At 34.3% G+C, this 57,671-nt stretch carries 46 protein-coding genes (1 of these 46 running past the window's edge); 31 read left to right on the top strand and 15 right to left on the bottom strand.

Annotated features, from left to right (window positions below):
- Together C1H87_RS14395 and C1H87_RS14390 are read right to left on the bottom strand one after the other, a co-directional pair.
- Positions 1-815: the 5' portion of an OmpA/MotB family protein gene (locus C1H87_RS14395; RefSeq protein WP_102756482.1), read on the bottom strand. It extends 145 nt beyond the left edge of the window; only the first 815 of its 960 coding nucleotides appear in the window; its start codon is at positions 813-815; its stop codon lies beyond the left edge, outside the window.
- 45 nt (positions 816-860) lie between these two features.
- Positions 861-1,622 (bottom strand): exodeoxyribonuclease III, encoded by a 762-nt coding sequence (locus tag C1H87_RS14390; RefSeq protein ID WP_102758282.1) that lies wholly within the window; start codon positions 1,620-1,622, stop codon positions 861-863.
- 326 nt (positions 1,623-1,948) lie between these two features.
- Between C1H87_RS14390 and C1H87_RS14385 the strand changes: the two genes are divergently transcribed.
- The gene (locus tag C1H87_RS14385) at positions 1,949-5,368 is read left to right on the top strand and encodes a hypothetical protein (protein ID WP_102756481.1); all 3,420 of its coding nucleotides are present in this window, start codon (positions 1,949-1,951) and stop codon (positions 5,366-5,368) included.
- Positions 5,369-5,656: 288 nt separating this feature from the next.
- Here the strand turns inward: C1H87_RS14385 and C1H87_RS14380 are convergent, their stop codons facing one another.
- The 6 genes from C1H87_RS14380 to C1H87_RS14355 form a co-directional block, all read right to left on the bottom strand.
- Positions 5,657-6,574, bottom strand: a complete 918-nt coding sequence (locus tag C1H87_RS14380) for a M28 family peptidase (protein WP_102756480.1) — start codon at positions 6,572-6,574, stop codon at positions 5,657-5,659.
- Between the two features lie 88 nt (positions 6,575-6,662).
- Positions 6,663-7,403 (bottom strand): succinate dehydrogenase/fumarate reductase iron-sulfur subunit, encoded by a 741-nt coding sequence (locus tag C1H87_RS14375; protein ID WP_102756479.1) that lies wholly within the window; start codon positions 7,401-7,403, stop codon positions 6,663-6,665.
- 8 nt (positions 7,404-7,411) lie between these two features.
- A complete protein-coding gene (locus C1H87_RS14370; protein ID WP_102756478.1) occupies positions 7,412-9,424 on the bottom strand; it encodes a fumarate reductase/succinate dehydrogenase flavoprotein subunit in 2,013 nt (670 codons plus the stop codon).
- Positions 9,425-9,439: 15 nt separating this feature from the next.
- Entirely contained in the window at positions 9,440-10,111 is a 672-nt protein-coding gene (locus C1H87_RS14365) for a succinate dehydrogenase cytochrome b subunit (RefSeq protein ID WP_102756477.1), read from the bottom strand.
- Between the two features lie 109 nt (positions 10,112-10,220).
- Positions 10,221-13,061 (bottom strand): WD40/YVTN/BNR-like repeat-containing protein, encoded by a 2,841-nt coding sequence (locus C1H87_RS14360; RefSeq protein ID WP_102756476.1) that lies wholly within the window; start codon positions 13,059-13,061, stop codon positions 10,221-10,223.
- A 221-nt stretch (positions 13,062-13,282) separates the two neighbouring features.
- Entirely contained in the window at positions 13,283-15,085 is a 1,803-nt protein-coding gene (locus tag C1H87_RS14355) for a T9SS type A sorting domain-containing protein (protein WP_102756475.1), read from the bottom strand.
- A 190-nt stretch (positions 15,086-15,275) separates the two neighbouring features.
- On the opposite strand from C1H87_RS14355, the gene C1H87_RS14350 reads away from it, so the two are divergent.
- A complete protein-coding gene (locus tag C1H87_RS14350) occupies positions 15,276-16,568 on the top strand; it encodes an aminopeptidase P family protein (RefSeq protein WP_102756474.1) in 1,293 nt (430 codons plus the stop codon).
- 235 nt (positions 16,569-16,803) lie between these two features.
- On the opposite strand, the gene C1H87_RS14345 is transcribed toward C1H87_RS14350, so the two are convergent.
- Positions 16,804-18,126: an aspartate kinase gene (locus C1H87_RS14345; protein ID WP_102756473.1), complete on the bottom strand. Its 1,323-nt coding sequence runs from the start codon at positions 18,124-18,126 to the stop codon at positions 16,804-16,806.
- 281 nt (positions 18,127-18,407) lie between these two features.
- Between C1H87_RS14345 and C1H87_RS14340 the strand changes: the two genes are divergently transcribed.
- The 4 genes from C1H87_RS14340 (at position 18,408) to C1H87_RS23695 (ending at position 20,741) form a co-directional block, all read left to right on the top strand.
- Positions 18,408-19,064 carry a hypothetical protein gene (locus C1H87_RS14340; protein WP_102756472.1) on the top strand — a complete coding sequence of 219 codons (657 nt, stop codon included), beginning with the start codon at positions 18,408-18,410 and terminating at the stop codon, positions 19,062-19,064.
- A 178-nt stretch (positions 19,065-19,242) separates the two neighbouring features.
- Positions 19,243-20,022, top strand: coding sequence for an alpha/beta fold hydrolase (locus C1H87_RS14335; RefSeq protein ID WP_102756471.1), 780 nt, complete (start codon positions 19,243-19,245; stop codon positions 20,020-20,022).
- Positions 20,023-20,080: 58 nt separating this feature from the next.
- Positions 20,081-20,347 (top strand): LIM domain-containing protein, encoded by a 267-nt coding sequence (locus C1H87_RS14330; RefSeq protein ID WP_102756470.1) that lies wholly within the window; start codon positions 20,081-20,083, stop codon positions 20,345-20,347.
- 61 nt (positions 20,348-20,408) lie between these two features.
- On the top strand, positions 20,409-20,741 hold the full coding sequence (locus tag C1H87_RS23695) for an LIM domain-containing protein (protein ID WP_317048170.1): 333 nt from the start codon (positions 20,409-20,411) through the stop codon (positions 20,739-20,741).
- Here C1H87_RS23695 and thiL read toward each other — a convergent pair.
- Positions 20,731-21,777, bottom strand: coding sequence for a thiamine-phosphate kinase (gene thiL / locus C1H87_RS14320; protein WP_102756469.1), 1,047 nt, complete (start codon positions 21,775-21,777; stop codon positions 20,731-20,733). The genes C1H87_RS23695 and thiL overlap by 11 nt on opposite strands.
- 154 nt (positions 21,778-21,931) lie before the next feature.
- On the opposite strand from thiL, the gene C1H87_RS14315 reads away from it, so the two are divergent.
- The 5 genes from C1H87_RS14315 (at position 21,932) to C1H87_RS23340 (ending at position 26,904) form a co-directional block, all read left to right on the top strand.
- The gene (locus C1H87_RS14315; RefSeq protein ID WP_102756468.1) at positions 21,932-23,182 is read left to right on the top strand and encodes a choice-of-anchor B family protein; all 1,251 of its coding nucleotides are present in this window, start codon (positions 21,932-21,934) and stop codon (positions 23,180-23,182) included.
- Between the two features lie 117 nt (positions 23,183-23,299).
- On the top strand, positions 23,300-24,646 hold the full coding sequence (locus C1H87_RS14310; RefSeq protein WP_102756467.1) for a hypothetical protein: 1,347 nt from the start codon (positions 23,300-23,302) through the stop codon (positions 24,644-24,646).
- Between the two features lie 4 nt (positions 24,647-24,650).
- A complete protein-coding gene (locus C1H87_RS14305) occupies positions 24,651-25,424 on the top strand; it encodes an MbnP family protein (RefSeq protein WP_102756466.1) in 774 nt (257 codons plus the stop codon).
- A 1-nt stretch (position 25,425) separates the two neighbouring features.
- Positions 25,426-26,487: a cytochrome-c peroxidase gene (locus C1H87_RS14300; RefSeq protein WP_102756465.1), complete on the top strand. Its 1,062-nt coding sequence runs from the start codon at positions 25,426-25,428 to the stop codon at positions 26,485-26,487.
- A gap of 183 nt (positions 26,488-26,670) precedes the next feature.
- Positions 26,671-26,904 (top strand): hypothetical protein, encoded by a 234-nt coding sequence (locus C1H87_RS23340; protein ID WP_158655230.1) that lies wholly within the window; start codon positions 26,671-26,673, stop codon positions 26,902-26,904.
- A 129-nt stretch (positions 26,905-27,033) separates the two neighbouring features.
- Here C1H87_RS23340 and C1H87_RS14295 read toward each other — a convergent pair whose 3' ends face one another.
- The 4 genes from C1H87_RS14295 to C1H87_RS14280 form a co-directional block, all read right to left on the bottom strand.
- Positions 27,034-27,579: a hypothetical protein gene (locus C1H87_RS14295; protein WP_102756464.1), complete on the bottom strand. Its 546-nt coding sequence runs from the start codon at positions 27,577-27,579 to the stop codon at positions 27,034-27,036.
- A 368-nt stretch (positions 27,580-27,947) separates the two neighbouring features.
- On the bottom strand, positions 27,948-31,703 hold the full coding sequence (locus C1H87_RS14290) for a hypothetical protein (protein WP_102756463.1): 3,756 nt from the start codon (positions 31,701-31,703) through the stop codon (positions 27,948-27,950).
- 44 nt (positions 31,704-31,747) lie between these two features.
- On the bottom strand, positions 31,748-32,296 hold the full coding sequence (locus C1H87_RS14285) for a hypothetical protein (protein ID WP_102756462.1): 549 nt from the start codon (positions 32,294-32,296) through the stop codon (positions 31,748-31,750).
- The gene (locus C1H87_RS14280) at positions 32,290-36,918 is read right to left on the bottom strand and encodes a DUF6443 domain-containing protein (protein ID WP_102756461.1); all 4,629 of its coding nucleotides are present in this window, start codon (positions 36,916-36,918) and stop codon (positions 32,290-32,292) included. The genes C1H87_RS14285 and C1H87_RS14280 overlap by 7 nt, the downstream gene beginning before the upstream one ends.
- 476 nt (positions 36,919-37,394) lie before the next feature.
- Here C1H87_RS14280 and C1H87_RS14275 point away from each other — a divergent pair, with 476 nt between their 5' ends.
- The 18 genes from C1H87_RS14275 to C1H87_RS14190 all read left to right on the top strand — a co-directional run bounded on the left by C1H87_RS14275 (position 37,395) and on the right by C1H87_RS14190 (position 54,389).
- Positions 37,395-37,724, top strand: a complete 330-nt coding sequence (locus C1H87_RS14275) for a HesB/IscA family protein (protein ID WP_102756460.1) — start codon at positions 37,395-37,397, stop codon at positions 37,722-37,724.
- 50 nt (positions 37,725-37,774) lie between these two features.
- Positions 37,775-39,226 (top strand): Fe-S cluster assembly protein SufB, encoded by a 1,452-nt coding sequence (gene sufB, locus C1H87_RS14270; RefSeq protein WP_102756459.1) that lies wholly within the window; start codon positions 37,775-37,777, stop codon positions 39,224-39,226.
- Between the two features lie 127 nt (positions 39,227-39,353).
- A complete protein-coding gene (locus C1H87_RS14265; RefSeq protein ID WP_102756458.1) occupies positions 39,354-39,773 on the top strand; it encodes a hypothetical protein in 420 nt (139 codons plus the stop codon).
- Between the two features lie 61 nt (positions 39,774-39,834).
- Complete coding sequence (gene sufC / locus C1H87_RS14260) at positions 39,835-40,587, top strand: Fe-S cluster assembly ATPase SufC (RefSeq protein WP_102756457.1); 753 nt, start codon at positions 39,835-39,837, stop codon at positions 40,585-40,587.
- 146 nt (positions 40,588-40,733) lie between these two features.
- Entirely contained in the window at positions 40,734-42,047 is a 1,314-nt protein-coding gene (sufD, locus tag C1H87_RS14255) for a Fe-S cluster assembly protein SufD (protein ID WP_102756456.1), read from the top strand.
- Positions 42,048-42,218: 171 nt separating this feature from the next.
- Positions 42,219-43,433 carry an aminotransferase class V-fold PLP-dependent enzyme gene (locus tag C1H87_RS14250; RefSeq protein ID WP_102758281.1) on the top strand — a complete coding sequence of 405 codons (1,215 nt, stop codon included), beginning with the start codon at positions 42,219-42,221 and terminating at the stop codon, positions 43,431-43,433.
- Between the two features lie 28 nt (positions 43,434-43,461).
- Positions 43,462-43,893, top strand: coding sequence for a hypothetical protein (locus C1H87_RS14245; RefSeq protein WP_158655229.1), 432 nt, complete (start codon positions 43,462-43,464; stop codon positions 43,891-43,893).
- A 118-nt stretch (positions 43,894-44,011) separates the two neighbouring features.
- A complete protein-coding gene (locus C1H87_RS14240; RefSeq protein WP_102756454.1) occupies positions 44,012-44,434 on the top strand; it encodes a SufE family protein in 423 nt (140 codons plus the stop codon).
- 55 nt (positions 44,435-44,489) lie between these two features.
- The gene (locus C1H87_RS14235; RefSeq protein WP_102756453.1) at positions 44,490-44,816 is read left to right on the top strand and encodes an SUF system Fe-S cluster assembly protein; all 327 of its coding nucleotides are present in this window, start codon (positions 44,490-44,492) and stop codon (positions 44,814-44,816) included.
- A gap of 129 nt (positions 44,817-44,945) precedes the next feature.
- Positions 44,946-45,452, top strand: a complete 507-nt coding sequence (locus C1H87_RS14230; protein ID WP_102756452.1) for a DUF2480 family protein — start codon at positions 44,946-44,948, stop codon at positions 45,450-45,452.
- Positions 45,453-45,520: 68 nt separating this feature from the next.
- Complete coding sequence (locus C1H87_RS14225; protein WP_102756451.1) at positions 45,521-46,450, top strand: DUF3078 domain-containing protein; 930 nt, start codon at positions 45,521-45,523, stop codon at positions 46,448-46,450.
- A 290-nt stretch (positions 46,451-46,740) separates the two neighbouring features.
- Positions 46,741-47,103 carry an Hpt domain-containing protein gene (locus C1H87_RS14220; RefSeq protein ID WP_102756450.1) on the top strand — a complete coding sequence of 121 codons (363 nt, stop codon included), beginning with the start codon at positions 46,741-46,743 and terminating at the stop codon, positions 47,101-47,103.
- Positions 47,103-47,468 (top strand): response regulator transcription factor, encoded by a 366-nt coding sequence (locus C1H87_RS14215; RefSeq protein ID WP_102756449.1) that lies wholly within the window; start codon positions 47,103-47,105, stop codon positions 47,466-47,468. Before C1H87_RS14220 ends, C1H87_RS14215 begins: the two co-directional genes overlap by 1 nt.
- Before the next feature lie 14 nt (positions 47,469-47,482).
- Complete coding sequence (locus C1H87_RS14210) at positions 47,483-48,586, top strand: HEAT repeat domain-containing protein (protein ID WP_102756448.1); 1,104 nt, start codon at positions 47,483-47,485, stop codon at positions 48,584-48,586.
- 2 nt (positions 48,587-48,588) lie between these two features.
- Entirely contained in the window at positions 48,589-50,019 is a 1,431-nt protein-coding gene (locus C1H87_RS14205; protein ID WP_102756447.1) for a glycosyltransferase family 2 protein, read from the top strand.
- A gap of 20 nt (positions 50,020-50,039) precedes the next feature.
- A complete protein-coding gene (locus C1H87_RS14200; RefSeq protein WP_102756446.1) occupies positions 50,040-52,460 on the top strand; it encodes a sulfatase-like hydrolase/transferase in 2,421 nt (806 codons plus the stop codon).
- Positions 52,461-52,573: 113 nt separating this feature from the next.
- Entirely contained in the window at positions 52,574-53,833 is a 1,260-nt protein-coding gene (locus C1H87_RS14195; RefSeq protein ID WP_102756445.1) for a YaiO family outer membrane beta-barrel protein, read from the top strand.
- Between the two features lie 4 nt (positions 53,834-53,837).
- Complete coding sequence (locus C1H87_RS14190) at positions 53,838-54,389, top strand: class I SAM-dependent methyltransferase (protein ID WP_102756444.1); 552 nt, start codon at positions 53,838-53,840, stop codon at positions 54,387-54,389.
- A gap of 108 nt (positions 54,390-54,497) precedes the next feature.
- Here C1H87_RS14190 and hflX read toward each other — a convergent pair whose 3' ends face one another.
- Positions 54,498-55,715, bottom strand: coding sequence for a GTPase HflX (gene hflX / locus C1H87_RS14185; protein WP_102756443.1), 1,218 nt, complete (start codon positions 55,713-55,715; stop codon positions 54,498-54,500).
- 63 nt (positions 55,716-55,778) lie between these two features.
- On the opposite strand from hflX, the gene C1H87_RS14180 reads away from it, so the two are divergent.
- Both C1H87_RS14180 and C1H87_RS14175 read left to right on the top strand, forming a co-directional pair.
- Positions 55,779-56,747, top strand: coding sequence for an endonuclease/exonuclease/phosphatase family protein (locus C1H87_RS14180; protein WP_102756442.1), 969 nt, complete (start codon positions 55,779-55,781; stop codon positions 56,745-56,747).
- 290 nt (positions 56,748-57,037) lie between these two features.
- Positions 57,038-57,649 (top strand): hypothetical protein, encoded by a 612-nt coding sequence (locus C1H87_RS14175; RefSeq protein WP_102756441.1) that lies wholly within the window; start codon positions 57,038-57,040, stop codon positions 57,647-57,649.
- The last annotated feature ends 22 nt before the right edge of the window (positions 57,650-57,671 follow it).

The following is a 57,671-nucleotide window of genomic DNA, read 5'->3' as shown; positions in this document are numbered from 1 at the left end:
GGGTTTATAGCGGTATTTTCTTTTAAAATCTTTACAATAGCTGTGGCACGTTTTGTAGATAAGTCCCAGTTACCACTTATATGTGTATTTCCTTTATAAGGCACATTATCTGTATGACCTTCTATTAATACAGCTATATCCGGATTATCACCAAGCACACTTCCTAATTGCTGTACTGCTCTACGTCCTTCTGTACCTACTGCCCAACTACCAGAACCAAATAATAGTTTATTCTCCATAGACACGTATACTTTCCCATCACGCTGTTCTATTGTTAAACCTTTACCTTCAAAATCTGTTAAAGCTCTAGAAATGGCATCTTTTAACTGTGTTAACGCAGCATCTTTTGAAGCTATCACTTTTTCTAATTCTGCTACGCGGTGCGACCGTTCTTCCAATTCTTTCTTAAGTTTTTCTAAACGTGCATTTTCGGTAGCCAATGCTTGTTCTTTCGCTTCTAATTGCGCTAACAATTCTCTATTCTTTTTAGAGTTTCTTGCTATAGCTCTAGAACTGTTTTTCTCTAGTGCATCATACGAATTCTTTAAGTTATCGTAATTAGATTTTACCGCATTGTACTCTGCCTGTAATTTGTCTCGTTGCTGAATCGCTTCATCATAGGCTTTATTAACTTGCTTCAATTCATTCTCTGCGGCATTTTTTGCACTCAAAAGGGCATCGTTCTCATCAGAAAGCTTTCTATTTTCCTCCTTTAAAACTCCGTACTTCTCTTCTAGTTCCTTGTATATTTTTGGTGATACACAAGACACTAAAAAAGTTAAGAGTAACACTGCTAATAAGGTTTTTTTAATCATTTTTTAGGATTCTATTTATTATTAGTTATATACTATATCTATCTTTTAATTGTCTATTTCCACTAAAATCGGACAGTGATCACTATGTACTGCCTCGGATAGTATAACGGCTCTTTTTATCTTTTCTTGCAACGGTTCTGCTACCATGGCATAATCTAATCGCCAACCTTTATTATTGGCACGAGCATTAGCACGGTAACTCCACCAACTGTATTGTTGTGTTTCTGTATTTAAATACCTAAACGAATCTATAAATCCACTATCAATAAAGTTTCCAATCCACTCGCGCTCTACGGGTAAAAACCCTGAGACACCTTTCATTTTAGGGTTATGGATATCTATCTCTTCATGGCAAATGTTATAGTCGCCACAAATAACCAGATTAGGCACATCTTTTTTAAGATTGTTTATATAATCCTGAAACATATCCATATATTCCAACTTATGGTTTAAACGTGCGTCGTTTGTTCCAGAAGGTAAATACAAGCTCATTACAGATACATCATTAAAATCGGCTCGCAAATTTCTACCTTCAAAGTCCATTGACTCAATACCCGTGCCATACTCTATATGATTTGGTTCTATTTTGCTTAAAATTGCAACACCACTATATCCTTTTTTTTGGGCGCTAAACCAATAATTATATTTATAGCCAGCCTCTACAAAAACATCAATATCCAACTGCTCTTTTTGTGCTTTTATTTCTTGTAGACAAATCACATCTGGGTTTGCGCTTTTTAACCAATCTATAAAACCTTTATTTATTGCAGCTCGAATACCGTTTACGTTATATGATATAATTTTCATTGTATATACGTTGTTTTTTTTATTGTTGGACTTGCCTGCTGTAAACAGATACAATTTGTGTAGTAAAAAACATTAAAATCCTTAATGATGTTTATTACATCTAGCTAAAATAAATAATACGCTACTTTTACACCATCAAAATAAATTAATTTTTTTGATTTGCTACTTTACCGAACCAGGTACAAGCATGCTCAATGTATACTTATAATGGCTAACTTGTTGAGCCTCCTATAAGTTTACCTTAAAAGAAGTATATTCGTTATTAGAGCCAGTCTAACGAATTCTAATAACAAAATATTTTAAGCTATTTGTAGTTTAAGTATCAAATGAAGTGTATTGCATCAATTTTTATATTCTTAGTTGGTTTTTGTGGATTTTCTCAAGAACCGTCTTCAAACTATAAAACAATAAAAGTTGCTGTAAAAAATATTATTCGTATAGATAGCGTAAGTATAAACCCCAACTCATTTTTAATTAAAAGAAATGATAATACAGTTATCGATTCCAGCTTTTACTCTGTTGATTATTCAAAAGCCATACTTACTCTAAAAAAGCCTGTTGAAACCGATTCCGTCATTATCAACTATTTAAGGTTTCCCGATTTTTTAACCAGAACCTACCAACAGTTAGATGAATCTGTAATTGTTGAAACCAACGATAATCTCGAAAAACTATACAAACTATCGCAACCAAGCGATTCTAAAAACTTTACTCCTTTTGATGGCTTAACAACTTCTGGAAGTATTTCAAGAGGAGTTACCATAGGAAACAACCAGAATTCGGTTCTAAATAGCGAACTAGATCTTCAAATAACCGGAAAGCTTAGCGACAAAGTATCGCTTAGAGCATCTATACAAGATGCTAATATACCATTACAAGAAAGTGGTTATTCGCAACGTTTGGATGAATTCGATCAGGTTTTTATTGAATTGTTTAGCGATCGTTGGAATATTAGAGCTGGCGATATCGATTTGCAAAACACCAGTTCTTATTTTGCAAGTTTTTCCAAGCGTGTTCAAGGCTTATCCATTAATGCCAAACTAGGTAAAAACGATCGAACTAATGTTTTTGCTTCTGGAGCTATTGTACGTGGTCAGTTTACGAGAAGCCAATTTACTGCACAGGAAGGAAACCAAGGTCCTTATAAATTGCAAGGACAAAATGGTGAATTATTTGTGCTTATTGTATCTGGCAGTGAAACGGTTTACGTAAACGGCATTGCGGTAAAGCGTGGTGAAGATCAGGATTATATTATAGATTATAATGCAGGAGAGATTATATTTAATTCTACTTACCCGATAACTTCGGAAATGCGGATTACTGTCGATTATCAATTTAGCGAACGCAATTATTCGCGTTTTGTGGCTTATGGCGGCGGACAAGTTAAAGGTGACAAGTTAAACATTGGCGTTTCTGTGTATTCTGAAAATGATTCTAAAAACCAACCGCTTCAGCAAAATTTATCCCAAGAACAAATACAAATATTATCCAATGCCGGAGACGATAGGAGCCTAATGGTAGCACCATCTGAAATTCAGGAAAGCTTAAATGAAAATAGGATCTTATATAAAAAAGAACTCATAGGTGGAGTTGAAGCTTTTGTGTTTTCTAATAATCCAGACGATGAGCTTTACCGGGTTACCTTTACGCGGGTTGGAGCTAACCAAGGCGATTACATTTTGGGTAATACAACTGCTATTAATAATATTTATGAGTTTGCTGGTGTTGGACTGGGAGATTATGCTCCTATAGTTCAATTGGTGTCTCCTACCAAACTTCAAATTGCTGTGATAAATGGAATTTATAAACCTTCTGAAAAAACCAATATCGTTTTTGAAGCTTCTGGCAGTAAAAATGATTTAAACCTCTTCTCTAATTTAGATGATAATGATAATGATGGCTTTGCCGGAAAACTGAATATTGAGCAAAAGCTCATTAAAAATGATAGCCTTTGGAATTTAAGTGCCTTTGCCAATACCGATTATATTCAAGAACATTATAAAACCATTGAACGTTTATATAATGCAGAGTTTAATCGCGACTGGAATCTGGATTTACCCACGGGAAATCAAACCACAAACAGTTTAGGTGATCAAATCTTGTTACATTCTGGCTTTCGGCTTTTTCACCATAAAAAGGGCATTATAAACTACCAATTTGAACATTTAGGCTATTCGGAAAGTTTTAATGGTAACCGGCATGTTGCCAATATAAATTTACTTTTAAATAGGTTTAACATCGTATCGCATTCCAGTTTTCTAAATGCAGAATCCAACACGAACGCCTCAACATTTTTAAGGTCTTATAATCGTATTACCTACGGTATGCAAAAAGGTTGGCTAGGCACTAAATTGGCTATTGAAGATAATGAACAAAAAGATGTCTTAACCGAAACATTAACACCTTTAAGTCAAAAGTTTAAATCTTATGAATTCTTTATCGGAGTTGGTGATAGCACTAAAGTTTTTGCTGAAATTGGTTATAAAAACCGTGTAAATGACAGTATAAGAAACAACCAATTGCAAAAAGTGAACACCTCTAATACTTTTTATTTGGATTCTCGACTGGTAAAAAACAAAAACACCAATTTGTCTTTATACGCTAATTACAGAACTTTAAAAAGTGAAGATAGCAACATTGAAGACGAACGTTCTATAAACTCCAGATTACAGTTTAATCAGAAGCTTTTTAAGCAAATTATACAATGGAATACCATTTTTGAAACCAACTCGGGGACATTACCCCAACAGGATTTCACCTATGTGGAGGTTGAACCCGGCCAAGGAACTTTTACATGGATTGATTATAATGAAAATGGCATACAGGAACTTGAAGAGTTCGAAGTTGCTCAATTTCAAGATCAAGGAAAATACATAAGAGTACTTTTACCTAATCGAGTTTTTATAAAAACGCACCAAAACAGACTGAGCCAGACGCTAACAATTAATCCAGCGCAATGGTATGTGAGCAAGAAAAAATCGAAAAAATTCTGGTCTCACTTTTATAATCAAACCAGTTATTTAATTGATAGAAAGATAAAACGAGAAGGCAATAATTTCAACCTTAATCCCTTTAAAAATAATGAAGCAGATCAATTAGGCTTACAATTGAATTTTAGGAATGTTTTGTTTTTCAACAGGGGCAAGCAACGCTATACCACTTCTTACACATATCTCGATAACACGACCCGAAACATACTATCGACTGGGTTTGTTGAAAATAGTTTAAAAAGTCATCAGCTTAATTTCAATCATAAAATTACCGGAAATTGGCTGGTTAATATGATTTCTGCTTTAGATAAAAACGAAAGCTTAAGCGAAAATTTTGCGAGTAAAAATTACAACTTCGAGGAAACGCGTTTTAACCCAAAAATATCTTATTTATTTAATGATAATTCCAGTTTCGATGTGTTTTATCAGTATGCCAATAAAGAGAACACTATAGGTAGCTTAGAATCGTTGAAACAACAAAAATATGGAGCTTCTTTTACTTTAGCTAATAGTCAAAAAAACGCTATAAATGGTGAGTTTAATTATTTCTCGAATATTTTTAATGGCAATCCTAACACTCCTGTTGCCTATCAAATGCTAGAGGGTTTGCAACCTGGAAAAAACTATACGTGGACCTTATTAGCCCAAAAAAAGTTAACTGCCTTTCTCGATCTTAATTTAAGTTATTTTGGAAGAAAAACCGAGTCCAGTAGAACCATACATACTGGCTCTATTCAGTTGAAGGCTTACTTTTAGTTATTTACTTTAAGAAGACACTAATTACACGAATTTACACTAATCTGTTGCCTTATTATTACTTTGTAATATTTCTCATAACATGAGAGATCTCTAAAGGTTGAGATTCTTCAGTCGTTCCTCCCTGCCCACCGGCATGCACGGCTTCTGAATGACACTACTTTTCTTTTAAATATTGCAACTATTTAATTTACAAACAATTACATCGAACCCACATTAATTAGTGAAAATTCGTGTAATTCGTGTCCATGTTCATTAGGCAAGTCAATAATTTGTGTGAACACGTTTTTAGAACTTTAAATTATCTATTTTTTCAAAAACAGAAATAATAACATTCACGGCTTCTACATAAAACTTCGGGTGAATGTTTTCAAAATCATCTGTAGGTTCATGATAGTCTTCATGATTTTCTACACCAAAGTATAAAAACGGAATTCCTTTTTTATAAAAATGTACATGATCTGATGCATAGGTCCAATTTTCTAAATCATCACACCCATCATGCCCTGCAATTAGTTTTATTTTTTTAGAGTAATTAAAATGTTTAATCACATTTTTTAGTTTTTTGTAATGTTCTACCCCCACCACATACAATTCATTTTTATCACTCCTACTAATCATGTCCATGTTGATATTCATCTTTATATTTTCTAACGGAACGATTGAGTTTCTTACAAAATACTTAGATCCTTGAAGTCCTAATTCTTCAGCATCAAATGCTGCTAAAATAACAGAGTAATTTGGTGGATTCTTTTTTAAATACTCCCCAAAACTAAATAACGCACTTACCCCAGAAGCATTATCGTCGGCACCATTATACACCTCTCCATTTTTAATACCTTCATGATCGTAATGCGCGCTTATAACAATATATTTACGAGGATTCTTAGTCCCTTTTATAATCCCTAAAACATTTGTTGCTCTATACTCTTTTCCTCTTTTTTTAAACAAAAAACGCTGTTCATAGTTTTTCTCTAACGGTAGAACATTTAACGAATGGAACTGATTAATGATATACTTCTTTGTTTTTACTGCGCCCTTTGTTCCTGTTCTTCTGCCCTCAAAAGCATCAGAAGACAAGGATCTTATATGTCTTAACACAGCCTGTTCGCAAAACAAACTATTTGCTTTCTGGCATACTTGTGAACAAATTTTTCCGTAGGAAAGGAAATATAAAAAAAACAGAACGGCGTACTTTATTTTCATCTATTAGATTTATTTTCTTAAATCTAAACAAAAAAACCCAAGCGTCTGCTTGGGTTTTTAAATTTTCTAATGAATTGCTAAAATATTACTAAATATTCGCTTTCATTAATTCTCTATTCATACGAGCAATATTATCTAAAGAAATTCCTTTAGGACATTCTACTTCACAAGCTCCTGTATTTGTACAGTTACCAAAGCCTTCTAAATCCATTTGAGCAACCATGTTTTTAACACGGTCTGCTGCTTCCACTTGCCCTTGAGGTAATAATGCATACTGAGATACTTTAGCTCCAACAAATAACATCGCAGATGAGTTTTTACAAGTCGCTACACAAGCGCCACAACCAATACAGGTAGCAGCATCCATAGCTTCGTCGGCAGCATGTTTAGAAATTGGAATTGCGTTGGCATCCTGAGTATTCCCAGATGTATTTACAGAAATATAACCTCCGGCTTGTTGAATACGCTCAAAAGCCATTCTATCTACTATTAAATCCTTAATTACAGGAAATGCAGCTGCTCTAAATGGCTCAATAGTAATAGTATCTCCATCTTTAAACATACGCATATGCAATTGACAAGTTGTTATACCTCTATCTGGTCCATGAGCTTCTCCATTAATATACATCGAACACATCCCACAAATACCTTCACGACAATCATGATCGAATGCTACTGGCTCTTCTCCAGTATTAACTAATTGTTCGTTCAAAACATCCATCATTTCTAAAAAAGACATATGTTCTGATATATCAGTAACTTTATAATCCACCATTTGACCCTTTGCATTTGAGTCTTTTTGTCTCCAAATTTTAAGTGTTAAATCCATTTTCTTTTTTATTTGTATGAACGTTGTTTTAGTTCGATATCTTTAAACTCTAATTCTTCTTTATGCAAAACAGCATCGGCTGGTTCTCCTTTATACTCCCAAGCAGAAACAAAGGCAAAATCTTTATCATTACGTTTTGCTTCTCCTTTTTGTTCACCATCTAATTCAACAGATTCTTCTCTAAAGTGACCACCACAGGATTCTTCTCTTACAAGAGCATCTTTAGCAAATAACTCTCCTAACTCTAAAAAGTCTGCCACACGACCTGCTTTTTCAAGTTCTGTATTCATTTCGTTTGCAGAACCAGGTACTTTTACTTCTTTCCAGAACTCTTCACGAATAGCTTTAATTTCCACCATAGCTTCTTTTAAACCTTTTTCGTTTCTTGCCATACCTACTTTATCCCACATTACTTTTCCAAGCTTCTTATGGAAGTAGTCTACAGATTTTGTTCCTTTATTATTTACAAAGAAATCAATACGGTCTTTTACTTCTTTCTCAACTTCGTCAAACTCCTTAGTATCTGTTGGTATTTTTCCTGTTCTAATATCGTCGGATAAATAATCGCCAATCGTATAAGGCAGTACAAAATAACCATCGGCTAGTCCTTGCATTAAGGCAGAAGCTCCAAGTCTGTTTGCTCCATGGTCGGAGAAGTTTGCTTCACCAATACAATATAACCCAGGAACGGTTGTCATTAAGTTATAATCAACCCAAACACCACCCATTGTATAGTGTGTTGCAGGGTATATCATCATTGGTGTTTCGTATGGATTTTCATCAACGATCTTCTCATACATCTGAAATAGGTTTCCGTATTTAGCCTCAACTATAGCTTTACCTAATTCATAAACTTTTTCGTTAGAAGGATTGGAAATATTTTGAATTTTAGCCTGCTCTCTACCATAACGATCAATGGCAGATGCAAAATCTAAATATACGGCTTCTCCAGTTGCATTTACACCATAACCCGCATCGCAACGTTCTTTAGCTGCACGGGATGCTACATCACGAGGTACTAAATTACCAAACGCAGGATAACGACGTTCCAAGTAATAATCTCTTTCTTCTTCAGATAGATCGGTTGGCTTTTTACGACCTTCGCGGATGGCCAATACATCATCCATATTTTTAGGAACCCAAATACGTCCGTCGTTACGTAAAGACTCAGACATCAACGTTAGTTTAGACTGGTAATCTCCGGAACGCGGAATACATGTTGGGTGAATTTGTGTATAACAAGGATTAGCAAAATATGCTCCTTTTTTATGAATTTTCCAGGCAGCCGTTGCATTACTTCCCATAGCATTCGTTGATAAGAAATATACATTTCCGTACCCTCCAGTTGCTATAACTACGGCGTGTGCAGAATGTCTTTCTATCTCACCCGTAATCAAATCACGAGCAATAATACCTCTTGCTTTTCCGTCAACCTTTACAACATCTAACATTTCATGGCGGTTAAACATCTCTATTTTACCACGAGCAATTTGTCTGTTCATTGCAGAATAGGCTCCTAACAATAATTGTTGCCCTGTTTGTCCTTTTGCATAAAACGTTCTGGATACTAATACACCACCAAACGAACGGTTATCTAATAACCCACCATAATCTCGAGCAAAAGGAACACCTTGAGCCACACATTGGTCAATAATATTTGCAGATACCTCAGCCAAACGATATACGTTTGCCTCACGAGAACGGTAATCGCCTCCCTTTACAGTATCGTAAAATAATCTGTATGTTGAATCCCCATCACCTTGATAGTTCTTTGCAGCGTTAATTCCTCCTTGCGCAGCAATAGAGTGTGCACGACGTGGAGAATCTTGGTAAGCAAATGCTTTTACATTGTATCCTAACTCTGCTAAAGTAGCAGCAGCAGAACCGCCTGCTAAACCTGTACCGACTACTATAATATCGATATTACGTTTGTTTGCAGGGTTTACTAAATCGATATGATTTTTATAATTTGTCCATTTATCTTTAATTGGACCTTCTGGTACTTTTGAATCTAAAGCCATATTAACTATTTAAGATTAATGGTTTAAGTGATGATAAAGTGCAATTATTATAAATCCTAATGGAATTACAATTGAATATACCTTTCCAAATGTTTGTAATGCTTTTTTACGTCCAGCTGTTACTCCTACAGATTGGAATGCCGAAGTAAACCCATGTAGCAAGTGTAACGCTAAAAGTATAAATGCAACAACATAAGCACCAACTCTGGCTGGATTTAAAAACTTGTGTTGTAACTCATGGAAATATCTAAAACTGCCATCATGCATTCCAGACATATCTCCCTGAATATATTTTGTGTTTATTTCTGGAAACCAGAAATCAATAAAATGAAGTACAATAAAGGCTAATATTACAAGCCCACTATAAATCATGTTTCTACTCATCCAAGTAGAATTTGCAGCACCATTATTTTTAGCGTATGCAACGCCTTTCGCTTTTTTGTTCTTAAGTTCTAATACAAATCCCATTACAAAATGAAACACTACACCAAATATTAAAACCGGCTGTAAGGCAAATTGAATTAAAGGGTTCACCCCCATAAAATGAGACAGCTCGTTAAAAACATCTTCACTAAACAAAGATGTAATATTTACCGCTAAATGTATTATTAAGAAAAACATGAGGAAGAAAGCCGAAAGTGCCATAGCTATCTTTCTTCCTATCGAAGATTTAAAAAATCCACTCATTACGTTTGAAGTTATTTATGTTTACGCAAAGGTAAGTTAGGGCGAAGTTTTAGACAACTAACAAATGTCATGTTTTTACTATTTAGAATGATTTTAAGTTAAAAAATCCTTAATTAACTGTTAAATCTTGTTTTTCCGAATCTATTTGAATATAATACGCCCCTTTGGGCATATAGTATTTATCGTTTTTAGCTTTTTTAATTTCCAGATCCGAATCTTCCTTAAGTAGTGTTTTTCTACCTTCCTCGGTTAAGGTTAAGTCGTAATTGGTATAATTAAATCCTTCATCTGCTTTTACTTTAATTTGATTAAGCAAAGTGCCTTTTTCTGAAAATATTTCAATGGTTTTTTCTTCGGAAGTATTCGAATAAAATGCTATATCTAATTTAGGTACAGAAGCTTCAAACCACTTACTCCACGTATTGCCCCAATTGCTAGAATATCTTATGTTTTTTAATTTAAAAAGTGTTACTGCTTTCGATTGTATACTATCACTCATTAGCTGAAGCGGTGCAATATCAGTTTTATAAATACTTCTTCCATGGGTTCCCAGTATTAAGTCTTTGGCTTCTGGCTGAACAACCATATCGTGAACGGCAACATTTGGAAGCCCCTTACCGAATGCCTCCCAACCTTGCCCTTGATTAAACGACACATATGCTCCGTTGTCTGTTCCCAAGTATAAAACATTCTCGTTTGCAGGATCTTCTCTAATTACGTTTACAGGAGATGCCGGAATATTCGAACTAATGTCTTTCCATGTTTTGCCATAGTCATCACTTACGTAAGCATACACTTTAAAATGGTCCCAACGGTATCCATTTAAGGTTACATATACACGCTCTTTTTTATGTTGCGATGCAATAACTCGGCTAACCCAAAGGTCTTTTGGGAATGTATTGGAAATAACCTCCCAGCTTCCACCGGCATTATTAGTAACTTGTACTAAGCCATCGTCGCTACCCGTATAAATTAATCCGAATTGAAAAGGGGATTCGCTAATAGTTGTTATTGTTCCATAAGCCACATTTCCTTTTTCCCCACCATTGGTAAGGTCACTACTTATGGCGTCCCAATCGATTCCTTGATTCATGGAGCGCATTAATTTATTGCCTCCTAAATACAGGATATCCTGATTGTGGGGCGACAATAAAATAGGGGTTTGCCAATTAAAGCGGTATGGGTTTTCACCTAATTCATGTTTTGGTTGTATATAAGTCTGTTCTTTGGTTTTTAAGTTGAGCCTGTAGTAGTTTCCAAATTGATAGCCTGTGTATACAATATTATTATCTCTACTATCAATTTGAATTTGCATACCATCACCCCCCATAATACTTCTCCATGGGTAATGCCCGCTTTGGTGCCAACTCTTATCGTCTTTGGCATTATTAGCCCCAAACCAAACACCGTTGTCTTGTAAACCTCCATAAATGTTATATGGTTTGGCATTGTCTACATTTATGGCATAGAACTGACCAACGGCATTAACATTGAGCTTTTCCCATGTTTCTCCATCGTCGTAACTCATGTTTAATCCACCGTCGTTACCATCTATTAAATGACCTGACCTTTTTGGATTTACCCATAATGCTTGATGATCTGGATGAACATTTTCCCTGCTTATGGAGGAAAAAGTTTGTCCGCCGTCTTTAGATTTTAAAATAGGAACTCCTAAAATATAAATGCCTTTTTCATCCTGAGGATCTACTCTTATTTCTCCAAAGTAATATCCATAACTATAGTATAAATCATCAATATAATCGCTATGTGTTTTTTTCCATGTTACACCACCATCTTCACTTTTGTAAACTTCGGCTCCTATTACTGGCGTATCGAACAACATGGAATTGGCATCCTCTAGATATTTTGCAAGATCAACTGGCTTTACATTGCCACTTCTTACCATTTGTTTTACGTTTTCTGCCCTGTATTTTTCCTGAAATCCATTTGTTTTTAAAAATCCGTTAAGCTTTTTGTCTTCGAGTTTTAAAAAGTCTTCAACCGACATGGTCTTAAAATCCTCTTTAGTTAAGCCCTGCTCTTCTTCATCCTTGGCTTCGGGAGCTCTTCTAAATTGACTATCGTGTAAAGCATAAATAATATTTTCGTTAAAAACGGCTAGTCCAATTCTACCAACACCTTTCCCAGTTGGGAATCCGCTTTTCTTAGTTGACACTTTAGTCCATGTGTTTCCAGCATCAGTACTTTTGTAAATGGCAGAGTTTTTTCCGCTACCATCAAAATTCCATGCTTTACGATCTTTTGTCCAAGATGAAGCAAACATGACATTAAAATTATCCGGATCGCATTGCACATCAATTATACCGCTCATATTATTTACAAACAATGTTTGTTTCCAGGTCTTACCGCCATCTTTTGTTCTGTAGATGCCGCGCTCTTTACTAGGAGAATATAAGTGCCCTGTAACTCCTACGACAACTTCATCTGGATTATTTGGATTGACTAAAATTCTGCCTATGTGGTGTGAATCTTTAAGTCCCATGTTATGCCAGGTCTTACCGTGATCTGTAGATTTTAAAATTCCAATACCAGCATAATTGGATCGCGATGAATTATTCTCTCCAGTGCCTACCCAAATGGTCTTACTTTTCCAATCGACAGCTATGTCACCCACGTTTTGAGTATTGGAGGTGTCCAATATCGGGCTAAATGTTGCTCCGTTATTGTTAGTATACCAAACACCGCCGGACGCATATCCTACATAAAATTCTATTGGATTGTCTGGATTAACAGCTAAATCTGCAACACGACCACTCATAACTGACGGTCCAACATTTTTAAAAGCAACATTTTTTACCAATGATGTTTTTGTTAGTTGCTCTTTTTGGATTAGTGCTTCTTCAATTATTTTTGACGATGTGGCATCCTGCTGTGCAAATATTTGAAAAAAAGAAATGGCTAAAAGGAAGTGAAGTGCTTTATATTTCATGGTTGATTAACTTTAATTTTTCAAATTAATTAAAATCAACCAAATTTCGGCTATTTCAACATCCTATAGTTTTGTTAAAATAATATGTGTTTCAAAGACTACCTTATCAAGGCTAAACACAATAACATTTATTTATCACCTTAGGGACTCCGTCTACCCTAATCATAGACTAAAGCCGAAGTACGCAACCTGACATACAAACATGAAGTATTACTTTTCAATTAATCCAAGACTAATTTTTTGGTAATCATAGCTCTATCGGAGTAAATATTTACAAAATAAATCCCTCCGGAAACTCCTGTTACATTAATCGTTTTAGCTTTTGAAGTATCAGAAATATCATATTCAGAAATATGTCTTCCGCTTATATCGTAAATAACTGCTTTTTCTAAATTTATAAATGAAGCATTCCTTATAAAAAACTGGCGACTTGCCGGGTTTGGATATAGAGTAATAGCTGCTTCTAATTCTTCTTCGTCTACACTTAAACCGCAACTTCCTGCATAAGCTGTCATAACACCTTCTCCACAAACTGCAGACCCAGTACTCCTACTTTGTACATTGCCGGCCGATATAATATTATTTGCACTTAACTCTCTTTGATCTTCGGCATTTGACAAAGCATAATGCATAACATCATTATTCGTATCAATAACATGTGCTAATTGATGACCATGTCCTAGTTCATGTAAAGCAACACTTTCGAAATCGAATTCAGAAATTTCAGGAAGGTCTGTATCGAAATTCCAGTTAGTAGCGTCATCAAATACAATATCTAATTCTGAAACATACCAGTTAAGCGTTGTATTCCCTGCTGCAAAACAACCACTATAACGAGATGTACATCTTCCTAAAACATCAGTTCCTAATTCTGCTCCATTATCAAACCTAACAACATTTACTCCATCACTTGCTATTGCATCAACAGTAGTATTAGCTCCAATAACCCAATTTACTCCTGTTTCACATCTCCAAGTTTCTAATGCTCGTAAAAAAGAAGCCTTTGCACCAGTATTAGCATCAAAATCAGTAAACATTCGCCAAGTATAACCACCATTATTATCATTTACATGTTGCGTTGGATAAGCAACGAAAACACCAGAATTAACAGCATCACTAGGCACATTTGTTTCAGCATAGGTAACTGTTAAATCCGAGCTAGATTCTGCAGACGCTCCAAGATCATCCGTCACCTCTATTTTACCTGTACCTGCTTCAGATGGCACTTCCACAGTAATTTGAGTATCACTCCAAGTTAAAACCTGAGTATCTAAAGCATTGACATAATCAGGAACCCCTTGATCAAAACCTCCAGAATCAGCATTACTAAAACCAACCTTTCCTTTTACAGAACCAAAACCAGATCCGTTAATCGTTAATACAGTTTTTGTTCCTGCAGTCACTGTTGTTGGTGTAAAAGTAACTGAACTTGGAGGTAAGGAAACTTTTTGTTGATCAGAATTAGTTCCTTGCTTTGTTAAGTTCAATTTTGATACTTCTATATAGTCCTTTTTTGTATAATTCTTAATCTCATTATAAAAAGTTTTTGCTATGCCTTGCTTTTTATTAAACGGGTTTATAGCAACATCATGATTTAAGTAATATTTGTAAAAACCTTGTAACGAACCGTATACCTTAAATTGTTTTTTTGAGGATTTAGCACTAAGATTTAACGCTACATTATTGTTATATAGCATGAACATTCCAACATCACTATTTCTTAACTTCAAACTAGGTGTTACTATTTCAGCAGATAACCCAACTGTGCCTCCTGCAGTGACTATTTCAATTGTTGCAACGGGGTTTCCCTTAAATACTTTAAAAACTTCAATTGTATTTACCGTATAGATATTTTTATGACCTGAATCCCAAAATGATTGCTTTGAAATTACCTGACCTTCAACAACTAAATCTGAGTTTTGAATTTGCTTTTCCAATGAAGCTTCTTTCAATAATATCTGCGCATGTATGTGTGTAATAGTTATTAATAAGATTAATACAGTTATTAAAGTATTTTTTTTCATCTGGTTAGATTTTAATGTCTTTAAAATTGATTTGGATATCGAAAACGCAATATAATAGATTCCGGGTAAAATAAATTTAACTCCGGTTTATCTTAATATTAAAAAAACTAGGGGATTATCAAATATAATAAATTATTATTTAAGATTTATTTAGTTTTGCTATAATTATAAAACTTAATATATCCTTAACATGAAATATCACCCTATAAATAATGAGCTCTTCATAAAAAACAGAAAAGACTTTTCCAGTCAAATGAAACCTAAAAGTTTAGCTGTTTTTAATTCGAACGATATCTACCCTGTAAGCGCAGATAGCACCTTGCCTTTTGAGCAACATAGAGATATTTTTTATCTAAGTGGCGTAGATCAAGAAGAAAGTATTCTCGTTTTATTCCCAGATTGTCCAAAAGAGAAACATCGTGAGATTCTGTTTTTAAAAGAAACAAACGAACATATTGCTATTTGGGAAGGCGAAAAACTAACGAAAGAAAAAGCTTTTGAGACGAGTGGCATTAAAACAGTTTACTGGTTGCAGGACATGGAAAAGGTCATGTTTGAAATTATGACACAATGCGACACTGTTTATATTAACACTAACGAACATTACAGAGCCAATGTAGAAACAGAAACCCGAGAAGATCGTTTTACCAAATGGTTAAAAGACAGATACCCTGCGCATGCAGTTGCAAAAAGTAATCCTATTTTACAAAGGTTACGTTCTGTAAAGGATCCTATTGAAATTGACCTCATTCAAAAAGCTTGTGATATTACTGAAAAAGGATTTAGACGTATTTTAAATTTTGTTAAACCCGATGTTTGGGAATATGAAATTGAAGCAGAGTTTATGCACGAATTCTTGAGAAACCGCTCTAAGAAATTTGCTTACACACCTATTGTTGCATCTGGAAATAATGCGAATGTACTGCATTATATAGAAAACAATCAGCAGTGTAAAGCAGGTGAATTAATACTAATGGATGTTGGTGCAGAATATGGTAATTATTCAAGCGACATGACTCGTAGCGTACCCGTTTCGGGAAAATTCACTCCCAGACAGAAAGAGGTTTATAATGCAGTAAACAGAGTGAAAAATGAGGCTACAAAAATGCTTACTCCTGGAACCGATTGGGGTAAATATCATGTAGAGGTTGGCAAGATAATGACTAGTGAACTTTTAGGCTTAGGACTTTTGGACAAAGCCGATGTGCAAAACGAAAACCCAGAATGGCCGGCTTATAAAAAATATCTTATGCATGGAACCAGCCACCATTTAGGCCTAGACACACATGATTATGGCATATTAACAGAACCTATGCAAGCCAACATGGTATTTACCGTAGAGCCTGGAATTTATATTCCGGATGAAGGTTTTGGCATACGATTAGAAGACGATGTGGTTATTCAAGAGCAAGGGGAGCCATTCAATTTAATGAGAAACATTCCTATTGAAGCCGATGAAATTGAGAGCATTATGAACTCTTAAGAGAGCAAGCGGTTTAAAAAGTGTCATTCCGAATGAAAATGAGGAATCTCTTTAAATTTTAACTAAGATTCCCTGTTGGTAAACTGGTTCGCTTACTTTGACTTTAGTTTATCTTGAGCGTATCCGAAAAACCCAGTACAAACCAATAACACACTTTTCGGAACTCTTAAAAAAAGAAGAAAGGGTCGTTTAAAAACGACCCTTTTGGCTGCTAACAATACTAAATATTGTAAATTTACAGAGTGACTAATTCAAATAAATAATCGTTTAGTTTACGCAGCGAATTAATTTTGTTTTCTGTATCAACTAACAGAGAGATATTATTTCTACTTCCACCATAAGAAATCATTCTAATATTTACATCTTGTAATATTTGAAACAACTTGTAAGTGTCTTCATGATCAACAACAGAATGTCCTACCAAACAGATAATACTCTGATTTGTATCAACTTCTATTGTGGCAATTTTTTCTAACTCTTCAATAATCTTATCCAAGTTCCTATCGTCATCAATGGTTAAAGAAACCGCTACCTCCGATGTTGTAATCATATCGATAGATGTTGTATGCGTTTCGAAAATTTCGAATACTTTTTTTAAGAAACCATGCGCCTGCAACATTCTTGCAGATTTAATCTTTATAGCCGTAATATTATCCTTGGCAGCAATGGCCTTAATACCATTTTCTGAGGTTATATTTGAAATTAGTGTTCCATGCGCACCGGGATTCATCGTATTTTTTAAACGTACAGGAATGTTATCTGCTCTAACTGGGGTAACGGTTTGTGGGTGCAATATCTTGGCCCCAAAATAAGCTAACTCTGCAGCTTCGTCAAACGACAGGTTCGATATAGGTTTGGTGTTTTCAACGTATCTAGGATCGTTATTGTGCATTCCATCAATATCGGTCCAAATTTGCACTTCCTCCGCTTTAATAGCAGCCCCAATAAGTGTTGCCGTATAATCGCTACCACCACGTTGTAAATTTGAAATTTTATCGGTATCGTCTAAACAAATAAACCCTTGAGTAATGTATATATCAGAAGGTTCGGCATCGTTTATAGCAACCTCAAACTGTTGCTTTATATATGCCACATCTGGCTCTTTGTCTGCATCAATACGCATAAAACTTAAAGCTGGTAACAACGTAGAACTTAGCCCTTCCTGCTTTAAATAACTGTTAAACATGTACGTAGAAATTAACTCCCCTTGGGCTACAATATTATTTTCTAAATCAATAGAAAACTCTTGATAAGTACAGGCTACTAAAAAATTGAAAATACTGTAAACATAGTCCTTAACATCCTTGTTTAGGTCTTTATTTGTTAAAAGCTTGTCTATCGTTACTGTATAAGCTTCATGTAACTTATTAATTTTATCAATAGCTTCGTTTGGTGCTTTGTTTGCAATATCGCTAGAAATAGCCACTAATTGGTTTGTAGTACCAGACATTGCAGATAGTACAACAACCTTCTTATCGCCATCGTTAATAATATTTTTAACGTTGTTTATATTTTCTACGGAACCTACAGATGTTCCACCAAACTTCAATACTTTCATACTTTCCTAAGCAATTATTTTAATTGTAAAACTAAAACTCATTTGCTCAATACCTATATTTATTTAAAAAAAAGATTATTTTTGCACATATTGTTAAATAATTAACATAATGTATCTAGCAACAATTACCTAATAATAAAGGTATTACCAAAACAGATGTTGCAAACTCGTACTTATCGATCTCGATTTACTGTTATTGAAGAACAAAATAATTTGTTTTTAAAAAATCGAACTCGATGAAAAAGTAGAGGTTCAAAAACTAAAACAATAAATGCAAGCACATGAAAACTGTATCTAACTGTGTTGAGGATATTTTAATAACGCAACCTTATTTAGAGGAGGCATTATCTAGAAACATTATAAACTTTAGCGCTTTGGCCATTGAGTTAACAGAACCTATTAGCAAAATGCTTAAAAAGGAAGTAAAACCTGGTGCCATTATGATGGCTTTAAGAAGATACAATCCACCTACAACCTTAACCAACTCCATAAAAATGAAACGGGTTATTCAGAATTTAGGCGACATTACTGTCCGCTCCAATTTAACGGATTTTACTGTTAAAAATTCTGATACAATAATTGACAATCATGCCAAAATTCTGGAAAGAATAAATCAAGAATCGAAACTATTCTACACGTTTACCAGAGGGATTCACGAAAGTAATATTATAATTTCCAGCAGCCTGAAAGATTTTATTATCGAACAATTAGAAAAAGAAACTTTCTTGGCTATTCAAGATGGTTTATCGGCTATTAGTATAAACCTACCTCAGGACAATTCCAAAATTGCTGGTCTATACTATCATTTTTTTAAGCGTTTAGCTTGGGAGGGCGTCGTACTTTACGAAGTTATTTCAACAACGAATGAGTTTACTATTTTAGTTGAAGATGTGTATGTAGACAAAGCTTTTTCTGCTATTAAAAAAGTAAAAAACTAAAGAGTTACCTTAAAATCAATGTAATTTATTTTGTCTGGTTGAGCTTGTCTAAACCGATATTGATTATCAGCAAGTTGAAAATATTTCGACAAGCAACATGTCATTGTATTTACTTTTGATACAGCCTTTTTAGTTATTTTCACTTCACAAAATTATCTTTGTATAAGATTTAACAAAAATGATTTTAGAGCACAAAGGAATAAACATTTTTTATACCGACAAAGGAAAAGGGAACGCCATTGTCTTGCTTCATGGTTTTTTAGAAAACTCGACAATGTGGGATGCTTTTATTCCAACATTATCAAAAAAAAATAGGGTGATCTGCATCGACCTTCTTGGTCATGGAAAAACCGATTGTTTAGGTTATATCCATACTATGGAACTCATGGCAGAAATGGTTGAAGCCGTTTTAAAACATTTAAAAATTCGACGATCTACATTTATCGGACACTCAATGGGTGGTTATGTATCCCTAGCTTTCGCTGAAAAGAATCCGGATGCATTAAAAGGTTTATGCCTTATGAATTCTACTGCAAGTGCAGATTCTCCCGAAAAGAAAAAAAATAGAGACCGAGCTATTGTAGCTGTTAAACAAAACCATAAAGCGTTTATTAGAATGGGTATTTCTAACTTATTCAGGCCAAAGAACAGAACCATTTTTTCGGAAAAGATTAAGCTGTTAAAAAAGGAAGCCTTAAAAACACCATTACAGGGTATTGTAGCAGCTCTTGAAGGCATGAAAATTAGGGAAGATAGAGAAGTACTTCTTCATTTTACACCTTTTAAAAAAATGCTTATCGTTAGTAAAAGAGATCCGGTACTAGATTACGATGCCTTAATTTCGCAAGCAAAAAATAGTGATGTAAAGTTAGTGGAATTCCCTGATGGCCACATGAGTTTCATTGAAAACGAAAGCGATTCTTTACAAAGTATAATGCATTTCATCGAAAATATGTAGCATTTTATCGTTTTATTGGATTTTTTATTTTAGATTTATTGCTCTTAAATTCAATACCATGATTAAACCTACTAACAAACCTACATTTATCCCAAAAATGTATTGCAGCTTCTTTGGCCATGATTATCAGGTAACTAAAAAAGTTACATATCATATTAAAGAATACACGTGCTCTCATTGCAAAAAACAACTAACGACAAACAGTAATGGTTATTTAATTGAGCTTACTCCAAAGTTTAAAGAAATAAACACGATTCTAGAACGCATTCATACCTCAAGAGTGGAACGTTTAAAGAAGAAAACGCTCGCTTCGTCGATTTACTAGTAAATGGTTAAATGTTTTTTAATACATTAATAGACTCTAACTAATTAATCTGATTTTGTAAATGAAAAACATTCATTGCAAGGTATTTGGACACGATTTCCAAGTAACACGAGATGTGACATACCATGTAAAAGAGTATACTTGCAAACACTGCAAAAAACAACTCACTACCAACGAAAATGGCTACTTAACCGAGCTCACGCCTAAATTTAAAGAAATAAATGATCTGTTGGAACACATTCATATGAAACGGCATATGAGATCGACCGTGCAGCAAAGTTCAGATGTAAACGATGATGGATTGGAATACATTCACATTAAGCATAAAGTAAAATCTATCGACGAACTACCCTCAACCATAAATGTTGAAAATTTATTAGTTTTTAAGCATTAAAATTTTTCCATCCTTGGGCTTTAATAGGTATTTTAGTATCGGCTCTCGTTACTAAATGAATACCTTCCTGTGCCTCTTTCATATAACCAATTACCGTAAGATTAGGATTTGCTTTTATTTTAGAATAATCCTCTTGAGAAATAGTAAACAATAATTCGTAATCTTCGCCACCATTTAACGCAACCGTAGTACTATCAATATTAAACTCCTCACATGTTGAAATAACCTGAGGGTCTAAAGGAATTTTTTCTTCATACAAATCGCACCCTACGTTACTTTGCTTACATAAATGCATAATTTCTGAAGACAAGCCATCACTTACATCGATCATTGAAGACGGTTTTACATTAAGATCTTTCAATAGTTTAATAATATCCTTTCGGGCTTCTGGCTTTAATTGACGCTCTATTATATAAGAATAGCCATCTAAATCTGGTTGATTATTAGGGTTCACCTTATATACCTCTTTTTCTCGTTCAAGTATTTGTAGCCCCATATAAGCAGCTCCCAAATCTCCAGTAACCACCAATAAGTCACTAGATTTAGCACCATCTCTATAAACCTCATCATCGCTTTCAATAGTTCCAATAGCCGTAACCGAAATCAACAATCCCGTTGTAGACGATGTAGTATCTCCACCAACAACATCAATATTATAAATCTTTGCTGCCGTTTCTATCCCGGCATATAACTCTTCCAAAGCTTCCAACGGGAACCTATTCGAAACCGCAATAGATACTGTAACTTGTGTAGCATTAGCGTTCATGGCATACACATCAGACAGGTTAACAACAACTGCCTTATACCCCAAATGCTTTAAAGGCACATAGCTTAAATCGAAATGAACCCCTTCAACAAGTAAATCGGTAGTAATAACAATTTTTTCATTTTTAAAATCCAAAACAGCCGCATCGTCTCCTATACTTTTAACGGTTGACTTCTGACTAATTTTAAAATTCTTGGTTAGGTGGTCTATAAGTCCAAATTCACCTAAATCACTTAATTGAGTCCTCTGTTGGTTTTTATCTTCTATCATAGCGCAAAAATAAGAAGCTTAACCATATAAATGAATAAACTTTTAATATTAAATACGATAAGCAATATGTCTGATACAGAATTCGTTTTAACTAAATACCAAGAAATTCAAACAAATTTCATACTTTGAAAAAGATTAATTAAAAATTGCTAATATGAATTACTTTAATAAGAGTATTCGTTTATTTACACTATCTATTTTAGGCTGTTTATCTTTTTTAATTATACAGTCTTGTGCAAGTAATAACAATGAACCCTTACTAGCAAACGATACAGGCAACGCAGATGCATTAGCTTCTTGCGAAAATGGTTTAGCAGATGTTTACCCATGTAGTGGTTACGATTTAATGGTACACATGTCGTTAAACACTTTTGGAGCATCGGCCGGAAACGATTCCTGGGGTTGGGTAGACTCCACTACCGATAAAGAATATGCTTTAATAGCAACAAACATTAATGTGTCTTTTGTAGACATTACAGATACAACAAACCCAATTTACCTGGGTAATCTACCAACAGCTACGACTAGCTCGCCATGGCGTGATGTAAAAGTGTATAAAGACCATGCCTTTATTGTTGCAGATAATGCCGGAAATCATGGGATGCAGGTTTTTGATTTAACACGTTTAAGAGATGTTGCAAATCCACCCGAAACATTTACGACTGATGCTCATTTTACTGAGTTTGGAAGTGCTCATAATATCGTGATTAATGAGGATAGTGGTTATGCCTATATTGTAGGCTCAAATACGTTTTCCGGAGGCCCCATGTTCGTAAATATTCAAAATCCAACGACTCCAGTTTCCGAAAATGGTTTTAGTGCAGGTGGTTATTCACACGACGCCCAAGTGGTTACTTATAATGGTCCGGACACAGATTATACAGGACGAGAAATATTAATTGGAAGTAATGAAGATGAAGTTGTTATTGCCGATGTAACCGACAAATCCAACCCCATAAAGATTTCGGATATAAGTTATACTAACGTAGGCTACACCCATCAAGGCTGGTTTACAAAAAACCTTAACTATTTTATTTTAGGTGACGAAACCGACGAAAGAGATATTGGTATCAATACACGCACCATCGTTTTTGATTTTTCCGATTTGGATGCACCCAGTTTTCATATGGATTATCTAGGTCCTACTGCAGCAATAGATCATAATGGGTATGTTAAAGACGATACCTTTTATCAGGCAAGTTATAGTGCCGGAGTACGAATTATAGACATTTCTCAAATTGCAAGCAGCGTTATGACGGAAGTGGGTTACTTTGATACCCGTCCAGAAGATAACGACACAAGTTTTAATGGTGTATGGAATGTTTATCCATACCTTCCAAGTGGTAATATTATTGTTAGTGATACTCAAAAAGGGTTATTTGTTATTAAAAAAAGAGGTTCTTAATAAACCCCTTTACAAGAAGTTTACAAGCTATTAAACTCTAAAAAATAAACTTTAAAATTCAAAAAAAGAACGCTACAGGTCTCAGGGTACAAACCCCTAAAAAATCAATAAACCGCCATGCAAATCGTAAGAACAAACATTGTTTTAGGACTAATTATTAGCCTCTTTTGCAGTTGCTCTAATAACGACAACGCCTCAGACGACATATTTAATGTTACCAAGAAAGAGGTAGGTTTTGTAAAAACCCTTGGTGGCACTAAAAATGAAAGCGCCCAATCTGTTATTAAAACTTTGGATAGTGGTTACGCCATCTTAGGATATGCACAAAGTAACGATGGTGATGTTACCAACAAACAAAATGACTCTTTTGATTATTGGTTGTTAAAATACGATCAGAACGATGTTTTACAATGGCAAAAAACCTATGGTGGCAGTGATGATGATCGCGGTCAAGATATCATTCAAACATCAGATGGAGGGTTTGCCATTTTAGGCTACAGTAAAAGTAATGATGGCAATGTGACCGAAAATAATGGGTTTAACGATTTTTGGGTTTCTAAACTAGATGCTACCGGAAGCATCATCTGGGAAAAATCCTTTGGCTTTTCTGGAACAGACAACGGTATTTCAATCATTCAAACCAACGATGGCGGTTATCTCTTAACTGGTGTTTTAGATGTTACTGCCTCCAATGGCGAGGGAAACAGTAAATCCTTATCATCAAAAAGACATGCCGGTGGAGATTATTGGGCGATTAAACTCAACCCTTCTGGTGAAAAACAATGGAGTCGGTTCTTTGGAGGGACTTTTACAGATACGCCATACGATGTTGTTCAAACAGAAGATCTTGGTTATATTATTGTAGGATCATCCGATAGTGATGATGTAGATATAACAAACAACAAAGGGTCTTATGATTTTTGGGTTATTAAAATATCCAGCATAGGCGATCTGGTTTGGGAAAAGTCTTTTGGAGGCTCTCAAACAGATGAAGCCCGAGCTATTTCAAAATCATCCGATGGTAATTATATTATAGTTGGAGACACTAGAAGTCATGATTTGGACGTTTCTAATAACAACGGTGCTGCCGATTTATGGATTATTAAAATAAATCCGTCTGGTGGATTAATCTGGGAGAAAACCATAGGTGGAAGTAGTTTTGATGTAGGACGTTCTATTTCTAAAACCCAGGATAACGGATTTATTATCTCTGGAAGTTCCAGAAGTACCGACGGTGACATTATAAATAACAACGGACAAAATGATGCCTGGATTGTAAAAATTAACGATAATGGAAATTTAGAATGGCAAAAGACTATTGGAGGTTCCGATATCGATTTTGCTTATGATGCTGCTGAACTTAACGATAAAAGTGTTATTGTTGTTGGAGAATCCAATAGCCCTGATATTGATATTTTAGAAAATAGAGGCTTTACAGATTTATTAATCTTTAAAATGAAATAAGAAAATGCAAAGAAAACTCCTCGTGTTAATTTTTAGTTTAACGACATTATTGTCCTGCAATACAGATAACGACGATAATGTTTTTCAAGCTATAATTACTTTTAATTTTAATCATAATTGGGATGGCGAATCTGTTACAAATGCCGATTTCGATGACATAAAATATACCAATGCTCATGGAGAACAATTAAGTATTAAAAAATTAAGATACCTTATTTCGAACATAACATTTCACAAACCGGATGGAGAAACCTTTGTTCTTAACGGTTATAATTTAGTTGATGTTACTAATGACTCAAATCTTTCTTTTGCGCCAACTACTACTGTCCCTGTTGGGGATTATAGCAAAGTATCTTTTACTTTTGGTTTTAATAACGACGACAATTATAATGGCAATTATACCGATTTAAACACGGCTTTATGGAATGTTCCTGCTATGATGGGAGGCGGTTATCATTTTATGCAACTGGAAGGCAAGTTTATTGACAATACAGCTACCCAAACCAGTGGTTATGCTTACCATGTTATTGGAGCAGTAGATAATTCCGGTGCAACACCGGTATTTGAAAGTACTTTTATTGAAGTTGATCTGGGCCCAATTACCATAACAAACAACGCTACTTTTGAGATTGACATGAATATTGCCGAATGGTTTAAAAATCCAAACACATGGGATTTAAGCGCTTTAAATACGTTCCTCATGGCAAATTTTAATGCTCAGATGATGATGTTTCAAAACGGACAAAATGCTTTTAGTTTAAACACAGTTAATCAATAAAGTGACAAAATGGATTTTATATGGCGTCTTGTTTTTTTTCATTTGTGTATCATGCTCAGATGAAAATATAGACAGGTATGTACCTAGTCCAAGTCCGTTGCAAATTCCACAGCTTTTTCAAGAAAACATACTTGCTCCAGTAATCCCTTCTAATAATCCGCAAACTGTTGAAGGTATCGCTTTAGGCAAAAAATTGTTTTTTGACCCTATGTTGTCAGCAGATAACACACAATCGTGTGCTGATTGTCATGCCTCGGAAAATGCGTTTTCTGATGCCGATCGGTTCAGCGAAGGAATCGATGGTTTCCTTGGTACACGCAATTCTATGCCCCTATTTAATCTTGCCTGGAATTACGATGAAAAATTCTTTTGGGACGGCAGGGTATTTAGTTTAGAACACCAAGCATTTCAACCGGTAACTGATCCTTTGGAAATGCACAACACTTGGGCTCAGGTAGAAGAAAAATTGCAACAGCATTCTGAATATCCCGGTTTATTCGAAAAGGCATTTGGCACCTCAACCATAGATTCTTCTTTGGTAACCGATGCCATTGCTCAATTTGAACGTACTTTAATTTCTTCCAATTCAAAATTCGACAAACACCTTTTAGATGAAGCAACTTTAACACCAGAAGAACTTAACGGTTTTAATGTTTTTATGGATGAAGCCAAGGGTGATTGTTTCCATTGTCATGGCAGTGACAAAAACCCATTATGGACAGATAATATCTTTCACAACAATGGTCTGGATGCCACCCTTACCGATTTAGGCTTAGGCGAAGTAAGCGGAGACCCTGCCGACAATGGTAAGTTTAAAACGCCCTCACTGCGCAATCTAGCATTTACTGCGCCTTATATGCATGATGGTCGGTTTGCTACACTTGAAGAAGTTATAAACCATTATAGTGAAGGCTTACAAGATTCCCCAACTATCGATCCTTTAATGAAAAAAGTAGCCCAAGGTGGGGTAAAGCTTTCTGATAAGGATAAAGCTGATTTAAAAGCTTTTTTATTATCGCTTTCGGATTATGAATTCATAAATAATCCAGCTTTTTCAAATTAGTAAAGTATCCAATAAATACTTTAAAGAAACATAAACAATACTATTCCAAAGTTTTATTTAACTATTAATTAGATGGTTATATTCTAAAGTAATATAAAACCTTGTTTTTCGTCGAAAAAAAAGTTATTTAATCTATATTGTCTGATTTTTTCTGATCTTTGCGACCCTAAATTTCCCACAGTAATGACCTACGAAAAACCTATAAATAGATTCTGTTCCATATTTGGACATAACTATATACACGTAGACAAAATAAATGATGAAACCTCAGAGCTCATTTGTAAATCATGCCAAGACCGTTTTATTTTAACTAATAATGGCAATATCATCAATCTTTCGGTATATAAAGAAATGCACGATTTCCCTGATTACTTAAGAAAAAGAAAAGTGCTTAGAGTTTCAAAAACTGCGTTGTAAGGGACTCTTTATTTTTCTATATTTCAATATCGAAACGGTAATCTACATAGTCGAGCGTTAGCAGAGATTAATTGTTTTTTCATAATTAATATTTTTAAACAATGTTGAAAGTGTATTTAATTTTATGAATTACCAATTCGCTTTATATTTTAGATTTTTATCTGAAAGGCTATCTTTAATATACACACTGATGTAATCTTCATTTTTATATTTTAAAAATAGAGTATCCCCTTTAATGTTTATGATACTATTTAGCAAACCGTATCTATAAGTCTGAGAAACAGGGACAAAAAAAGAAACCAAACACTTATCTTTTTTAGTATATACAACACCCCTGTAACCTTTACTATCTGGGTTTAAATCAATATTTTCTAATTTTTCCAAACTAGGAACAATGAATTCATTTACACAACCATTTTCATAAAATCTTAGTAATAAAAAATACTTAAACTTATTACTTTCATATTTTCTACCATTATCAATAAAAAAGATCTCTCGATAAACAGATTTACTATCGACTTCATTTGGGGTTTTAACATTATGCTTATTTCTAAATTTACGAGCAAAGTAGCTCTTATCTTTAGGAACCTTTATAATACCTTCTTTCAAATGTTCAGTCCTCACTCCACAAGACATAAGGCTTCCTATTAAAAAAAACAAAAATAATCTTACCATAAACTAAAAGGATTTGATGTTTTATATTGACTATATAAATATATTACATCTGAATAACCCCTGCTAGCACTCGTTTGTACCTTAAATCCGTAGGTTTAAGGTACAAACGAGTGCCCACAACACTTTTTTCAATTTAACAATATCTAAAAATACAAAAGCTACTCTAAAAATTAGAATAGCTTTTGTTTACTTTCTTACTCATGTACGGCACTCGTCAAAGACGTAGCGCTAGCAGAGAGGTCGATTATTTACGGAAATCAAGTTGAAAACCCAAACTAGCGTATACTATGAAACTAGTAGATAAAAAGCAATTACTTTTTTGTAAGAGCAGCTCTTATCTTTTATTTGAGATTTTTTATGGATTATTATTAATTACTAAAATGATAGTTTTTCTTTTCAAGCACATTGCCCTGTGCATCTGTAATATAATCTTCTCGACCTACCGTATCGTAATATACAAACGCTTCTTCTTGACGTTCATTAATACGGCTAGTAACCCTTCCGTTATTATCGTAAAAGGACAGATTTATGCTTGCACTGGGCAGCTTATCATATAGTTTTAACAATTCTGTTTTTAGGTTTGTTGCGGTCAAGTTTTGTAATTGTGCATATGTAACATCTAATTGATTTACTACATCCTGATACTTCGCATTAGAAATAGTAGCTACTTCATATAAGTTGTCATAGCCAAACAATACTGCATTATAAAGACCTTTACCATTATTGTTTTCTAAAACATTTCCAGTAGCAGATTCCACTTTAGAAATTTTACTATTAAGTCTTAGATTAGTAATTGATGGTCCTGCCCCAGACCAATTTTCATGAATATAAACTTTACCACTATCATTTATCCATTTAGATTCTTGTACATTAACAATAACATTATTAACTCTAGTTGTAATTTGATATGGAAATGATAACATATTCTTATCATTAACAAAACTATATTGCTGATAAGCGTAGATTATATTTTGCCTTACAGATTTGCCATTACTATCGGTAGTAGTAGATCCTGTTTTTAAACCATAGCCATTATAAGTGTTGGATGTAGAATTAACTATTTTAGGGCTATTTTCAAAAAACAATTCTTCTTTTTCAGATTTAGGTCGTATATAATATCCCTGATCAATCGTATTAGTACCATTGCTATAATACTTCTTAAATTTTTGCCAAGTGGTCGTAGTTTTTTTCACTAAAGCGTTATTTGAATCTATTGCAAGTACTTCCATTGGCAAACCTACCATAGTCAGATCTGTTGATCCATCATTAAACAACTTTACAACTTTACCTATATTCCCTACACCCGTTCCTTTATTTTCTATAATAACTTCTCCATAAAACGTTGCACTATTATCTGGAGTATTTTTAGGTTTATTATAAGTGTATTGCACTTTCCCTAAACTACCATTATCATCATTTACATCTATATGATTCACTACAATATCATATATCACGTTGTTTAATTTATCGTCTATAATTCTATAAAAATATTTATAAAATGAATTATTTCCAGCATCTTGCTTTAACCAGATTGATTTTGGCGACATAAATGAAGTATAGCCACCAAGTTTATTGCCATTAGAAGGTAGATGATACTTTAACCCTAAATTAATATTTCCTAGTAACCCTGTATTTTTATCAATATAAAAATAAGACCCTTTTTTGAAAGTTGTTGAAGCTGAACCACCATTATCTATTGTTTCTACTTCTTTTACAAAAAAATGACTAATACCATCAGACATAGTAAAACCATTATCGTATTGTAATGTGCCTATTTCCAAAAGAGGCAACACTGGAGGGCCTTGATATGTTCTTTTAAATATTTTATTTCTTGCTATTAATAACTCATTATTAATTCCATTAATACTAAAAGCTGAATACCAAGGGCACCCATTTAAATTATTACTCACCCAAGTATTAGTATTAGGAGAATATTCCTTGTACATAATCTGATCAGAACTTTCGTTCTTATAAATCATCATATCTAAACCAAAGTTTACACTTTCGAAATCTGTAGAGGAAATAAAATCACTAACTTTCCAATTTAAACCATTAAATCGGACTGTTTTTTTAGGCTCAATCGCCCAATTCCAAATTAACGTAAACATACTATTATTTACTGGCTGTAAAATATGTGCATCATTATATGACCCCAATACATCATCTACATTGGTCAAATTATAATTCATATCCCAGCGTAAAAACAGCTCTGGATTGTGGTCTGCCACAAAACCAATAATGGAGTTGTCCGGGTAAAAATAACTCGCTTTAAATATTCCAGAGATTAGCGGATCAGCTGCGGCCGACCACGATTTTGTTTGCCATTTTTTCTCTGCATCTAAATAATGCATATAGTAGTTATCCTCATGAGAAGCATTAGTGACCATATCTGCCCCTCCATCTTCATCCAATGAAATAATATAATTATTTGTGGCTGCTATGTAGTATTGTCCAGCACCTTGGTTTATTCGCTTATATATCCAATATGATCCATTCCATACATAAGTATAAAGGTCTCCTCCTCGGTGATTTTGTAAAGCAACAAATTCATCGCCCGAAACAAAACTAGGGTTCTCACTTCCAATATTTTCATTGGTAGTAGTATAATAATCCCAAGTACGTCCACCCTTTTCCAAATGCCATAAATAAACATCTGCTTTTGTTCCCTTGTCATAAACAAACCCATAAAAATCTTCTTCTAAAACAGCATAAAAATCCTTTAAACGACCTCCTTGATTTACTGTACCGTAGTCCGGAATTAAATGCGGAAAAGTAAATTCATTCCATTCCCATTTTTCTCCATGCCACCAAACTCTAAAAAACTTAAAACGATATTTATCTCCAATTATAGTATTTTCTGTTCTATAGACAAATAATCCGTAATTATCATTTACATATGAACTGTGATAGATATACCCTGAAGGTTGTGTAAAGGGTACACCTTCATATTGATTTGCATAGTTATTAAACAAAAACTTATTTTTATAATTGTAGGTCACAGAACCGCCAGTTGGATAGGTTATTTTTTTCATCCCTCCTTTAAAAGTGCCTGAGTAATGATATTCAAATGTTTGCTCAGGTAAAGTTTCATTCTGACCATTGTTATACACTATTCGTGTTAAACTAGTTAAATATCTTTTTTTATTTAAACCTGTTCCATTCAAGACATAGCCTATATTATAAGTTGACACCAGTTGGTTTTCATTATTATAACTCGAAACACTTTGTAAATATTTCTTCTCGTAACGTTCTTGGTAAGCATCAGGTTCAGAGGCTTCTTTATGGGGTTCATAAAACTCATCAACGTTTTTCGTCCCATAAGTTAATTGAATATTTGCACCATTAGATGATATTATTTTTTTTAGATATGAAGCTTCGGTTTGTAGCAATCCTGACATAGTTTGTGTAACATAATCATATTCAAACACCAAATTATTTCCCCACTGGTTTTCTATTTTATATAAATTCCATTGTATAGTTTGTGTAGCAGTTGCTCCATTCTGTTTAGAACTTCCTATCCAATTACCATAACGTATTACGTGATCCCTAGCTTCATTAGCTGTTGGATTACCATAATAATATGTTAGCCCATTTTCATTAACAATTTTCCAATAATCTCCCCAAGTATTATGGTAATAAAAACTAATCTTCCAGGGAGCGTACTTTTCCATTTCATATTCCCAAACACTACCATTAGTTGTTGTGCCTCTATTGGTACAAATTAACTTTGTATTTGTTGCCCCATCTAATAAATAGAATTCATCATCATCTCTGGTTCCTGTATTTTTGTTATCAACTATAATTTTTGGATTACTCATAGACCAGCCTACGCCTACAACACTGGTTGGATTATACTTGTTGGTTTGTTGCCCATTTTTAAAGGATACTTGCCCGTTATAGGTTAATACTACGCTATGAGATGCCGAACTTGCAACAATAGATGCTATAGGCAATGAAAATACCACTTTACCCGTTACTTGATTTACACTATTTTCAATTGTACCTTGAATATTACTTCCCAATTGAAAAGGCGAATCTGTTGGAGTACCTACATCTACTTTAACCTGAGCATATATGTATCCTACTGACAATAATACAAATAAGGTGATTAATTGTTTTTTCATATTAATAGTTTTAAACAATGTTGAAATGTATTTAATTTTATGAATTACCAATTAGCTATATATTTAAGATTTTTATTTGAAATGCTATCTTTAACATATACGGTTATGAAATCTTCATTTTTATACTTCATAAATAATGTATCTCCTTCAACACTTATGATTTTCTTTTGCAAACCATATCTATAAGTCTCAGAAACGGGGACGAAAAAGGAAACTAAACATTTGTCTTTTTTAGTATAAACAACCCCTCTATACCCCCTATCATCAGGATTTAAATCAATCCTTTCTAAATCTTGAGATTTAGTAATAATAAATTTATTCACGCAACCATTTTCATAGAATCTTAGTAGAGAGAAATCTCTAAGTTTATTACTTTCATATTTTTTACCATTCTCAATTAAGAAAACCTCTCGATAAACAGATTTACTATCAACTTCATTTGGAATTTTAACATTATACTTATTTCTGAATTTACGAGCAAAGTAATTCTTATCTACAGGAATCTTTTTAATACCTTCTTTCAAATGTTCAGTGCTTACACCACAAGACATAAGGCTACCAGCTATTAAAAAAATTAAAAATAATCTTACCATAAACTAAAAGGGTTTGATGTTTTATATTGACTATATAAATATATTGCATCTGAATAACTTCTAAAACCTGGTTGCGAATTAATACCATGAGCAAAACGATTTTGTATAGGGTGTCTTACGTATCGATCAGAATCTATCCCAATTCTATAATTTTTAAATCCAAAATATAATGCTCCCAACCTATAAGCAGTACCAGTTTCGTTCACAAAACCATTAGGGTAACGTTCTCCGTAAAAACCCGTATCTCCATATCTATCAATAGCTCTAGCTCTTTTCTTTTCGTCTTTATCCCCTTCATACGATGATTTACTTCTACTACCAGTAAACAAATTAAAACCTACCGAGTAATTCCCTACACCTATTCCAGCAGCAGCAGATCTATATGAGTCATTTCCATCTCCTAAGGTTCCACCAAAAGGAAAGCCATCATTTTCATATCTGAATCTAAAATCTCCAGACCTAAATCCTAAGCCCCCAACACGTTGTTTCCCTACACCTCCAACATTTGTATAATACGTTGAATATAAAGAAAAACCTGTGTTTCCATCGTCATATGACCCTCCCCCAGAAAAAACACCTCCAAAACCGCTTTTCCCAGTCCCAACTGCCTTGTTAGTAAAACTTCCAGTAGCAGATGCGCTCAAAGTAAAGTCTCCTATTTCATAATTTGCAGTTAAATTTAAACCGATAGAATTTTGACTACTCCCAAATGCAAAAGCAGGACTTAACGATAATGAAAAGTTCTTAAATACAGGTATGTCTACTGAAGCCTTGCCCATTGTGCCAAACTCTATGGCATCTGCAATAACTCCATTCATACCAAACAAAAGACCATTTAGAGCTCCTTTTCCTGCACTTCCTGCTATACCCCCAATATTACTATACGGATCCTTACCATTTACTTGGTTAGAGTGTATCCCCTTCATTATACCTAAAAATGCTCCCGCGATTATAAATTGTGCAAATTCTCCATTAGGATCTACACTAACTACCCAATTATTTCCCATTGCTAAATAAGGACTCCCAAACTGATTTTGTGGGTCTGTATTAAACCAGCGCCCTACCGAGGCATCGTACATACGACTACCGAAATCGTACATATTATAACCATTGGCTAAAAGCTGCTCTTTATTTTGGTATTTATAGTTATAATTCGAATTTTGTACATATTCGCCATAATGGGTTAATCCCATTGGGTAATAATCTGTACTGGAAAGGATCTCACCACTAGTTACAATACCGTCATTATTAGTATCTTTAAAAGTAATCCGGTTATTACCTAAGTGATCCTTAAGGCTATACACATGCGTATAATTCCCATTATCGTTTTCTATATAACCCTCAGGTGTAGGAAAGAATTGCAATGTCCCGCCTGTATATTGGAAACCTCCAATATAATCTGTAGTTGTTGCACTACCTCCATTAGGTGTATATGTCATTTTTAATTTAACCCCAAAAGCATCATATACAAACTCTATTTTAGATGTATTAGTAAAAGTCACCTTGGTAACCAGATCTAAATGGTTGTATTCTATAAGGGAAATACCTTTGTTTAGATCCTTAGTTAAATTACCATTATCATCATAGGCATAGTCATCACCACCATTAGTTCCATTTTTAAAACCTTCGCTTGTTGAAGTGTCTGTAATTCTCATTAACTGATTGCCACTACCAGTATCGTAATGATACGCTAGATTATCTATCGTAGTTCCTGACGAAGAACCTCTTCGTGTTAGACCTGTAATATTCCCGTTATGATCGTACCCATTTACATTAACCTCAAATTTTTGCCAATTAGTCGTTAAACCAGCTCCTTCACCATAACGTCCTTTTTTAAATCTATTTAAATCATCATAATCATAGAAGTAGGATTTTTTAGTGTTATTATGGCCCGATTTCCAAACCATTTGAGAGATGTTACCATTGTATTGTGGAGCATTAAAGTTGGTACCCTCTCCAGATTCGTAATTGAGTTCATAGGCAAATAAATCGTTAACAATGTTATCTACATCATTAACACCTTTGAGCGAGCCACGGACATCATAATTATAGTCCATGGTTTGTAACCCAGTACTATTCGCAATCACTTGTTCCGCTTCACCTCCAACTTTTTTGTTTATTAATTGCCCCAGTTCGTCATACGTATTATAACTAATTAATTCCCTGTCGAATACTTCTATACTGGCACTAAACCCTGGCAAGGCTATAAATCCTGGTTTTATGGTAATGGACTCAAAAGCCACATGATCAATTGTCGCATTAGGAAGCGATGATAAATCATCTAACACAATCATATCTTCTACGACCGTATTATTGTCTCCTCCAAGACTTTGGGTATGACTTAACGGTCTTTCTACATGATCGTAAGTAAAATAATCTTTAATGATTAAAGGTGTATCAGCCGATGTTCTTTTGTGCTCTGTCAATGAAGCTTTAATCTTTCCACTAAAATCTAACTTACTTTTATTTAGAGTATATCCTCCTAAATAATTTTTTTCATATATATTAATTACTCTCCCTTTATCATCATAATACATGTAGTTTTTCGCCCATGATGACGCTCCTAAAGTTTTAGCCCACGAAGACGCAAGCAATCCTTTTGTTTTCGTTGTAACAACTTGCCCCAGAATGGAAGCAGGGGTTGCTGGCTTATCAGAATCTGTAAAAGTATAATCATCAAAATAGTTAACAGTCAATACTTCCAAATTTGTAGTTGGATAAGCGTTATTTGAATAATTAATATTTATTCCTCCAATATTCGTTGCAGATAGAGCTCTTGATTCTATATTTGACAAATTGGTGGTATTACCAATTATATAAGTATCAACAGCTGTTTGCAACTGGTCTCTTGTTAAACTACTTGTATATAAACCAGAATAAACTGCGCGCCCAAAAGCATCATATTTTGTAAAAAGCCATTTACCATCATCCTTAAGATTTTTGTCTTGGGTTAAAATAGGTCTGTCTAATTGATCATAAACCATATATTCCCATTGTTTCTTCCCAGGCACTTTTTGTTCTATCTGGCGATTGTATATATCATATTTATATTGAAAAGCTAAATTGTTTAAATTAGTTACCGATATGGTAGATCCACTAATAATAGAAAATATTTTTGGTGTTAATACATAGATCAAGTTTCCCGAATTATCATAAACATAATGGGTTTTCAATGTTTTAAGAGTAACACTTTCCTTAATATAGCTATACTCAGCTATTTTTTTACCACTATTATCTGTAAAAACATCTTTTGTATTGACTTTTCCATCAGTAGTAACCCAGTTTTCATTTTTAAAAGTGTTTTTTAAAAGCACGCCTTCTGTATAGTAGTTGGAAATAGAAAGCGGTTGTCCTGTTCCGGGATAATCTATATTATAAACTTCATCGGTCGAATTCGTATTATAATCATATTTTGTAGTATGATCATTATCACTATTAGGATTAATAAGCCAATCTTCACCAGGAGTTCCAGTTTCTAAAGCTCTGTTTAGTGGACTGTTATCAAAACGCTTTTCTGCATAAGGGTTAGGATTACTCCCATTCAGTTGATTACTGTATTTTGATACGTAATATGTATTTAAATCATTAATAATTGTCGTATTATTTGTATATGTCGTTACTGAACTTGTAACAGTCGCATGAGGCAAATAGGTTTTTGTTTGCTTGCCAAATTCATCATAAACTGAAGGTGTTTTTATATCTTGTCTTTGCCCCCCGGCACGGATTCCCACATTTTGGATTGTTCTACCTAATCCATCAAAGTAAGTAACACTTTCTATTTTATCATCGTTATTCGTAATTTGAGATACATTACTAACAGCTATTAAAGGCGTAACAGTATGCACATAGTTTTTATCAGTTGAACCTAGATCACCACTTCCAGCACAACCGTTATTTAAAAGAGTACCTGACTGAGTAGGGCATTGGTCAAAATTATTAGATACTCGTCCAGTAGGCTGAGTACAACTAGATATTGGGGGACTAGCTGGATCTCCTAAACCGTCATTATCTACGTCTGTATACCATAGAGGTTTGGAGACATCTGCATATACTTCTACTGAGCCCGAGTTATTACTCCATACACCATTTGAATTTATTGCTCTTATATAGTAAACCCCACTACCTTCATCAACTAAAAAAGGAGTACTTGAGTTTTTCGCTGTACTTGTTCCATTTGCATTCTTTCCTTGCCAATACCATGTTACACCACTTGGGGGTGAACCGGCTCTTGTTAATACTGGTTCACAAACACCGCTTACTGTTGGTGTTCCTGGCGCAGAAGGTGGCGGATCTGCTCCTGTAATAGTTACGGATAATTCTAAAACATGAGCATTAGAATTAGTATCTATAACAGTAGCCAAAAGTTTACCTGTACTAGTACCTGTCCATTGAACCGATGTATTAGCTCCAGTGCTGGGACCTGTTATGGTTCCTCCATGATCTATATTCCAATATATATCACTGTAACTAGGTCCACTTATATAATAGTTCTCTGTTTGATATTGGTCGACATTTGTAAGCCCATTTATTGTATATTGGGCATTAAGTGCAGACACAAAGCATAGAAAAATAATAATACCTAAAACAAAAGGTTCTAAATGGCATTTACAATTATTAAACATAGTTTTTAGTTTTCGCTTTTAATAAATACTTCAGTTTCCTTTTTTAACCTTAAAATAAAAATATGCTAAGGGTAAAAACAGTTATTCTATAGTCATCAAAACATATAAAAGTATTTCACTAAAATTAGATAATATATACGAAAAGCCAACTAAGGTTTCCCTTGTAATTAGTAAGGAAAATCCTTGTTTTTTCAGCAAGCAACTAGCTCATTTTAACAGTTTTAACATATTTCACCCTTAGCACAACTAAGGTTTTTCCTTAGTTTTATAAAACCTGCCATATTTTAGAAGTAATAAAAAAGACAAGATATTTTACCTCCCACTAAAGCCCATAAACAAAACCTATAAACCCATATACTAATATAATGTTAGGTTATATGGTAATCCATGACTTATATTGTATATTTGTACTTTATTTAGAAACTGTCTTAATAAAGTGGTAATGAGCACATTTCTAAATCTAAATTAAAAACACTATGATAAAAGTTTCTGAAACAGCTAAAAAGAAAGTTATTGAGTTAATGACCGATGACGGCTATAACCCCACTACAGACTATGTACGTGTAGGAGTTAAGAGTGGCGGTTGTTCTGGGCTGTCTTACGATTTAAAGTTCGACAAAGAAAATCAAGAAGACGATAAGGTATTCGAAGATAATGGCGTAAAGATTATCGTAGATAAAAAAAGCTTTTTATACCTAATCGGAACCACCCTTGAATATTCTGGAGGATTAAACGGAACAGGGTTCGTATTCAACAACCCTAACGCCAACCGTACCTGTGGTTGTGGGGAATCATTTTCACTTTAAAAAGCCCATCTAAATCTTCCCAAAGGGAAGACTTATTATAACTAAAAACAATGAGCAATAAATACACCGAGGACGATTTAAGAGAAGAACTAAAAACCAAAGAATATGAGTATGGTTTTTATACAGATATAGAGTCAGATACATTTCCAAATGGTTTAAACGAAGATATTGTAAGAGCCATTTCCAAAAAGAAGGAAGAACCACAATGGATGACGGATTGGAGATTGGAAGCTTTTCGTGTTTGGAAAGAAATGACAGAACCAGACTGGGCAAATGTTGGTTACGAAAAACCGGATTTTCAAGGTATTTCATATTATTCTGCTCCTAATAGCAAACCAAAATACGACAGTTTAGATGAAGTTGATCCAGAATTATTGGCAACTTTCGAAAAACTGGGCATCTCCTTAGACGAGCAAAAGAAACTTGCAGGTGTTGCTATGGATGTGGTTGTAGATTCCGTTTCGGTAGCAACAACATTTAAAAAAACCTTAGGGGAAAAAGGCATTATATTTATGAGTATTTCTGAAGCTATAAAAGAGCATCCGGAACTAGTCAAAAAACATATAGGAACCGTAGTTCCTCAAAAAGATAATTTTTATGCTGCATTAAATAGTGCAGTATTTAGTGATGGTAGTTTCTGCTATATTCCAAAGGGGGTAAAATGTCCGATGGAATTATCAACCTATTTCAGAATTAATCAGGCTGGTACGGGACAGTTCGAAAGAACGTTGGTCATTGCAGACGAAGGTAGTTATGTAAGTTACCTTGAAGGTTGTACAGCACCAAGTAGAGACGAAAACCAATTGCATGCAGCCGTTGTAGAGTTAATCGCTTTAGAAGATGCAGAAATTAAATATTCAACCGTACAAAACTGGTACCCTGGAAATGCGGAAGGAAAAGGAGGCGTATTCAACTTTGTAACGAAACGTGGTTTATGCGAGAAAAACGCAAAGATTTCGTGGACGCAAGTTGAAACGGGTTCTGCTGTGACATGGAAATACCCATCGTGTGTATTAAAAGGCGACAACTCTGTTGGAGAGTTTTACTCTATAGCAGTAACAAACAACTACCAACAGGCCGATACCGGTACCAAAATGATCCATTTAGGAAAGAATACTAAATCGACTATCATTTCAAAAGGAATTTCAGCAGGGAAATCGCAAAATAGCTACCGTGGTTTGGTTCAGATAAACTCAAGAGCAGAAAACGCACGTAACTTTTCGCAATGCGACAGTTTACTAATGGGTAACGAGTGTGGTGCACACACATTTCCATATATAGAAGCTAAAAATAAATCGGCTAAAATAGAACACGAAGCTACAACAAGTAAAATTGGAGAAGATCAAATTTTCTATTGTAACCAACGTGGCATCGATACCGAAAAAGCCATTGCTTTAATTGTAAACGGATTTAGTAAAGAAGTTTTAAATAAGCTTCCTATGGAGTTTGCTGTAGAAGCACAAAAATTATTAGAAATAAGTTTAGAAGGAAGTGTTGGGTAACTTAGTTGGCAGTGTTCAGTCGCAGTTTGCTGGCTCTTGACTGAATATCAAAATCTAAAAAGATATGTCACACTAAGCGCAGTCGAAGTGTCTCATCAACCAAATCTGGCATATAAATTTAAATTAAATGAAAAAAACATTTTTTATCGCAATCATCTTAACAGTGCTGCTAAGCTGTAAAAATGAAACAAAATCCAAATCCGATAAAGATGCTATTACATTAGAAAACCCTGAGAGAACCGAAAAGCAAAATGACGGATTAACGCTCTTAAAAGGGGATTTTGTTTTTTACGATGGTGCTGCGGTATTACAAACACACGCAAATATTTATGGTGTTTTAGTTACCAATAAGATGCACGAACTTAATAAAAGGGCCGAGAGTTATAAATCGAACCCAACAGATATGGTTTCTGTAGAAATTAGAGGGCGCGTAACAAATGAAAAACACGAAAAAATACTTTGGGAAAACAAAGTCGAAATTGTTGAAATTTTAGACGTAACAGCACCAAAAAAAGATGATAAGAACATTGTAAAACTAGGAAACTAATCAATATAGATAAAAGATTTAAAACCTTGAATATTGAGTTTAAAACTTTGAATTAAAAAGTATGTTAAAAATTGATAATTTACACGCAAGTGTTGAAGATAAAAGCATTTTAAAAGGTATAAACCTTGAAGTAAAAGCAGGTGAAGTACATGCCATTATGGGACCAAATGGTTCTGGAAAAAGCACATTAGCTTCTGTTGTTGCAGGAAAGGAAGAATATGAGGTAACAAAAGGCAGTATCGAATTTAATGGTGAAAATATTGATGAATTAGCTGCCGAAGAACGCGCACATAAAGGTGTGTTTTTATCATTTCAATATCCAGTTGAAATTCCCGGGGTATCTGTTACCAATTTCATGAAAACGGCCATTAACGAAACCCGAAAAGCAAAAGGGTTAGAAGACATGCCGGCCAAAGATATGCTTAAACTAATCCGTGATAAATCGGAGCTTTTAGAAATCGACAGAAAGTTTTTATCACGTTCGTTAAACGAAGGCTTTTCCGGAGGAGAGAAAAAACGTAATGAGATCTTTCAAATGGCTATGTTAGAGCCAAAATTAGCCATACTTGATGAAACAGATTCTGGTCTCGATATTGATGCCTTACGTATAGTTGCCAATGGTGTTAACAAACTTAAAAGCAAAGATAACGCCGTTGTAGTTATCACACATTACCAACGTTTATTGGATTATATCGTTCCAGATTATGTACATGTATTATATAACGGAAAAATTGTAAAATCCGGCACCAAAGAGCTTGCACATGAACTTGAGGAAAAAGGTTACGATTGGATTAAAGAAGAAGTAAACGCTTAAAATTAGTTTGCAGTATTCAGTCTCAGTTTGCAGTTTGACAGCGCTTAACTGAATATTCAAACCTTAAAAAATAGTAAACAGTTTCTTGTTAAGTACACATTATCTGAATACTGAATACTGAACACTGCGACTGAAAACTGAACAAGATGGATTTAAAAGAAAAATTATTATCATCCTTTTTAGTATTTGAAAATCAAACAGATATCGACACGTATGTACACGATGTGAGAAACGATGCTATTAAGATTTTTGAAGAAAAAGGTTTTCCAACAAAAAAAGAGGAAGCCTGGAAATACACCTCCTTAAATAAAATACTAAAGGAAGATTATAGCGTATTCCCAAAACAGGAAAATGCCTTGGAATACAAAGACATTAAAAAATATTTTATCCACGATATAGACACTTATAAAATTGTATTTATCGATGGTAAATATTCATCTCACCTATCCCAAACCACACATGATGGTATGGATGTTTGTTTAATGTCGTCGGCGCTTACAAAGCCTAAATATCGTATTTTAATTGAAAATTATTTCAATAAAGCTGCGACGAAAGACAGTCTGTCGTCTCTAAACACAGCCTTTTCAAGTGAAGGAGCCTATATTCATATTCCAAAAAACAAATTGGTAGAAAAACCAATTCAAATTTTACATTTTTCAACTGGAAACGAATCGGCAACCATGTTACAACCACGTAACTTAATTGTGGTTGATGAGAATTCGCATGTACAAATTATTGAGCGTCATCAGAGTTTAAACGAAAACCCTGTGCTTACAAATAGTGTTACAGAAGTTTTCACAAACAAACGTGCTATTATCGATTATTACAAAATTCAAAACGATAGCTCTAACGCATCCCTAATAGATAATACATTTATAAAACAAAAGAAAGAAAGTGTTGCCTCAGTACATACTTTTTCTTTTGGCGGTAAATTAACCCGTAATAACCTCAACTTCTTTCAAGAAGGAGAACGCATCGACTCTATTTTAAAAGGCGTTACCATTATTGGTGAAAAACAACATGTAGATCACAATACCTTAGTACATCACATAGAACCTAATTGCGAAAGTCATCAAGATTATAAAGGTATTTTTGGAGAGAACTCAACAGGCGTGTTCAATGGTAAAGTTATTGTTGAAAAAGAAGCCCAAAAAACCAATGCATTTCAAGCGAACAACAATATTTTAATAAGTGATAAAGCCACTATAAATACGAAACCACAGCTTGAAATTTTTGCAGACGATGTTAAATGTTCGCACGGATGTACCATAGGACAATTAGACGAAAGCGCTATGTTTTATATGCGTTCGCGTGGGATTCCAGAAAAAGAAGCCAAAGCACTTTTAATGTATGCGTTTAGTAACAATGTATTAAGCTCGGTTAAAATTCCTGAGATGAAACAACGTATTACTAAAATTATCGCAAACAAACTAGGTGTTAATATTGGGTTCGACCTTTAGTGGCGTACACGTATTACTTTCAAAATTGTTTAAAGTTATTTCTCGCTTATATACTATATCTTTTCTATAATGTCACCTCGAACGCAGTCGAAAGGTCAAACCTAGTGAAAAAGATGTCAAATTTAACCTAAGCAGAATCAAAAGATGTTTATCAGGTCTAAACAAAAAACCATGTTCAACGTACAAGACATAAGAAACGATTTTCCCATTCTTTCGCGAAAAGTAAATGGCAAACCCTTAGTGTATTTTGATAATGCTGCAACATCGCAAACACCTCAACAAGTTATTGATGCTATAGTAGATTATTATTCTAACTACAATGCCAATATTCATCGTGGTGTACATACGTTAAGTCAGGAAGCAACCGATTTATACGAACAAGCGCGTAAAAAAATACAAGCTCATTTTAATGCGAAGTTCTCACATGAAATCGTATTAACATCAGGCACAACACATAGTATTAATTTAGTAGCTAATGGGTTTTCTTCAATCTTAAAAAAGGGCGATGAAATTATTGTTTCAGCTTTAGAACATCATAGCAACATTGTACCATGGCAAATGCTTTGCGAACAAACTGGAGCCGTTCTTAAAGTCATTCCGATGAACGAAGATGGTGCTTTAATAATGGATGATTACGATAACCTGTTATCTAAAAACACAAAACTCGTTTTTGTAAACCATATATCAAATGCTTTAGGAACCATTAACCCTATTGAGTATATTATAGAAAAGGCACACCAAGTCGGTGCAGCAGTGTTAATAGACGGAGCCCAGGCCTGCCCACATATAAAACCAGACGTTCAGGCTTTGGATGTCGATTTTTATGTCGCTTCTGCCCATAAAATGTGTGGTCCAACAGGTGTTGGTATGCTTTACGGAAAAGAAGAATGGCTTAATAAACTACCGCCGTATCAAGGTGGTGGTGAAATGATTGCCGAAGTAACGTTTGAAAAAACTACCTATGCCGATTTACCTCATAAATTCGAAGCTGGTACTCCAAACATTGCTGGAGGTATTGTTTTTGGGGCTGCGATCGACTACATGAATAGCATCGGATTTGATGTCATTGCCACTTACGAAAATGACTTATTGGATTATGCTACCGAAAAATTATTGCAAATAGAGGGTTTAAAAATATACGGAACCTCAAAAAGTAAAACATCGGTTATTTCCTTTAATTTAGAAAATATACATCCTTACGATATTGGTACTATTTTAGATAAATTAGGAATCGCTGTGCGTACAGGACACCATTGCGCGCAACCAATCATGGATTTTTATTGTATTCCAGGAACCGTTCGCGCTTCATTTTCCTTTTACAATACCAAAGAAGAAATTGACGCTTTAGTTGAAGGCGTTAAAAAAGCAAAAATGATGCTCTCGTAAATATTGAACAATTTTTAAAACAAATCATATGAGATTTCTTTTTATGCTTCTTTCTCTAGTTTTTGCAGATAATGGTTGTTCAAGCGCTAAAATAGATCAAAACGCTGTTTCATTTGAATATTCGGCAACATCTAGGGGCTCTTATGAAAACATAAAAATCAACAAAAAAAGGGTTTCAATTGAAAATAAAAGAGACGATGCTACTCCTTTTACTAAAACCTGCAGTGAAACATACTGGAACAGCCTTTTAAAAGAACTTAAACCTATTAATGTTGAAAATATACCGAATCTAAAGGCACCTTCGCAAAATCGTCTATTTGACGGAGCAGCGATAGCTAGGTTAAAAATTATTTATAACGGCACGACCTATCAGACAAGCGCTTTCGATCATGGGAATCCGCCAAAAGAAATAGAAGCACTTGTTAAAGAAATCCTATCAATTTCAGAAAACATTGAATAGGAAGTTATGTTGTTGTATTTTTGTATTTTAGATAGAGGACTAGATTGAGTACAGTCGAGACCTCTCTAATAAATGCTCTTATAAAAACCTCTCAAGGAGACCAATTAAAATTGTAACTGTGACTATTGAAGATATACAAAACGAAATTATAGACGAATTCTCAATGTTTGACGATTGGGAAGAACGTTACCAATACATGATCGATTTGGGTAAAGAACTACCCCTAATCGACGACCAATACAAAACAGACAGCAACATTATTAAGGGTTGCCAAAGTAAAGTTTGGGTACATGCCGAAATGAAGGACGATAAAATAGCTTTTACAGCGGATAGTGATGCTATTATCACAAAAGGTATCATAGCTATTTTAATACGAGCGTTTTCAAATCAGCACCCAAAAGATATTATAGACGCAGACACCGATTTTATAGATAAAATTGGTTTAAAAGAGCATTTATCACCTACAAGAGCTAATGGTTTGGTAAGTATGGTAAAGCAGCTTAAAATGTACGCTATTGCGTACCAAACACAGTTAAACTAGTGTTGATTTGTTTAGTAATTAACGACTAAACAAAAAACGAATAAACATTTTTAAGATGAGTGAAACAACAATAGATACAAACGCATTAGGCGAAAAAATAGTAAATGTTTTAAAAACTATTTACGATCCGGAAATCCCTGTAGACATTTACGAACTAGGATTAATTTACGATGTATTTGTTAACGAAGATTATGATGTAAAAATCTTAATGACCTTAACAACACCTAATTGCCCTGTAGCAGAAACATTACCATTAGAAGTTGAAGAAAAAGTAAAATCTTTAAACGACGTAAAAAGTGCCGAGGTAGAAATTACATTCGATCCGCCTTGGACACAAGAACTTATGAGTGAAGAAGCTAAATTGGAGTTAGGGATGCTTTAATTAGTGTTCAGTCCAGTGATCAGTTGCAGTATACAGTGTTCAGTATTTACTATACAGTTGCGTTCACTGTTTTTTAATTAAAATAAACACCAAGCTATTCCTCTCCTTTGGAGAGGTTAGGAGAGGCTTATGAAAGACGAGATCATAAATCGCGTAGCGAGTAGCAAGTTAGAAACAATCGACCTTGAAGATTATTATCCAGAAGGACAACGTATACTTTTTGATATTAAAGATTGGTTGTTTGAAGGCTTTGTATTGCGTGAAAAAAACTTTAGAACTCAAGCTTTAGAACATGACTGGTCTCAATATCAAGATAGCTATGTAGCTTTAACATGCAGTAGCGATGCCATTATTCCTGGATGGGCATATATGCTCCTTAGTATTCATTTAGAACCTTTTACAAAAAAAACAGTTGTTGGAGATTTAGAAATGTTGGAAACTTCTATTTACCAAGACATTTTAAATCAACTAGATGTTACCCCATTTAAAGACAAGCCTGTTATTATAAAAGGCTGCTCCAAAAAACCAGTACCGCAAAATGCTTACATCATGCTTTCCAATAAATTAAAGCCTTTTGCTAAGTCCATAATGTATGGTGAAGCCTGTTCTTCTGTTCCTCTTTACAAAAACAAATAATTTTCTTGTGACTTATTTGTAAGAAAGGGTCTAATTAGTTAATATTACTCAAATTTAACTAACTTAAAATGAAAAGACTATTACTACCACTTATCCTATTAATTGGAATTACCTTAACACATGCACAACAAACCTTAGAAGAGCTAAAAGCAGAACAAAAACCTAAAAAAGATTCTATTGCAGCAATTCAGGCTCGGGTAGATGCCATTCAAGCAAAAATTGATGCACTCCCAGGATGGAAAAAGGGCGCTTTTGGTACCATAGGAGGTAGCATTTCCAGTTTTAAAAACTGGTATGCGCAAGGCACTCCAAACAACAATTCGGGAAACATTGGATTTACCGTTAATGCATTTGCTAATCTAAATAAAGAAAAATTCTTTTGGAGAAACAGTGCCAATGTAAACCTCTCTTGGGTAAAGTTAGATGATAAAGACGACCCAACAGACAGCGACGAGTTTCAAGAAGCAACAGACGTTTTTAACATTACCTCTTTATACGGACACAAACTAAGTGAAAAATTTGCACTTTCCGGATTGGCTGAATACAGAACAACATTACTAAGCAATTTTAACGATCCGGGGTATTTAGATTTAGGGGTTGGAGCCACCTGGACACCAATAAAAGACCTCGTTGTAGTAGTACATCCTGGAAATTACAACTTTGTTTTTAGTAAAGGAGATACTGTTTTCGAATCATCGTTAGGAGCAAAAATCCTTATCGATTATGTCAAGCAAATTAAAGCGATTAGTTTTAAAACAAACTTTTCAATGTTTCAAAGCTACGAGAACTCAAATTTATCCAACTGGACTTGGACAAATTCTTTCGGATATACCATATGGAAGAAGATTGGTGTTGGTTTTGATTTTGGTTTGAGAGACAACAAACAAGAAGCACTTAACTTTGCCTTAGCGCAAACACCACCTACAGCGACCTCTTTTGACGATGTTGATAATGATTTACAAAGTTATTGGATGTTCGGACTGAACTACAAGTTCTAAAACCAAGTCTAAACAAACCACATATAAAAATTAGGGGGCTAGAAAAGAAAATGCATGTCATAAATACTTTTCTAGCCCTCTAATTTTTTGTTTTAAGAATACTCGTTCTTCCCCCACTGTTTTATTACCTAAATTTAAGAAAAGGAGGATATCACTATTCCTTTATCTATCATAATTATAATTCAATTTTTCTCACAATAAATACCTTTTATCGGTATTTTTTGCTTTTTATCGACATAATTTCTTATATTGCAGCAGTTTTTGAAAGAAAATTCTAAAATAAAGGGGTTATGATAAAATCAAATTATCACTATATCAATATTGATATAGTGAGAGAAAATACTCTAGACGATATTTCTATTATTAAAGAAATAATGGAACTATTTCTTGAACTTATAGATGAGTATATTGAAGCTTTAACGTTACAAGTTCCTGCTAAGAATTGGCAAACCTTGTTTAAAGCTACCCACAAAATAAAACCAAACATAAGTATGTTTGGTATTTCAGAGCTAGAGTCAACCATACTTCAATTAGAGTCCAACTTTAAAAACGAACAAAACCTAGATACCATAGAAACTCTGGTGAACCATTGCTTAACTGTTTTTAAAGCCGTAAAAGAGGAAATACAATCCGAAATTAAAATCAATTCATAATGGACAAGAAAAAAATTGTTTTAGCAGAAGACAACTCTACGCTTTCATTATTATTGAAGTTTAGGTTAGAAAAAGAGGGCTATGAATTGTTTATGGCAAAAGACGGCAGAGAAGCTGTAAACTTAATTGAACAGGAAAACCCCGATTTAATCCTAACAGATATTATGATGCCTTTTGTTAGCGGGTTGGAAGTAATAAGTCATATGAGATTGAAATTAGATTCAGGCACACCAATAATTGTCTTCTCATCTGCCGGTCAAGAAGAAATGGTTCTAAAAGCATTCAATTTAGGTGCTAACGATTTTATGGGAAAACCATTTAGTCCAAACGAATTAATAATTAGAGTAAAAAGACTTATAAGCTAAAAATATCGTTAATTATGGTAATTTACCAATACCTTATCGACTATTTTAACGAAGCCCCATTGCTAATAAAACTGGCTTGGGCTACTAGTGGCACACTATCTGTTGCCATAGTTATTCTTACGATATACTTAAAGCTAATACGATCTGCCCTTAGAAAAAAAGACAAAGAAAGCACCAAATTTAAAGAAACATACGAAGCTTCACTAATTGAATATCTGTACTCCAGTTCGGAGGATGGAACTATTAACGATCTTCAATTATCCATCATAGAAAAACTAAAAGCTTCAGTACATATAAAATCGAAACGTAAAATCATTATTTCCATTCTATATAAATTAATGAATGAAGTATCAGGCGAAATGTCTGATTTAATTAAAACACTCTATTTTAAAACAGGGCTTTACGATTATGCCCTCTCCCGTTTAAAAAACAAAAATTGGTACATCATCGCGAAAGGTATCGGGGAGCTAACACGCTTTAAAATTGAAGAAGCACACGACCTTGTACAACCGTTTATTAAACATCCAAGACGTGAGGTAAGAAAAGAAACCCAGCTATACATGGTTAACATGTTTCGGTTTAAAGGGCTTTCATTTTTAAACGATTTAAAAACACCATTATCTGAATGGGCACAGGTACAACTTCTGGAAACTCTTCAAAAGTTTGACGATCAGCAAATTTGCGATATCAAACCCTGGTTAGAGTCAACAAACAAAACAGTGGTTTTATTTGCTCTAAAACTCGCCGAAATTTATAATCAATTTGAAGTTAAAGACACCTTAATGGAGCTATTATCCCACCCTTCAAAAAAGGTTCGGGTTAGAACAATTCAAGTACTAACCAGTTTATATGGTATAGAAGCAAAAGAAATGCTAAAAGCCAATTTCAATGAACTTAGCTTAGAAGAGCAGATTAGTTTTTTTGGTTTACTCGAAAAATTAGTGGTGCCGTCTGATGAACCTTTTATTGAAAAGCACCTTTTCCATAAAAATTTCGAAATACAGCTATTAGCACTTAAAATATTAAAATCGATCAATCTAGATAAGTTTCAGGGACTTAGTAAATCCCCGAAAAACAAAGGCAATAAAAAGATATTAAAGTTTGTAAATAATATATAACTATGGATACCAGTACAGTTAAAATAATTTTACAAATACTGCATTACCTGTTTTTTGGCTATGCCTTTGCAGCCATTTCCTCTTATATCATTCTATCGGTAATATCTGGTAAAGAGACTATAGAATATCTTAAAAAAAACAGCTTTGTTAATTATAAAGATATTCTCTCGTCTACCATATCACCATCAATAACCATAATTGCCCCAGCTTATAACGAAAGCCTAAATGTTGTGGAAAATGTAAGATCGTTATTATCTAACCATTATGTCAATTATAATGTAATTATTATTAACGACGGGAGTTCAGATGACAGTTTAGAACGACTTATAGAAGCTTACGATTTAGAAAAAATCGATTTTATAATCAATGAAAAGATTAAAACCCAACCCTTACGCGCCGGTGTATTTAAATCCAAAAACCCAGCTTTCGAAAAGTTAACGGTTGTAGACAAACAAAACGGCGGAAAAGCAGACGCTTTAAACATGGGATTAAATATTAGTAGAAGTAAGTATGTTGCATGTATAGATGTAGACTGTTTACTACTTGAAGATGCCCTTCAAAAAATGATTAAGCCTTTTTTAGAAGAAACCGATGCCAAAGTAATAGCTACAGGAGGCGTTATTCGTATAGCCAATTCGTGTATTATTAGAGGTGGTAAACTAATTGATGTTAACCTACCTAAAGCCCTTTTGGTACAATCTCAAATACTGGAATATCTAAGAGCATTTTTATTGGGCAGAATGGCATGGAGTCGGTTAAATGGTTTGTTGGTGATATCTGGTGCTTTTGGCATATTCGATAAAGAAACAGCTATTGCAGTGGGCGGATACGACACCAATACTGTTGGAGAAGACATGGAGATAATTGTACGTATGCGACGGTATATGGAAGAAAAAAACGAAAAATACAAAGTCTCCTATATTCCAGATCCATTATGCTGGACCGAAGCTCCGGATAGCTATAAAATATTTATTTCCCAGCGTAACAGATGGACCCGGGGTACCATTGAAACACTAAAGAAACATCGAAAAATCGGATTCAACAGAAACTATGGCTCCTTTGGTATGCTAAGTTATCCCTACTGGTTAATATTCGAACGTTTGGCCCCCATTATAGAAACAATTGGTATTATTTATTTTGTTATTCTAGTTATACTAAAAGAAGTAAGATGGGAATACGCGCTTTCATTCCTTCTTCTGGCATATATCTTTTCGGTATTGTTTTCAATAATAGCACTCTATTCCGAAGAATTGACCTTTCATCAATATAAAAAGAAAGGCACAGGTTACAAATTGGTTTTACTAACAGCACTAGAACCATTTGTGTTACATCCCTTTATTCTATATGCTGCCATAAAGGGGAATTACGATTACTATTTCAATAAGAAAAAGAAATGGGGAGTCATGCTAAGAAAAGGCTTAGCCTCAAATTAATACGTTAAAAAAACAATGTCATGAAATTTAACATCGAAAAAGAAGCTATTACGACATACATCTATTTAACCCTATCGCTAATGGGCGGATTATGGCTTGTAAGTCTATTTGAACTTTTTGCTTTAAAAACATTGGAGACCAATATTTTTTTAGCGTCAATATATAAGCTAGTTAATGATTTCTGGAGTGGTATAACGATGGGAGTACTATGCTTTCCTTTATTTATGCTATTAACCCAGTTTGTAAAAAAACAGGCTTTAACTGTTATAAAAGTATTGTTTGTTTTATTGATTATTATTCAATTCTCGCTTGTAAAATATACCATAACCACCAATTTAAATTTAGGAGTAGACATTTTAGGTTATTCGTTCGATGATGCCTTCAGCACCGTTTCCGTATCAGAATCCATTTCTATTACCTACTTTTTACCATTTATCATTTTCCCATTACTATTCTTATTGCTATTTAGGTATGTTAACAATACTTTGAATGCAAGAAAGTTAATAGGATTAGGAATTATATCTGCTGTACTGCTAGGATGCCTAAAACTAACCATTCCACAAGCATCCCACAATTCGCATCAAAATAAAATTGCTTTTTTAACAAACGATATCATAAAATTCCAACATGAAAAAAGTAAGCTTAATGCTTCAAGTTTTGCAAACAGAACCGATTATCCGTTATTAAAATCATCGCATAATTTCAAAGACGTACTATCTCCCTACCTAACATTTAATAAAGAAAAGCCAAATATTGTTGTTATAGTTGTAGAAGGCCTAGGAAGTGAGTTTGTAAACGGAAATGAATATAGTGGTTTTACGCCATACATAGATTCGCTTATACAAAAATCGTTATACTGGAAAAACTTTGTAAGCACCACAGGAAGATCCTTTGGAATATTGCCCGCTTTGTTTGGCTCATTACCCTATGGCGAAACAGGATTTTTAGATCTAACCAAAACACCATCGCACATTTCGCTTATAAGCGTTCTAAAAGCAAATGGTTATAAAACCTCGTATTATTCCGGTGGACCATCAAGTTTCGACAGAAAAATCAATTTTCTGGAGTATAACGGTATTGAAACCTTGATAGATGAAAACAAATACGGTCCTGGTTTCGAAAAAACCAAAGGGAATGACGGCGGTTTTTCATGGGGATATCCAGATAGCGAAATATTTAGAAAAGCACTAACTTCTTTCGAAACAGAAAAACAACCGCGTTTAGATATTGTTATGACGCTTTCTACACACGAACCATTTGAATACCCCAAAAAAGAAGCCTACATGGCTCAGGTAGATAAACTACTAGCATCTTCCAGAACATTTGAATCTATAAAAGAACAAGTAATCGATCATAAGGATATTTTCGGATGCCTGCTTTACACCGATAATGCCATAAAGGAGTTTATGCATGCCTATAAACAACGCTCCGATTATTCCAACACCATCTTTGTAATAACTGGCGACCATAGGCTTATTCCAATTACTCAAAAAGACAAACTTTGCCGATTTCATGTGCCTTTTTTAATATACAGCCCCATGCTAAAAAAAGCAGACTCGTTTAAGTCTGTGTCGTCACACTGGGATGTTACCCCAAGTTTACTACAAAGTTTAACCAAGAACTTCAAATTTAAACCATTAAACAAGGTGCCTTGGGTTGGAAAAGGATTAGATACAGCCAGACAATTTAGAAATATTCATAAAATACCCTTAATGCGTTATAAGGGAAGTATTAATGATTTTATATACAAAGACTATTTTTATTCCGATGGCGAACTGTTTAAAATAAATGAAAATTTTGGAACCTATAAAGTAAGTGAAGCCGTTATAACCAAAACGATGGCCGATTCACTATTGGCTTTCAAAAAAATGAATGCCTATGTAACCCAGCAGAATAAAATCTTTCCAGACTCGCTCAATATTTATATAACGCCCAAAACCGAATTTTCCCCAAAACAATTGGCTTCAATTAATAAACATGCCGAAGGAAAAACATATGATGACGTTTTATTTATAGCCAGAGACCTATCATTTAAAAAGCAATACAAAACAGCCCGCTTGCTGTGCGATTACATATTAAACGAATATCCTAATTACACCGATGCCAGAATATTAAAAGGAAGGTCCTTAGCTTGGGAACAGGATTACGAGAAATCTGAAAAGGTATTATTAAACGCCATTAAACGATCGCCTTATTATGATGATGGCTATCTGGCAATTCTAGACATGTATTGGTGGTCTGGACAAGATGAAAAATCGATAAAAATATTTGAGCAAGCTATAACAAACGACGTCATAAATCCAGAAATATCATTTAAAATGGCTAAAGCTTTCAAACGAATAGACAATACAAAGTTTGCTATTAAACTCATGGATAGTATTATTAAAATCCATCCTAATAATTCAGATTATTTAGCCTTTAACAAAAGTCTAACTCAATAATACAGAACTATTTTATCGATCTAAAGGAGCTCAGTAGAGAGGTTTAAATAGTCCCCATTTGAATAGGTATCAGCGGCACTCAACCAGACATAAAACAAAGATCAATTTCAATTATGAATAAACATATTTTTATAATATTCATCTTCATGAGCTTTTGTGCTTTAGGGCAACAAAAAGCCTTTAAGGGCGACCCCGATAGAGCCTTTAAAGTCGCAAGGGAATTGGCTTTTAATAAACAACGAAAACAGGCGCAAGATACCTTGTTGCATATTTTAACTAAATATCCAGATTATCATGATATCCGTTCTTTTTTAGCAAGCACATATTCTTGGGATGGCGATTATAAAAAAGCCAAAACAGAATTTGATTATATATTAAAAAAAGCACCGGATAGACCAGATACTTGGGTAGCCGCCATAAAAAACGAGCTTTATAGTGAAGCCCCTTTTAGTGCCTTAAAAATGACCAACATCGCATTAAACCACTTGCCTAAAAATCCGGACATTCTATATTTAAAGGCAAGTGCCGAAGATGCTACCAACAATCCGGAAGAAGCCCTATTAACGATTAACAACTTATTGCTTGAAAGCCCAGATCATGAAAAAAGTAAAACTTATAAAGCAAGTTTAATAGATAAGCTGAGCCTCAATGTTATCGGACTAAAGTCTGCAGTAGATGTTTACTCCCAAACATTCGACCCTATGCAATACCATTTGTTCAAATACGTAAGACAAACAAAATATGGTGGTATTCACGGTAAGGCCAATTTTAACAGAAGATTCCAATCTAACGGCCTACAACTAGAGGTCGATATGTACCCCCGAATTGTAAAAGGGCTTTATGCCTATGTAAACTTTGGATGGGCTAATTCCTTTTTATTTCCCAATATAAGGTATGGTGCAGAATTGTATAAATCTTTACCCAAAAGTTTCGAAGCCTCTCTGGGGTTTAGAGCTTTAAAATACAGTGCCACAACTAACATTTATACCGGCTCTGTAGGTTGGTATACAGGAAATAGTTACTGGTCGTTTCGGGCTTATGTTACTCCCGGTCATCCTGGCGCCAGTAAATCGGGCACGTTGAGTTATAGAAAATACAGACGCGATGCCAATAATTTCTTGAGCATTGACGTAGGGGCAGGTTTTTCCCCAGAAGAAAACAGATTTAATTTTGGAGGAAACGAAGATGCCATAATTAATCTACAGTCCCAGAAGTTAAATTTGGGATATTATTTTTCTTCAAAAAACAATAAAATTATTTGGGGTGCTCAAGCTGGAATAGCCCATCAAGAAATTAGTTTTAACCCGGGATCGTATTTTTGGATTTACTCATTTTCGTTATCTTGTGACATAAAATTCCGACAATTAAATTAACCGTATGAATCAGAAACTTAAAACTTCAATAGCATATGCAAAAAACCTGTTTGTTACAGGTGCCATATCTAAAACCAGCAGATATGCAGAAGTTAATATTTGTAAAAATATTCCAAAAGAAGACAATAAAATTATTGTTGAATTTGGTGTAGGTCATGGTAATATTACTCAAGAAATATTAAATACTATGGCTTCGACTTCAAAATTATATGCTTTCGAAGTTAATAAAAGCTTCTGCGAGCATGTTAGAGAAAGCATACCAGACTCTAGATTAATTTTAATTAACGACGGTGCCGAAAATCTGAAAAAACATATAAATGAAGATATTGATGCGGTAATATCGTCTATTCCCTTTTCTTTTTTTAGTAAAGAAAAAGGACTTAACATTATTCAAAACGCTTACGATCTTTTGAGCGACAACTGTTATTTCAGTCAGGTTTTATACACCAAGTTTAATTTTAAAAAGTTTCAGCAGGTCTTTGAAGATTGTTATATGACTTCTAACAAAAAACTTATTACAGAGTACGTGTATCATTGTAGAAAGGTTCGAAACTAAAAATTTTTGTCATTCAGAGCGTAGCGAAGAATCTTTTAATGAATTTCTAGAGATTCTTCAGTCGTGCCTCCCTGCCTGCCGGCAGGCAGGCTTCTGAATGACAAAGACCTATTCCAAATCCTCGTAATTATAATCCGGATACAAAAAGTGATTATAAGGAAAACGTGTAACATGAATCTCGCGAACCTCATCGTAAACACGTTTTTTAAAGTCCTCTAAATTCTGTTTGTTTAAAGCAGAAATGAATAAAGCATTTTTGCCTACCTTGTTCATCCAAGTACTCCTCCATTCATCTAAACTATAATGAGCTTCCGTTCGTTCGGCAACTAAATCGGTGTCATCAAAAGGTTCTGCCTGATAGGCATCAATCTTATTAAATACCATAATAGTTGGCTTATCGCTACTTTTAATTTCTCCCAGAATTTTATTTACAGATTCAATATGCTCTTCAAAATTAGGATGCGAAATATCCACTACATGCAATAACAAATCGGCTTCGCGAACCTCATCCAATGTACTCTTAAAACTTTCTACCAATTGGGTTGGTAATTTTCTAATAAAACCAACAGTATCACTTAATAAAAATGGCAGGTTTTGAATCACCACTTTTCTAACTGTAGTATCGAGCGTTGCGAATAGCTTATTTTCTGCAAAAACCGCACTCTTACTAATCACGTTCATTAAGGTAGACTTACCAACATTGGTATACCCCACAAGTGCTACACGTACCATTTTACCACGATTACCACGTTGCACAGCCATTTGCTTGTCAATAGCTTTAATACGCGATTTAAGCAATGCTATTTTATCTCTTACAATACGTCTATCTGTTTCTATTTCGGTTTCACCCGGACCACGCATACCAATACCCCCTTTTTGACGTTCAAGGTGAGTCCACATACCCCTTAATCGCGGTAATAAATATTCGCATTGCGCCAACTCTACCTGTGTTCTGGCATAGCTTGTTTGGGCACGTTGCGCAAAAATATCCAGTATTAAATTCGTTCTGTCTAACACTTTAATATTAAGTATCTTGCTAATATTTCGCTCTTGTGCTGCCGATAGTTCATCATCAAAAATAGCAGTTCCAACATCATGCTCTTCAACATACTTACGCACATCTTCCATTTTACCCGTTCCTATAAACGTTTTAGGATTAGGCATATCCATTTTCTGGGTAAAACGCTTTATAGCATACCCTCCGGCCGTGAAGGTTAAGAACTCCAGTTCATCTAAATATTCTTTAGATGTCGTCTCGTCTTGATCTTTAGTAATAATGCCAATTAAAACAGCTTTTTCTAAAGCGATATCTTTCTTTTCTATCATGTTGCAAAGTTAAACATTTACAGGTATTATTATTTTTATATTTTTAAGCCTATTTTTGATTTTATGAGCAATTCCTTCAACGACATTTCTGTACGCCACGATTTGCAAACCGTAGCATTTTACAACCTCGAAAATTTATTTGATACTAGCGACGATAAGCATACTTTCGATAATGATTTTTTACCCATGTCGGTTAAAAAATGGACGCCTAAACGCTATCAAAATAAACTTAGAAAATTAGGGTTTGCCATTTCCAATATTGGAAGGCACGAAACAGGAAAACATGCTGCTATAGTTGGATTGGCTGAAGTTGAAAACGCTTCTGTTATTGAAGATTTAATTGCATCGGAGCATTTAAAGGATTGTAACTACGATTATGTTCACTACGATTCTTTAGACGAACGCGGTATTGATGTAGCTTTGCTATACGATACCAATGCCTTCGAAGTCCTATCTTCTGATACTTTTACCATTGAGCTATTTGATGATGACGGTTCTCCGGATTATACGCGCGATATTTTATTGGTTTCTGGTTTATTGGATGGTGAGGCAATTCACGTTATTGTAAACCATTGGTCGTCTAGACGTGAAGGTGCAAAGGAAACCGAACATAAACGCATCGCGTCATCTGACAAAGCCGGCGAGATTATTTCGATGCTGCGAAATGATGATCCTGATGCAAAAATTATTGTTGTTGGCGATTTTAACGACGACCCTTCCAGTAACAGCATTAAACGACTCGTCGAAGGTTTCAATCTATACAATCCCATGGAAACCTTACGATCGTACAACCGAGGAACGACCAACCATAAACGCCAGTGGAATTTATTCGATCAGATTTTATTTTCAACAAACTTCTTTAAAAGTACCACCGACCAGTTCGAGTTTAGTACTGCCAATATTTTCGACGAAGATTATCTAAAACTTTTCGATGGAAAATATAAAGGCGCTCCTTTTAGAACCTATGTGGGCAAAAAATACAAAGGTGGTTATAGTGATCATTTTCCGGTGTATGCTATTTTTAAGAAGTGATATATTCCTGCAATATGTACTGAACTTGTTTCTGTAAAGCAGGAATCTTTTTAATTGAAACCTAATAGCGTAAAGTGTATTCCTGCTTTCAATAAACAGATTAACACAATCGTTCCTTCCTCACTATGAGGTATCACGAAAAAAGATTCCTACCGAAATTTATCTAAAGCATAGACGAAAGGTAGAAATGTTAAAAAAACTGTGTTTTCATTTAAATTCTCAAACCAAAATAATTTTTAATCGCATAGTATTCAGTAGATTTGAAAAACAACTAATTACAAAACCAATTCATGAAAAATCTTATCCTACTCAGTATCATATTATTATTAATATGTGGTAAAGTCTATTCTCAAAATACTAAAGGAACCAATGGGGCATCTGCCATTACATTTGTTCCAATAAAAGGCGACAAAAAAGCCGTTGCTAAGGAAATAGCACAATTTAGATCGAAAGAGTTTATTATTAATAATGTTATTGGCTCTACTAATGGAAAGGACATTCAGTTTGAAACGGAAAGTTTGGCCTCCGACGACAGCTCTGGTTTAATCACCATTGCCTTTAATAGTAATGCAGTTAATGAAAAAGGACTACTTCTTGCTTTTTTTGGTCCTAATATAGACCAAAACGGGGAATTAAGGGATGCTTACGGGTTCCGGTATATTCCTCTAAAAAAGGCTCAGGACTTATTTGTTAGAATAGACGAAGTTCAGGACAATAACAAAAAATACATGTCTAAGCAAAATGATGTTAACAACGTTTATATGGAATTTGAAGACATCAAATTTGTTATTTATAGAGATAGTGGCGAGCAAACAAGAGTGTTTTGGAACGGATTTCAAGTTATATGGGAACGAACTGCTTTTGACAGGAGTAAAAGAAGATTGGATAAATGGTTTGACTAAAATAGCTTGACTGGTCGAGCGC

Source organism: Flavivirga eckloniae, from assembly GCF_002886045.1.
In the GTDB taxonomy this organism is placed as follows: Bacteria; Bacteroidota; Bacteroidia; order Flavobacteriales; family Flavobacteriaceae; genus Flavivirga; species Flavivirga eckloniae.
Note: the sequence above shows the minus strand (reverse complement) of the source record. Positions and strands in the feature narration are given on the sequence as shown.

Coding starts and splice junctions, on each gene's coding strand:
- C1H87_RS14215 (WP_102756449.1), top strand. CDS start 47,103: ATGGACAAGAAAAAAATTGTTTTAGCAGAAGACAACTCTACGCTTTCA.
- C1H87_RS14205 (WP_102756447.1), top strand. CDS start 48,589: ATGGATACCAGTACAGTTAAAATAATTTTACAAATACTGCATTACCTG.
- C1H87_RS14305 (WP_102756466.1), top strand. CDS start 24,651: ATGCAAAGAAAACTCCTCGTGTTAATTTTTAGTTTAACGACATTATTG.
- C1H87_RS14245 (WP_158655229.1), top strand. CDS start 43,462: ATGAGATTTCTTTTTATGCTTCTTTCTCTAGTTTTTGCAGATAATGGT.
- C1H87_RS23695 (WP_317048170.1), top strand. CDS start 20,409: ATGAAAAACATTCATTGCAAGGTATTTGGACACGATTTCCAAGTAACA.
- C1H87_RS14250 (WP_102758281.1), top strand. CDS start 42,219: ATGTTCAACGTACAAGACATAAGAAACGATTTTCCCATTCTTTCGCGA.
- sufD (WP_102756456.1), top strand. CDS start 40,734: ATGGATTTAAAAGAAAAATTATTATCATCCTTTTTAGTATTTGAAAAT.
- hflX (WP_102756443.1), bottom strand. CDS start 55,715: ATGATAGAAAAGAAAGATATCGCTTTAGAAAAAGCTGTTTTAATTGGC.
- C1H87_RS14370 (WP_102756478.1), bottom strand. CDS start 9,424: ATGGCTTTAGATTCAAAAGTACCAGAAGGTCCAATTAAAGATAAATGG.
- C1H87_RS14225 (WP_102756451.1), top strand. CDS start 45,521: ATGAAAAGACTATTACTACCACTTATCCTATTAATTGGAATTACCTTA.
- C1H87_RS14295 (WP_102756464.1), bottom strand. CDS start 27,579: ATGGTAAGATTATTTTTGTTTTTTTTAATAGGAAGCCTTATGTCTTGT.
- C1H87_RS14365 (WP_102756477.1), bottom strand. CDS start 10,111: ATGAGTGGATTTTTTAAATCTTCGATAGGAAGAAAGATAGCTATGGCA.
- sufC (WP_102756457.1), top strand. CDS start 39,835: ATGTTAAAAATTGATAATTTACACGCAAGTGTTGAAGATAAAAGCATT.
- C1H87_RS14345 (WP_102756473.1), bottom strand. CDS start 18,126: ATGAAAGTATTGAAGTTTGGTGGAACATCTGTAGGTTCCGTAGAAAAT.
- C1H87_RS14280 (WP_102756461.1), bottom strand. CDS start 36,918: ATGTTTAATAATTGTAAATGCCATTTAGAACCTTTTGTTTTAGGTATT.
- thiL (WP_102756469.1), bottom strand. CDS start 21,777: ATGATAGAAGATAAAAACCAACAGAGGACTCAATTAAGTGATTTAGGT.
- C1H87_RS14350 (WP_102756474.1), top strand. CDS start 15,276: ATGAAATATCACCCTATAAATAATGAGCTCTTCATAAAAAACAGAAAA.
- C1H87_RS14385 (WP_102756481.1), top strand. CDS start 1,949: ATGAAGTGTATTGCATCAATTTTTATATTCTTAGTTGGTTTTTGTGGA.
- C1H87_RS14190 (WP_102756444.1), top strand. CDS start 53,838: ATGAATCAGAAACTTAAAACTTCAATAGCATATGCAAAAAACCTGTTT.
- C1H87_RS14175 (WP_102756441.1), top strand. CDS start 57,038: ATGAAAAATCTTATCCTACTCAGTATCATATTATTATTAATATGTGGT.
- C1H87_RS14200 (WP_102756446.1), top strand. CDS start 50,040: ATGAAATTTAACATCGAAAAAGAAGCTATTACGACATACATCTATTTA.
- C1H87_RS14230 (WP_102756452.1), top strand. CDS start 44,946: ATGAAAGACGAGATCATAAATCGCGTAGCGAGTAGCAAGTTAGAAACA.
- C1H87_RS14285 (WP_102756462.1), bottom strand. CDS start 32,296: ATGGTAAGATTATTTTTAATTTTTTTAATAGCTGGTAGCCTTATGTCT.
- C1H87_RS14375 (WP_102756479.1), bottom strand. CDS start 7,403: ATGGATTTAACACTTAAAATTTGGAGACAAAAAGACTCAAATGCAAAG.
- C1H87_RS14220 (WP_102756450.1), top strand. CDS start 46,741: ATGATAAAATCAAATTATCACTATATCAATATTGATATAGTGAGAGAA.
- C1H87_RS14335 (WP_102756471.1), top strand. CDS start 19,243: ATGATTTTAGAGCACAAAGGAATAAACATTTTTTATACCGACAAAGGA.
- sufB (WP_102756459.1), top strand. CDS start 37,775: ATGAGCAATAAATACACCGAGGACGATTTAAGAGAAGAACTAAAAACC.
- C1H87_RS14310 (WP_102756467.1), top strand. CDS start 23,300: ATGCAAATCGTAAGAACAAACATTGTTTTAGGACTAATTATTAGCCTC.
- C1H87_RS14360 (WP_102756476.1), bottom strand. CDS start 13,061: ATGAAATATAAAGCACTTCACTTCCTTTTAGCCATTTCTTTTTTTCAA.
- C1H87_RS14235 (WP_102756453.1), top strand. CDS start 44,490: ATGAGTGAAACAACAATAGATACAAACGCATTAGGCGAAAAAATAGTA.
- C1H87_RS23340 (WP_158655230.1), top strand. CDS start 26,671: ATGACCTACGAAAAACCTATAAATAGATTCTGTTCCATATTTGGACAT.
- C1H87_RS14180 (WP_102756442.1), top strand. CDS start 55,779: ATGAGCAATTCCTTCAACGACATTTCTGTACGCCACGATTTGCAAACC.
- C1H87_RS14390 (WP_102758282.1), bottom strand. CDS start 1,622: ATGAAAATTATATCATATAACGTAAACGGTATTCGAGCTGCAATAAAT.
- C1H87_RS14290 (WP_102756463.1), bottom strand. CDS start 31,703: ATGAAAAAACAATTAATCACCTTATTTGTATTATTGTCAGTAGGATAC.
- C1H87_RS14195 (WP_102756445.1), top strand. CDS start 52,574: ATGAATAAACATATTTTTATAATATTCATCTTCATGAGCTTTTGTGCT.
- C1H87_RS14210 (WP_102756448.1), top strand. CDS start 47,483: ATGGTAATTTACCAATACCTTATCGACTATTTTAACGAAGCCCCATTG.
- C1H87_RS14380 (WP_102756480.1), bottom strand. CDS start 6,574: ATGAAAATAAAGTACGCCGTTCTGTTTTTTTTATATTTCCTTTCCTAC.
- C1H87_RS14330 (WP_102756470.1), top strand. CDS start 20,081: ATGATTAAACCTACTAACAAACCTACATTTATCCCAAAAATGTATTGC.
- C1H87_RS14340 (WP_102756472.1), top strand. CDS start 18,408: ATGAAAACTGTATCTAACTGTGTTGAGGATATTTTAATAACGCAACCT.
- C1H87_RS14275 (WP_102756460.1), top strand. CDS start 37,395: ATGATAAAAGTTTCTGAAACAGCTAAAAAGAAAGTTATTGAGTTAATG.
- C1H87_RS14315 (WP_102756468.1), top strand. CDS start 21,932: ATGAATTACTTTAATAAGAGTATTCGTTTATTTACACTATCTATTTTA.
- C1H87_RS14265 (WP_102756458.1), top strand. CDS start 39,354: ATGAAAAAAACATTTTTTATCGCAATCATCTTAACAGTGCTGCTAAGC.
- C1H87_RS14355 (WP_102756475.1), bottom strand. CDS start 15,085: ATGAAAAAAAATACTTTAATAACTGTATTAATCTTATTAATAACTATT.